The sequence below is a fragment of the Luteimicrobium sp. DT211 genome, assembly GCF_049844995.1.
Lineage (GTDB): Bacteria > Actinomycetota > Actinomycetes > Actinomycetales > Cellulomonadaceae > Luteimicrobium.
Genome location: NZ_JBNCMC010000003.1, coordinates 451578 through 509248, shown reverse-complemented (window position 1 = coordinate 509248; position 57671 = coordinate 451578). Strand labels below are relative to the sequence as shown.

General features: G+C 73.3%; 45 protein-coding genes and 2 riboswitches (1 of these 47 only partly in view). Of the genes, 14 read left to right on the top strand and 31 right to left on the bottom strand.

Annotated features, from left to right (window positions below; translation table 11 throughout):
- From ACLQ14_RS09945 to glyA, 4 genes are all read right to left on the bottom strand, one after another.
- A protein-coding gene (locus ACLQ14_RS09945) for a GH92 family glycosyl hydrolase (protein ID WP_425812447.1) crosses the window boundary here: on the bottom strand, positions 1-3529 show its 5' portion. Its footprint begins 302 nt before the window's first position; the window shows 3529 of its 3831 coding nt (coding positions 1-3529); its start codon is at positions 3527-3529; the stop codon falls past the left edge of the window.
- A 171-nt stretch (positions 3530-3700) separates the two neighbouring features.
- Positions 3701-4981: an aminotransferase class I/II-fold pyridoxal phosphate-dependent enzyme gene (locus ACLQ14_RS09940; protein WP_425812445.1), complete on the bottom strand. Its 1281-nt coding sequence runs from the start codon at positions 4979-4981 to the stop codon at positions 3701-3703.
- Positions 4982-5030: 49 nt separating this feature from the next.
- The gene (locus ACLQ14_RS09935; protein ID WP_425812443.1) at positions 5031-5918 is read right to left on the bottom strand and encodes a bifunctional methylenetetrahydrofolate dehydrogenase/methenyltetrahydrofolate cyclohydrolase; all 888 of its coding nucleotides are present in this window, start codon (positions 5916-5918) and stop codon (positions 5031-5033) included.
- A complete protein-coding gene (gene glyA / locus ACLQ14_RS09930; protein ID WP_425812441.1) occupies positions 5915-7207 on the bottom strand; it encodes a serine hydroxymethyltransferase in 1293 nt (430 codons plus the stop codon). Before glyA ends, ACLQ14_RS09935 begins: the two co-directional genes overlap by 4 nt.
- A gap of 59 nt (positions 7208-7266) precedes the next feature.
- Positions 7267-7362: riboswitch (ZMP/ZTP riboswitch) on the bottom strand.
- 82 nt (positions 7363-7444) lie between these two features.
- Here glyA and ACLQ14_RS09925 point away from each other — a divergent pair.
- From ACLQ14_RS09925 to ACLQ14_RS09910, 4 genes are all read left to right on the top strand, one after another.
- Positions 7445-8632, top strand: a complete 1188-nt coding sequence (locus ACLQ14_RS09925) for an ROK family transcriptional regulator (protein WP_425812439.1) — start codon at positions 7445-7447, stop codon at positions 8630-8632.
- A 105-nt stretch (positions 8633-8737) separates the two neighbouring features.
- Positions 8738-9859: a substrate-binding domain-containing protein gene (locus tag ACLQ14_RS09920; RefSeq protein WP_425812437.1), complete on the top strand. Its 1122-nt coding sequence runs from the start codon at positions 8738-8740 to the stop codon at positions 9857-9859.
- A gap of 148 nt (positions 9860-10007) precedes the next feature.
- Positions 10008-10778: an ATP-binding cassette domain-containing protein gene (locus ACLQ14_RS09915; RefSeq protein ID WP_425812878.1), complete on the top strand. Its 771-nt coding sequence runs from the start codon at positions 10008-10010 to the stop codon at positions 10776-10778.
- Entirely contained in the window at positions 10775-12055 is a 1281-nt protein-coding gene (locus ACLQ14_RS09910; RefSeq protein WP_425812435.1) for a sugar ABC transporter permease, read from the top strand. Before ACLQ14_RS09915 ends, ACLQ14_RS09910 begins: the two co-directional genes overlap by 4 nt.
- A gap of 781 nt (positions 12056-12836) precedes the next feature.
- On the opposite strand, the gene ACLQ14_RS09905 is transcribed toward ACLQ14_RS09910, so the two are convergent.
- The 3 genes from ACLQ14_RS09905 to mmsA all read right to left on the bottom strand — a co-directional run bounded on the left by ACLQ14_RS09905 (position 12837) and on the right by mmsA (position 16923).
- Entirely contained in the window at positions 12837-13925 is a 1089-nt protein-coding gene (locus tag ACLQ14_RS09905; protein ID WP_425812876.1) for a substrate-binding domain-containing protein, read from the bottom strand.
- 97 nt (positions 13926-14022) lie between these two features.
- Positions 14023-15291, bottom strand: coding sequence for a multiple monosaccharide ABC transporter permease (mmsB, locus tag ACLQ14_RS09900; RefSeq protein ID WP_425812433.1), 1269 nt, complete (start codon positions 15289-15291; stop codon positions 14023-14025).
- A gap of 81 nt (positions 15292-15372) precedes the next feature.
- Complete coding sequence (gene mmsA / locus ACLQ14_RS09895) at positions 15373-16923, bottom strand: multiple monosaccharide ABC transporter ATP-binding protein (protein WP_425812431.1); 1551 nt, start codon at positions 16921-16923, stop codon at positions 15373-15375.
- Between the two features lie 581 nt (positions 16924-17504).
- On the opposite strand from mmsA, the gene ACLQ14_RS09890 reads away from it, so the two are divergent.
- Positions 17505-20939: a GH92 family glycosyl hydrolase gene (locus ACLQ14_RS09890; protein ID WP_425812429.1), complete on the top strand. Its 3435-nt coding sequence runs from the start codon at positions 17505-17507 to the stop codon at positions 20937-20939.
- Positions 20940-21064: 125 nt separating this feature from the next.
- Here the strand turns inward: ACLQ14_RS09890 and ACLQ14_RS09885 are convergent, their stop codons facing one another.
- Entirely contained in the window at positions 21065-21565 is a 501-nt protein-coding gene (locus ACLQ14_RS09885) for a GNAT family N-acetyltransferase (protein WP_425812427.1), read from the bottom strand.
- A gap of 47 nt (positions 21566-21612) precedes the next feature.
- Here ACLQ14_RS09885 and purU point away from each other — a divergent pair, with 47 nt between their 5' ends.
- Together purU and ACLQ14_RS09875 are read left to right on the top strand one after the other, a co-directional pair.
- On the top strand, positions 21613-22494 hold the full coding sequence (gene purU, locus ACLQ14_RS09880) for a formyltetrahydrofolate deformylase (RefSeq protein WP_425812425.1): 882 nt from the start codon (positions 21613-21615) through the stop codon (positions 22492-22494).
- Positions 22495-22606: 112 nt separating this feature from the next.
- Positions 22607-22996 carry a hypothetical protein gene (locus ACLQ14_RS09875; RefSeq protein WP_425812423.1) on the top strand — a complete coding sequence of 130 codons (390 nt, stop codon included), beginning with the start codon at positions 22607-22609 and terminating at the stop codon, positions 22994-22996.
- 74 nt (positions 22997-23070) lie between these two features.
- Here the strand turns inward: ACLQ14_RS09875 and ACLQ14_RS09870 are convergent, their stop codons facing one another.
- The 4 genes from ACLQ14_RS09870 to ACLQ14_RS09855 all read right to left on the bottom strand — a co-directional run bounded on the left by ACLQ14_RS09870 (position 23071) and on the right by ACLQ14_RS09855 (position 26063).
- Positions 23071-23358, bottom strand: a complete 288-nt coding sequence (locus ACLQ14_RS09870; protein ID WP_425812874.1) for a DUF167 domain-containing protein — start codon at positions 23356-23358, stop codon at positions 23071-23073.
- 13 nt (positions 23359-23371) lie between these two features.
- Positions 23372-23767 (bottom strand): VOC family protein, encoded by a 396-nt coding sequence (locus ACLQ14_RS09865; protein ID WP_425812421.1) that lies wholly within the window; start codon positions 23765-23767, stop codon positions 23372-23374.
- 110 nt (positions 23768-23877) lie between these two features.
- Positions 23878-24408 carry a methylated-DNA--[protein]-cysteine S-methyltransferase gene (locus ACLQ14_RS09860; protein WP_425812419.1) on the bottom strand — a complete coding sequence of 177 codons (531 nt, stop codon included), beginning with the start codon at positions 24406-24408 and terminating at the stop codon, positions 23878-23880.
- Entirely contained in the window at positions 24405-26063 is a 1659-nt protein-coding gene (locus ACLQ14_RS09855) for an AlkA N-terminal domain-containing protein (RefSeq protein ID WP_425812417.1), read from the bottom strand. The genes ACLQ14_RS09860 and ACLQ14_RS09855 overlap by 4 nt, the downstream gene beginning before the upstream one ends.
- 106 nt (positions 26064-26169) lie before the next feature.
- Between ACLQ14_RS09855 and uppS the strand changes: the two genes are divergently transcribed.
- The gene (gene uppS / locus ACLQ14_RS09850; RefSeq protein WP_425812415.1) at positions 26170-26961 is read left to right on the top strand and encodes a polyprenyl diphosphate synthase; all 792 of its coding nucleotides are present in this window, start codon (positions 26170-26172) and stop codon (positions 26959-26961) included.
- Between the two features lie 139 nt (positions 26962-27100).
- Here the strand turns inward: uppS and ACLQ14_RS09845 are convergent, their stop codons facing one another.
- From ACLQ14_RS09845 to ACLQ14_RS09815, 7 genes are all read right to left on the bottom strand, one after another.
- Positions 27101-28159 carry a malate dehydrogenase gene (locus ACLQ14_RS09845; protein WP_425812413.1) on the bottom strand — a complete coding sequence of 353 codons (1059 nt, stop codon included), beginning with the start codon at positions 28157-28159 and terminating at the stop codon, positions 27101-27103.
- Between the two features lie 53 nt (positions 28160-28212).
- Positions 28213-28770 (bottom strand): DUF1097 domain-containing protein, encoded by a 558-nt coding sequence (locus ACLQ14_RS09840; protein ID WP_425812411.1) that lies wholly within the window; start codon positions 28768-28770, stop codon positions 28213-28215.
- Positions 28771-28846: 76 nt separating this feature from the next.
- Entirely contained in the window at positions 28847-30136 is a 1290-nt protein-coding gene (locus ACLQ14_RS09835) for an amidohydrolase family protein (protein ID WP_425812409.1), read from the bottom strand.
- Between the two features lie 97 nt (positions 30137-30233).
- On the bottom strand, positions 30234-30911 hold the full coding sequence (locus ACLQ14_RS09830; RefSeq protein ID WP_425812407.1) for a GntR family transcriptional regulator: 678 nt from the start codon (positions 30909-30911) through the stop codon (positions 30234-30236).
- Complete coding sequence (locus ACLQ14_RS09825) at positions 30908-31681, bottom strand: Type 1 glutamine amidotransferase-like domain-containing protein (protein ID WP_425812405.1); 774 nt, start codon at positions 31679-31681, stop codon at positions 30908-30910. Before ACLQ14_RS09825 ends, ACLQ14_RS09830 begins: the two co-directional genes overlap by 4 nt.
- 172 nt (positions 31682-31853) lie before the next feature.
- Positions 31854-34946 carry a glycoside hydrolase family 3 C-terminal domain-containing protein gene (locus tag ACLQ14_RS09820; RefSeq protein WP_425812403.1) on the bottom strand — a complete coding sequence of 1031 codons (3093 nt, stop codon included), beginning with the start codon at positions 34944-34946 and terminating at the stop codon, positions 31854-31856.
- Between the two features lie 405 nt (positions 34947-35351).
- A complete protein-coding gene (locus ACLQ14_RS09815) occupies positions 35352-36569 on the bottom strand; it encodes an NADP-dependent isocitrate dehydrogenase (RefSeq protein WP_425812401.1) in 1218 nt (405 codons plus the stop codon).
- A gap of 356 nt (positions 36570-36925) precedes the next feature.
- Between ACLQ14_RS09815 and ACLQ14_RS09810 the strand changes: the two genes are divergently transcribed.
- Positions 36926-37957, top strand: a complete 1032-nt coding sequence (locus ACLQ14_RS09810) for an aquaporin (RefSeq protein ID WP_425812399.1) — start codon at positions 36926-36928, stop codon at positions 37955-37957.
- 77 nt (positions 37958-38034) lie between these two features.
- Here the strand turns inward: ACLQ14_RS09810 and ACLQ14_RS09805 are convergent, their stop codons facing one another.
- Positions 38035-38337, bottom strand: a complete 303-nt coding sequence (locus ACLQ14_RS09805) for a DUF3017 domain-containing protein (protein WP_425812397.1) — start codon at positions 38335-38337, stop codon at positions 38035-38037.
- A 74-nt stretch (positions 38338-38411) separates the two neighbouring features.
- Here ACLQ14_RS09805 and ACLQ14_RS09800 point away from each other — a divergent pair, with 74 nt between their 5' ends.
- Positions 38412-39713, top strand: a complete 1302-nt coding sequence (locus ACLQ14_RS09800; protein WP_425812395.1) for an NAD(P)/FAD-dependent oxidoreductase — start codon at positions 38412-38414, stop codon at positions 39711-39713.
- A 6-nt stretch (positions 39714-39719) separates the two neighbouring features.
- On the opposite strand, the gene ACLQ14_RS09795 is transcribed toward ACLQ14_RS09800, so the two are convergent.
- From ACLQ14_RS09795 to ACLQ14_RS09780, 4 genes are all read right to left on the bottom strand, one after another.
- On the bottom strand, positions 39720-40988 hold the full coding sequence (locus tag ACLQ14_RS09795; protein ID WP_425812393.1) for an NYN domain-containing protein: 1269 nt from the start codon (positions 40986-40988) through the stop codon (positions 39720-39722).
- Between the two features lie 527 nt (positions 40989-41515).
- Positions 41516-43159: a bifunctional phosphoribosylaminoimidazolecarboxamide formyltransferase/IMP cyclohydrolase gene (purH, locus tag ACLQ14_RS09790; RefSeq protein ID WP_425812391.1), complete on the bottom strand. Its 1644-nt coding sequence runs from the start codon at positions 43157-43159 to the stop codon at positions 41516-41518.
- Positions 43160-43205: 46 nt separating this feature from the next.
- Positions 43206-43300: riboswitch (ZMP/ZTP riboswitch) on the bottom strand.
- 71 nt (positions 43301-43371) lie between these two features.
- Positions 43372-45369: a hypothetical protein gene (locus ACLQ14_RS09785; protein WP_425812389.1), complete on the bottom strand. Its 1998-nt coding sequence runs from the start codon at positions 45367-45369 to the stop codon at positions 43372-43374.
- An 81-nt stretch (positions 45370-45450) separates the two neighbouring features.
- On the bottom strand, positions 45451-46932 hold the full coding sequence (locus tag ACLQ14_RS09780; protein WP_425812387.1) for a hypothetical protein: 1482 nt from the start codon (positions 46930-46932) through the stop codon (positions 45451-45453).
- A 129-nt stretch (positions 46933-47061) separates the two neighbouring features.
- Between ACLQ14_RS09780 and ACLQ14_RS09775 the strand changes: the two genes are divergently transcribed.
- Positions 47062-47484, top strand: a complete 423-nt coding sequence (locus ACLQ14_RS09775) for a hypothetical protein (protein WP_425812385.1) — start codon at positions 47062-47064, stop codon at positions 47482-47484.
- Positions 47485-47488: 4 nt separating this feature from the next.
- Here the strand turns inward: ACLQ14_RS09775 and ACLQ14_RS09770 are convergent, their stop codons facing one another.
- The 5 genes from ACLQ14_RS09770 to sucC form a co-directional block, all read right to left on the bottom strand.
- Positions 47489-48421 (bottom strand): alpha/beta fold hydrolase, encoded by a 933-nt coding sequence (locus ACLQ14_RS09770; RefSeq protein WP_425812383.1) that lies wholly within the window; start codon positions 48419-48421, stop codon positions 47489-47491.
- Position 48422: 1 nt separating this feature from the next.
- Positions 48423-49067 (bottom strand): phosphoribosylglycinamide formyltransferase, encoded by a 645-nt coding sequence (gene purN, locus ACLQ14_RS09765; RefSeq protein WP_425812381.1) that lies wholly within the window; start codon positions 49065-49067, stop codon positions 48423-48425.
- A gap of 20 nt (positions 49068-49087) precedes the next feature.
- Positions 49088-50347, bottom strand: a complete 1260-nt coding sequence (locus tag ACLQ14_RS09760; RefSeq protein ID WP_425812379.1) for a DUF6350 family protein — start codon at positions 50345-50347, stop codon at positions 49088-49090.
- Positions 50348-50731: 384 nt separating this feature from the next.
- Positions 50732-51637: a succinate--CoA ligase subunit alpha gene (gene sucD, locus ACLQ14_RS09755; protein ID WP_425812377.1), complete on the bottom strand. Its 906-nt coding sequence runs from the start codon at positions 51635-51637 to the stop codon at positions 50732-50734.
- A gap of 12 nt (positions 51638-51649) precedes the next feature.
- Positions 51650-52825 (bottom strand): ADP-forming succinate--CoA ligase subunit beta, encoded by a 1176-nt coding sequence (gene sucC, locus ACLQ14_RS09750; protein WP_425812376.1) that lies wholly within the window; start codon positions 52823-52825, stop codon positions 51650-51652.
- 203 nt (positions 52826-53028) lie between these two features.
- Here sucC and ACLQ14_RS09745 point away from each other — a divergent pair, with 203 nt between their 5' ends.
- Complete coding sequence (locus ACLQ14_RS09745; RefSeq protein WP_425812375.1) at positions 53029-53292, top strand: helix-turn-helix domain-containing protein; 264 nt, start codon at positions 53029-53031, stop codon at positions 53290-53292.
- 2 nt (positions 53293-53294) lie between these two features.
- Entirely contained in the window at positions 53295-53903 is a 609-nt protein-coding gene (locus ACLQ14_RS09740) for a Clp protease N-terminal domain-containing protein (RefSeq protein ID WP_425812370.1), read from the top strand.
- 32 nt (positions 53904-53935) lie between these two features.
- Here ACLQ14_RS09740 and ACLQ14_RS09735 read toward each other — a convergent pair whose 3' ends face one another.
- On the bottom strand, positions 53936-55927 hold the full coding sequence (locus ACLQ14_RS09735) for an acyltransferase family protein (protein WP_425812368.1): 1992 nt from the start codon (positions 55925-55927) through the stop codon (positions 53936-53938).
- Positions 55928-56178: 251 nt separating this feature from the next.
- Here ACLQ14_RS09735 and ACLQ14_RS09730 point away from each other — a divergent pair, with 251 nt between their 5' ends.
- The gene (locus tag ACLQ14_RS09730; protein WP_425812366.1) at positions 56179-56952 is read left to right on the top strand and encodes a potassium channel family protein; all 774 of its coding nucleotides are present in this window, start codon (positions 56179-56181) and stop codon (positions 56950-56952) included.
- A gap of 44 nt (positions 56953-56996) precedes the next feature.
- On the opposite strand, the gene ACLQ14_RS09725 is transcribed toward ACLQ14_RS09730, so the two are convergent.
- Entirely contained in the window at positions 56997-57614 is a 618-nt protein-coding gene (locus tag ACLQ14_RS09725; protein WP_425812364.1) for a GNAT family N-acetyltransferase, read from the bottom strand.
- Positions 57615-57671: the final 57 nt, after the last annotated feature.

Genomic DNA, 57671 nt, shown 5'->3' with positions numbered 1-57671 from the left:
AGGTCACGGACCCGCTGAGGTACCCGTCCGCGCGGCCGACGGCCGTCACGGCGAGCGCCTTGCCGACGTCCGAGGCCCGGACGGTGTAGTCCGCGCCGCTCGCGCCCGCGACGGTCGTCCCGTCGACGCTCCACCGGTAGGTGGTGGCGGTGCCCGCGGCGTTCCAGGTCGGCGCGACGGCGTGGACCGTCGAGCCCGGCCGGGCGTCGCCGGTCACCTTGACGGGCTTCCGGGCCGTGACGGCCGCGGGCCTGGCGTCGGACGCGACGGCGAACACGTGGAGCTTGGTGTTCGTGGACCACGTGAGGGACGCGAGGTGCTTGCCGGCCGGCAGCGCCACGGCATCCGTCGCGAACAGCCCGCACGCGACCGAGTCCGTCCCGGTCCCGCCGCCCGACGAGCGGTGCGCCGTGCGCCCGACGAGGACGTTGCCCTGCGCGGGGCTCCCGGAGCACCAGTCGGTCAGCGTGACGGCGACCTTCTGCGTGGACCCGTCTGCGAAGCCGAGGGTCACGTCGCCGGTCTGGTTGCCGCTGGCCCCGGCGCCGACGAACGCGATCTGGTGCGCCTTGCCCAGCGCGGCGGACACGTCCGTCGTCGCCGGGTCGGCCGAGCCGACCACGTTGTCCGGTCCCGTCGTGGCGCCGCCCAGCACGTAGGTCAGGTCGGTGCCGGGCACGGTGTGCTCGCCGCCCGCCCAGAGCCCGGCGCCCGCCATCTCGTCGCGCAGGTACGCCCAGCCGAGGCCGTCGAAGTCGCCCGAGCCGGCCTTGCCCCGGTCGGCGATGCCCGCGTTGTTGAAGGCGCCCTGCAGCCAGGAGTCCCCGGCCACGACCACCTGGACGGTGTCGCGGATGACCGTGCCGTCGGCGTCGCGGACGGCGACCTTCACCTCGTGGTTGCCGAACGCGGTGTCGGGGGCCAGGTGGACGGTGACGTCGACGGAGGTCTGGGCCGCGCCGCCGTCGGCGGTCACGGACCACGGCTCGGCGCCGGCGGACCGCAGGCTGCGGTCCTTCGACGTGGCCGACACCGTGCCGTGCCGCGTGCCCGAGCCCTGCGCGAGCACGGCGACCGGGAGGGTGACGTCCCCGCCCGGCGTGCCGTAGACGGCAGGCACCGACACGCCGGCCGTGAGCCGGTCCGGGATGGACGCGCCCGACACCAGCGCGCCGGGCGCGGCGTCCGCGCCGGTGGCCCACGCGGAGGGCTTCGAGCCGACGGTGTACGCGAGCGTCCCGGCCGACGTGAGCTGCGGGCCGGTGAGATAGGCGCGGTCCACGTCTCCGCCGTCGGAGGTCAGCGACTGCACGTAGTGCGACGAGTCGGAGACGCCGTCGGCCGTGATGGTGAGGTTCCCCGCCGGGTAGTAGGCGCGGTCGAGCGCGATGTCCACACGGTCGAACGCCGGCGTCGACAGGCCCCAGAGGTCGGCGCCGGGCTGGATCGGGTAGATCCCCAGCGACGACGCGACGTCCCAGGCCGACATCTCGCCGAGGTCGTCGTTGCCGGTCACGCCGGTCGGCCCGTCCGTGAAGAGCGTGAGCGCGGCGCGCACGACGTCGGTGGTCTTCCACGGCTGACCGGTCCACAGGTAGCTGTACGGCGACGCGAGGTCCGGCTCGTTGTTCGGGTTGTACTTGTCCTGGTTGTAGTAGTCGTACGACCCGCTCACCCAGACGTTCTTGGCGGTGTCGGCGGGGTCGGCGAGGACCTTGTCGTAGGCGAAGAACGCGTCGAGCCGCTGCTCGGCCGCGTCCTTGCCGCCCATGAGGTCGACGAGCGCCGGCATGTCCTGCGGCACGAGCCACTGGTACTGGACGGCCGTCCCCTCGTGGAACCCGGGCGCGCTCGCCGGGTCCGTCTCGGCGACGAAGAGCCCATCGGCTCCGCGGGCCCGGAACGACTTGGTCGTGGAGTCCCAGATCGACCGGAAGCTCTGCGCGCGGTCCGCGTAGCGGGCGGCGTCGTCGGCGTGGCCGAGGCCCTGCGCCATGGCCGACAGCGACGCGTCGGCCAGCGCGTACTCGAGCGTCGCCGACCCGCCGTGCTGCAGGTCGTAGTCGCCGGGCTTGCCGGTGGCGCTGGGCTCGTAGGGGACATAGCCGTCGGCGAGGTAGGTCGCGTTCCCCGCGCGCCCGTTGGAGGGCGACGAGGCCGGGGGCACGCCGTCGGCGTTCTGCTTCAGGACGGCGTACGCCTCCTCCTCGTGGCCCTTCAGCAGGCCCTGGCTCCAGGCGTCGACGAGGAAGGGGGTGACCGGGTCGCCGGTCATGATGTTCGTCTCGACCGGCCCGTAGCTCCAGCGCGGCGCCCAGCCGCCCTGCTCCCCCTCGAGCACGACGGAGTACGCCATGTCGGCGGACTGCTCCGGAGCGAGGAGCGAGAGGAGCTGCTGCTGGGTGCGGTAGGTGTCCCACAGCGAGAAGTCCTGGTAGTACGTGAAGCCGTCGGCCGTGTGGACGTCGCCGTCCCACCCGCGGTAGCGCTGGTCGACGTCGGTGCCCGTGTTCGGGGCGAGGAACGTGCGGTAGAGCGCCGAGTAGAAGGTCTTCAGCCGCGTCTTGCCCGCGTCCGAGGTGTCCGACGACGTCACGGCCACCTGGCCGAGGCGGTCGTCCCACGCCTTCGTGGCGGCGGCCTTCGCCGTGTCGAAGCCCGACGCCTCCGCGGCCAGGTTGGCGGCCGCGCCGTCGGCGTCGACGTAGCTCAGCGAGGTCTGCGCCTCGACCACGCGCGCGTCACCGCCGCTGCCTGTCGTGTCGAACTGCAGGTAGGCCCCCGTGCGCTGGGTCGAGCTCGCCGAGACCGACCCGGCCGTCACCGTGTCGCCCGTCCACGTGCCCGACGCCGTGAACGGCCGGGAGAACGTCGTGCGCGTGTAGACCGTGAACGGCTTGGTGTCCTGGCAGAACCCGTGCACCGTGGTGGCGGTCTCGACCGTGCGGTCGCCTGTGATCTTCACGCTCGAGCTCGACACGCCCGACAGCGCCTGCCCCGCGTCGACCAGGACGTCGGCCTTGGTGGTGGACGGGAACGTGTACCGCTGCACGCCGGTGTGCGCGGTCGCCGTGAGCTCCGCCTTCACGGTCCCGCCGGGGGCCGCGAGGCCGACCTCGTACGACCCGGGCGACGCGGCCTCGTCGTCGTGGCTGAAGCCGAGCGCGTACGCGGCGTCGTCGGTCTTCGTGACGTCGCCCGTCGTGGGCAGGATCGGGACGAAGCCGCCGAGCCCGCAGCCGACGCCGGACAGGTGCACCTGCGAGAAGCCGCGGATGCTGTTCTGCGTGTAGTCGTAGCCGGTGTTGTGGCCCGTGTCGGGCGAGAGCTGGACCATCCCGAACGGGACGGTCGCGCCGGGATAGGTGTTGCCCTCGTCCTGGGTGCCGATGAACGGGTTGACGTAGGACGCGGGGTCCGCGACGGGTGAGCCCGCCGCGGCCTGGGCGGTGGGGGCGCCGACGAGCGCACCACCTCCTGCCAGGACGAGCGCCGCGACCGGGGCGACGATGCCGAAGGTACGCCTCATGGTGTCCTCTCTGGGTAGCCGCGGCCGCGCCGGTGCGGCCGCGCGCTGACAACGCTGTCCGACTGGCGACAACGCTGTCAAGAGGGCACGCCGCCCGGCTTGCGCGAGAACGTCGACGGCGACGCCCGGAGCGGTCCCGGAGCGTCGCCGTCGGCGGCCGTGTGGCAGGCGTCAGCGGCCGAGCTGCGCCTCGGCTGCGGCCAGCAGCACGCACGTCGCGACGCCGTCCATCGCCTCGCGCAGCTCTCCCATGGACGGGAACGTCGGCGCCAGGCGGATGTTGCGGTCGCGCGGGTCCTCGCCGTACGGGTACGCGGAGCCGGCCGGCGTCAGGGCGATCCCGGCGTCCTTGGCGAGCCCGACGACGCGGCGCGCCGTCCCGTCGACCACGTCGAGGTCCACGAAGTAGCCGCCCAGCGGCCTGCTCCAGGTCGCGACGCCGTGCCCCCCGAGGCGCGCCTCGAGGATCTCCTGCACCGCCCCGAACTTCGGCGCGAGGATCTCCCGGTGCCGGCGCATGAGCGCCCGCACACCCTCCGCGTCCTCGAGGAACCGGACGTGGCGGAGCTGGTTGAGCTTGTCCGGCCCGATCGACCCGTAGGCGAGGTGCTTCAGGTACCAGGCGACGGTCGCGGGCGACCCCGCGAGGAACGCCACCCCGGCGCCGGCGAACGTGACCTTCGAGGACGAAGCGAAGACGACGAACCGGTCCGGGTGGCCGCTGCCGGCCGCCAGGCCCAGGACGTCGACCGCCTTGGCCTCGTCCTCGGTCAGATGGTGCACCGCGTACGCGTTGTCCCACATGACCGTGAAGTCGGGGGCCGCCGCCGGCATCGCCGCGAGCCGGGCCGCGACCTCGAGCGTCGTCGTGTCGCCGCTCGGGTTGGCGTACGTGGGCACGAGCCACATGCCCTTGATGCTCGGGTCCGTGGCGACGAGCCGCTCGATCGCGTCGACGTCGGGACCGGTCTCCGTCATGTCGACGGTGATCATCTCGATGCCGAGCGCCTCGAGCATCGCGAAGTGCCGGTCGTAGCCGGGGACCGGGCACACGAACCGGACGAGGTCCTCGCGTCCCCACGGCCGCGGCGAGGCGTCGCGGCCGTGGAGCAGCGCGAAGGTCAGGACGTCGCGCATCATCGTGAGGCTCGACGCCCCGCCGGCGACGAGCTGCGACGCCGGGACGCCGAGCAGCTCCGACCAGACGGCCCGCAGCTCGGGCAGGCCCGCGAGCCCGCCGTAGTTGCGGCAGTCCGTGCCGTCAGCGGCGCGGAACTCGTCCGCACCCGGCAGCGCGAGCAGCGCGTTGGAGAGGTCGAGCTGCTCGGCCGACGGCTTGCCCCGCGTGAGGTCGAGCCTCAGCCCACGGGCCTGCAGCTCGGCGTACTGCGCGGTCAGGCGGTCGTGGAGCTCCGTGAGCGCCGCGCGGTCGAGGGCGTCGAGCGTGGTCATGCGTCCATCCTGTCTCGGGCTCGGTCTGTCGCGCGCCGGGGCGCGCAGGTCAGGCGATCCCCGCGGCGCGCTCGGCCGCGGCGACCACGTTGCTGAGGAGCATCGCGCGCGTCATCGGCCCGACGCCGCCCGGGTTGGGCGACAGCCAGCCCGCGACCTCGGCAACCCCCGGGTCGATGTCGCCCGCCAGCTTCGCCTTGCCCGACGGCGCGGTGCCGACGCGCGTCACGCCGACGTCGAGCACGGCGGCTCCCGGCTTCACCCAGTCCGGCTTGACCAGGTGCGGGACGCCGACGGCGGCCACGACGACGTCCGCCCGGCGCACCTCGGCCGCGAGGTCGCGGGTGCGCGAGTGGGTCAGCGTCACGGTGGCGTCGACGCCCTTGCGCGTGAGCAGGAGCCCCAGCGGACGTCCGACCGTCAGCCCGCGCCCGATCACCACGACGTGCGCGCCGGACAGCTCGACGTCGTGCCGGCGCAGCAGCTCGAGGCAGCCCGCGGGCGTGCACGGCAGCGAGGTCGAGATCTCGCCGTCGACCCCGAGCACGAGCTCTCCCAGGTTCGCCGGGTGCAGGCCGTCGACGTCCTTGAGCGGGTCGACCGCGACCAGCGCGGCGTGCTCGTCCATCCCCGCCGGCAGCGGGAGCTGGACCAGGTAGCCGGTGACGGCCGGGTCCGCGTTGAGGCGCTGGATCGTCGCGTGGACCTCGCCCTCGCTGACGTCGGCCGGGAGGTCGACCCGGATCGACTCGACGCCGATCTCCGCCGAGTCGCGGTGCTTGCCGCCCACGTAGCTGTGCGAGCCTGGGTCGTCGCCCACCAGGAGCGTGCCGAGGCCGGGGACGATGCCGCGCTCGCGCAGCGCCGCCACCCGGACCCGCAGCTCGTCCTTGATCGCCGCGGCGGTCGCCGTCCCGTCGAGCCGCTGCGCGGTCACTGGTGCAGCCCGGGGTAGAGCGGGAACTGCGCCGTGAGCGCGTCGACGCGCTTCTTCAGGCCCTCGACGTCGGACGACGCGCCGTCGCGCAGCGCGGTCGCGATGATGTCGGCGACCTCGGTGAACTCGGCGTCGCCGAACCCGCGGGTCGCGAGCGCCGGCGTGCCGATGCGCAGGCCGGACGTGACGCGCGGGGGCCGCGGGTCGAACGGCACGGCGTTGCGGTTCACGGTGATGCCGACGTCGTGCAGGAGGTCCTCCGCCTGCTGGCCGTCGAGCGCGCTGTGGCGCAGGTCGACGAGCACGAGGTGGACGTCGGTGCCGCCGGTCAGGACGGACACGCCCTTGTTGGCGACGTCCGCCGCGCCGAGGCGCTCGGCGATGAGCTGCGCGCCACGGAGCGTGCGCTCCTGGCGGTCCTTGAAGCCCTCGCTCGCGGCGACCTTGAACGACACGGCCTTCGCGGCGACGACGTGCATGAGCGGGCCGCCCTGCTGGCCGGGGAAGACCGCGGAGTCGATCTTCTTGGCGAAGGTCTCCTTGGAGAGGATGAAGCCCGAGCGCGGGCCGCCGATGGTCTTGTGCACGGTCGAGGAGACGACGTCGGCGAACGGCACGGGGCTCGGGTGCAGCCCGGCGGCGACGAGGCCGGCGAAGTGCGCCATGTCGACCCAGAGCTTGGCGCCGACCTCGTCGGCGATCGCGCGGAACGCCGCGAAGTCGAGGTGGCGGGGGTAGGCGGACCAGCCGCCGATGATGACGTCGGGCCGGTGCGCGAGGGCCGCCTCGCGGACCTTGTCCATGTCCACGCGGTACGTCTGCGGGTCCACGCCGTAGGCGGCGACGTCGTAGAGCTTGCCGGAGAAGTTGATCTTCATGCCGTGCGTGAGGTGGCCGCCGTGCGCCAGCTCGAGGCCGAGGATCTTGTCGCCCGCGTTGATGAGCGCGTGCAGGACCGCGGCGTTGGCCGTGGCGCCCGAGTGCGGCTGGACGTTGGCGTGCTCGGCGCCGAACAGCGACTTGGCGCGGGCGATCGCCAGGTTCTCGGCGATGTCGACCTGCTCGCAGCCGCCGTAGTAGCGGCGGCCGGGGTAGCCCTCGGCGTACTTGTTCGTGAGGACGGAGCCCTGCGCCTGCAGGACCGCGCGCGGCACGAAGTTCTCGGACGCGATCATCTCGAGGGTGTCCCGCTGGCGCGCGAGCTCGCCGTCGAGGACCGCCGCGATCTCGGGGTCGAGCTCGGCGAGGGACTGGTTGAGGACGTCGTTCTGGCTGGGCTGGGCGCTCATGCTTCTCCCTGTCGGGGCCGTGTCCCGCGCGACGAGTGCCGGACGGGACGAGGGTCGGAGACCGGGGCCCAGGCGAACGACCCGTGTTGCGTCGGTCCGAAAGCATGTCGCTCCCCGGTGGTGATCCACCTGATGCGCCAGTCGCGACGTCGACCATGCTAGCCGAGATCCCGCCCCGGGGAGGCCCCTCGACGCCCCCTCGACGGGCCGATCGAGGGTGAGGTCTAGCATGTCCCCGTGCCAGAGCGACGACGCCCGACCGGCAACCAGGCTTCATTGCGTGAAGCCAACCGCACCCGAATCATTGCTGCGGTCAAGCATCACGGCGCCCTGACCCAGGTCGAGCTCGCCGGCGCGACCGGCCTCTCCCCCGCGACGGTCTCCAACATCGTCAAGGAGCTCAGCACCTCGGGCATCCTGCACACCGCCCCCAGCACCCGCAGCGGCCGGCGCGCCCAGCGCGTGACGCTCGCCCACCAGCTCGGCCTCCTCGTCGGGATCCACGTCTCCACGCGCCACATGCACGTCGCGCTCGCCGACACCCGGTACACCGTCGTGACCGAGCACCGCATGCCCCTCGCGCGGGACCACCGGGCGGACAGCGAGCTCGACAAGGCCGCCCTGATGATCAGCGACATGATCGAGTCCGTCGAGGTCGAGCGCGACGAGATCCTCGGCATCGGCATCGCCGTCTCGGCGCCGATCGACCGGCGGACCGGGACGATCGCGCGCCACGGGATCATGCGGGGCTGGGACAGCGTCGCGATCGCGGAGAAGATGACACTGCGGACCGGGTGCCCCACCCACGTCGAGAACTCGTCCAACCTGGCGGCGCTCGCCGAGCTCCGGCTCGGCGCCGCGCGGGGCAAGTCGGACGTCGTCGTCCTCGAGCTCAGCGACGGCATCGGCGCCGGGATCATCGCCGACGGCCGCGTCCTGCGCGGCCACCACGGCACCGCGGGCGAGTTCGGGCACATGGTCGTCGACTCGCGCGGCCCGATCTGCCGCTGCGGCAACCGCGGGTGCCTCGAGGCGGTGGCCGGCATCGACGCCGTCCTCGACGACATCAACGAGGGCCGCAAGCGGTCCGTGAAGTTCACCGACCTCGTGGTCGCGGCGATGACGGGCGACGGCGCCTCGATCCGGGCGATCGCCGACGCCGGCAGGTCCATCGGGCGCGCCGCCGGGGGGCTCGCGAACCTGCTCGACCCCGAGCGCGTCGTCGTCGGCGGAGAATTCGCCCGGGCCGGCGAGCTGCTCCTCGGACCCATGCGGCACGCCTTCGAGTCGGCCCTGCTCCGCGACGTCGACGAGACCCCCGACGTGGTGCAGACGCACCTCGACCAGCGGGGACCCGTGCTCGGCGCGCTCGCCCTCGCGATCGACTCGGTGAACGTCCAGGACCTCGTGCCACGTAACGATTGAGCATCTCCGATCGAAGCCTTGTCTTCAGGCATTGACCCCAAGATGGGCGACTGCCATGCTCGTTCGAGCCGCCGAAGAGGGCGGATCCCCAAGGGAGGACTCTCAATGAGGACAGTCACGAAGCGGGCCGCCGTCTCGGCCGCGGCGCTGCTGCTGTCAGCCGGGATGCTGGCCGCGTGCTCCAACGGGTCGTCAGGCGACAAGACCAGCGACACCGGAGGCACCAGCGGCGCGAACAGCTCCGCCAAGATCGGGCTCCTGCTGCCCGACACCGTCACGCCGCGGTACGCCACGGCCGACTACCCGTACTTCAAGGACGAGGTCGCCGTGAAGTGCCCCAAGTGCGAGGTCCTCTACCAGAACGCCGCGGGTAGCGCCGCGACCCAGCAGCAGCAGGCGCAGGCCATGATCACGCAGGGCGTCAAGGTCCTCGTGCTCGACCCGTTCGACGGCGAGGCCGCCGCCGCGATCGTGACGCAGGCCAAGGCCAAGAACATCCCGGTCGTCTCCTACGACCGCCTGATCGACTCCGGCGACCTGGCCGCCTACATCTCCTTCGACAACGAGAAGGTCGGCCAGCTGCAGGCCCAGGCCCTCGTCGACCGGATGAAGGAGCTCGGGCTCCCGAGCACCGCCGGGATCCTGGAGATCAACGGCTCGCCCACCGACAACAACGCGACCCAGTTCAAGAAGGGCGCGCAGTCGGTCCTCACCGGCACGAGCTACAAGGTCCTCGGCGAGTACGACACCCCCGGATGGGACCCCGCCAAGGCGCAGCAGTGGGCGTCGGGCCAGATCTCCAAGGTCGGCGCGAAGAACGTCCAGGGCGTCTACGCCGCCAACGACGACACCGGCGGCGCGGCCATCGCGGCGCTCAAGGCAGCCGGCATCAGCACGCTCCCGCCCGTCACCGGGCAGGACGCCTCGCTCGCCGGCATCCAGCGCATCCTCGCGGGCGAGCAGTACATGACGGTCTACAAGGCCTTCAAGCCCGAGGCGTCGAAGGCTGCCGACATGGCGGTCGACCTCGCGAACGGCACCAAGCCGGACCTGCCCGCCACGGCGACCACCGCCAAGGGCGCGACCGTCCCCGCCGAGCTCCTGGACCCCGTGGCCGTCACCACGAAGAACATCCAGGACACCGTCGTCAAGGACGGCCTCTACAAGGTCTCGGACATCTGCACGGCCGCGTACAAGGACGCGTGCACGAAGGCCGGGATCAAGTAGCAGCAGCCCGACGCGCGGCGCGCCCGGCACGGAGCTCCCTCCGCCGGGCGCGCCACCGCGTGCCCCGCATCCCACGCCCACGAAGGAGAACCGGGTGACGATCACCGAACCCGACCAGAAGCCCCGGACCCCGGCGACCGAGCCGGTGATGTCCCTGCGGGGGATCACCAAGAGATTCGGCGCCGTCCAGGCGCTCGCCGGGGTCGATCTCGACGTCTATCCCGGTGAGGTCGTCGCCATCGTGGGCGACAACGGCGCCGGCAAGTCGACGCTCGTCAAGGTCCTGTCGGGCGTCCACAACCAGGACGAGGGCACCATCACGTTCGAGGACGAGCAGGTGACGATCCCCGACCCCGCCGCCGCGCGCGAGATGGGCATCTCCTCCGTGTTCCAGGACCTTGCGCTGTGCGACAACCTGGACGTCGTGGCGAACCTCTTCCTCGGTCGTGAGGTCACCGCCGTCCGCGTCATGAACGAGGAGGAGATGGAGCGACGCTCGTGGGAGCTGCTCCGTCAGCTCTCGGCGCGGATCCCGTCGGTCCGCATCCCCATCGCGTCCCTGTCCGGCGGCCAGCGCCAGACCGTCGCGATCGCCCGCTCGCTCATCGGCGACCCCAAGGTCGTGATCCTCGACGAGCCGACCGCCGCGCTCGGCGTCGCACAGACCGCCGAGGTCCTCAACCTCATCGAGCGTCTGCGGGAGCGCGGCCACGGCGTCATCCTCATCAGCCACAACCTCGCGGACGTCCAGGCCGTCGCGGACCGCGTCGTCGTCCTGCGGCTCGGACGCAACAACGGCACCTTCAACATCCGTGACGTCAGCTACGAGGAGATCATCGCCGCGATCACCGGTGCCTCGGACAACGCCGTCACCCGCCGCGCCGCCGCGGTCCGCCCCAGCGAGGAGAACCCCGCATGACCGGCCCCTCCACCCAGAGCCCCGAGACCGCTCCCCCCGCGGCGCGCGCCGCCGCGGACCTCGAGGACGAACGACTCCTGCGCGGCCACGGGCTCGCTGGCGCGGCCAGCGCGTTCGGGCATCGCATCCGCAGCGGCGACCTCGGGTCGCTGCCCGTCGTCGTCGGCCTGATCATCATCTGGGCCGCGTTCGGCGTCACGACGCACGGCGACTTCTTCGACGCCCAGAACCTCGTCAACCTCGCCGTCCAGTGCGCGGGACCGGGGCTCATCGCCGTCGGCATCGTCCTCGTGCTGCTCCTCGGCGAGATCGACCTGTCCATCGGGTCCGTCAGCGGCCTCGCGGCAGCGATCCTCGGGGTCGGCATGGTCAACCACGGCTGGCCGTTCCTGCCCGTGCTCGTGCTGTCGCTCGCCGTCGGCGCCGCGATCGGCCTGCTCTACGGCTTCCTCTTCACCCGCTTCGGCGTCCCCAGCTTCGTCATCACGCTGGCAGGGCTCCTCACGTTCCTGGGCGTGCAGCTCGCCCTGCTGAACACCAGCGGCTCGATCAACCTGCCCTCCGACTCGTTCATCGTGAAGTTCTCGCTGTTCGACTACCTGCTGCCCTGGCAGGCCTACGGGCTCTCCGTCGTCGGCGCCGGCGGGCTGTTCCTGTCGGACTTCCTCACCAACCGGCGTCGGCTGCGAGCCGGGCTCTCCGGACGCTCGCTGACCGCGGCCGCGATCAAGTGCGTCGCCCTGCTGGTCGTGCTGCTCGCCGTCGCGTACTACCTCTCGACGGACCGCGGGACCGGCGTCTCGTTCGTGTTCCTCGTCTTCGTCGTCATCGTCGTGAACTTCTTCATCACGCGGACCCGCTGGGGCCGCTCCATCTACGCCGTCGGCGGCAACGTCGAGGCCGCCCGGCGCGCCGGGCTCCCCGTGCGCGTCGTGTACCTCACGGTGTTCATGCTCTGCTCGATGTTCGCCGTGCTCGGAGGCCTCGTCTCGGCCGGCAACCTCACCGCCGTCACGCTGTCCGCCGGCACCGGCGACGTCAACCTCAACGCGATCGCCGCCGCCGTCATCGGCGGCACCAGCCTCTTCGGCGGACGCGGCAGCGCCTGGTCCGCGCTCCTCGGCGTCGTCGTGGTCCAGTCGATCGCCAACGGGCTCAACCTGATGAACTTCGCCGGCGACGCCCCGCGGTTCATCGTGACCGGCATCGTCCTCCTGCTCGCGGTCATCGTCGACTCGCTCTCGCGCCGCAGCCGCCAGAGTCACGGCGCCGCCTAGCTCGAGAACCGACCCGAAGGGGCCCTGCGGCAGCTGCCGCCGGGCCCCTTTCGTCGTGGTTAGGGCGGTCGGGCCGGGAGGGGTGCGCGCGGTCTTCCATCCGCCTGCGCTCGTTCCTCGCTCCGGCTCCCGCCAGACCCTCCACGACCGCGCGCACCCCTCCCGCCCCGCCCTCTGCCGTCAGGTCACCCCCGCAGACGGTTGCCCGCCCCGAACGCCCCTGTTCGCCGACGGTGACGCCCCGTTCGCCGACGGTGACGCCGCGTTCGCCCACGGTGCAGCGCGACCCGTTGTGCTGAGCTTCAGCAAGTGACCGATCTGGAGCCCCGAGGGATTGCACTCGACGCTCGAGCCCGGCACGGGCAGGTGGTGAAGGACGGCAAAGAGCCGGAGCTCAAGGCCGGCGGTCGGTGCTGCGCCGAGCAAGCGGATCCGGCGTCGAGCAAGCGGGTGGTCGCTGCTTGGACGGCGGCGGAAGCTCTTGCTCGACGACGATGGCGCACGGCCGGCCGCGCGAGGTAGGGCGAGGGCGTGAGCGGGTGGGTGCGGGCAGGTGGTGAAGGACGGTCAAGGACCCCGGATGCTCCCAGGGCCGGAGGGCGACGCAGTCCGAACCGCCTGTCCGCGCCCACCCGCGGCCCCGACCACGGCGCACAACGTCACCGCCGGCGCACAACGTCACCGTCGGCGAGCGGACGCCCCGGGCACGCGGAAGGGCCGCGGTCCGAAGACCGCGGCCCTTCGTGGTGCGCCGTGCGCCGGGCTCCTCAGAGCCCTGGGCTCACTTGGTGAGCGGCGACAGCGTGGGGTCGTTCGCGTAGACCTCGGCCGCGTTGTCCTTGGTCACGATGATCGGGGTGAGCAGGTTGGCCGGGACGACCTTGACGCCGTTGTTGTACGACTTGGTGTCGTTGACCTTGGGGTCCTCGCCCTTCTGGTACGAGTTCACGGCGTCGATGGTCGACTTCACCAGCTCACGCGTGTCCTTGTAGATGGTCGAGTACTGCTGACCGGCCATGATCGACTTGACCGACTCGACCTCCGAGTCCTGCCCCGTGATGACCGGGGTGGGCTTGCCGGCCTGCTTCACCGACGTGAGGGCGGCGCGTGCGAGCGTGTCGTTCGGCGACAGGATGCCCTGCAGCTCCTTGCTCTTGTAGTTCGCCGACAGGATCGTGTCCATCCGGTTCTGCGCGTTCTCGGCCTTCCAGCCCTGCGTCGACGCCTGCTGCTGCGTCTTCTGACCGGACGGGATGCTCAGGGTGCCGTCGTCGATCTTCGGCTGGAGGACGTTCATCGCACCGTCGAAGAACGGCTTCGAGTTGGCGTCGTCGGGCGAGCCGGCGATGAGCTCGATGTTGTACGGGCCCTTCCCCTTGCGCGCGGCGAGGCCCTTGAGGAGCGACTGGCCCTGCAGCTGGCCCACCTTGTAGTTGTCGAACGCCGAGTAGAGGTCGACAGCGTCGGTGTTGAGCAGCAGGCGGTCGTAGGCGATGACCTTGACGCCCTGGTCGTGCGCCGCCTTGAGCTGGGTGCCGAGCTGCGAGCCGTCGATGGCGCCGACGACGATGACCTTGGCGCCCTTCTCGATCATGGCCTGGATCTGGTTCTGCTGCTCCGAGACACCGCCGTTGGCGAACTGCACGATCGGCTTGTAGCCGGCGCTCGTGAGGCCGTCCTGGAAGAGGTTCTGGGCGAGCACCCAGTTCTCCGACGTCTTCTGCGGGAGGGCGACGCCGATCACGGAGTCCTGGGCGAAACCGGCGGCCGTCGACGTGTTGTCGGAGCTTCCGCGGTCGGAGCTGGAGCAGCCCGAGAGCACGAGCGCTCCCGCGGCGCCGAGGGCGAGGACGGTTGAAGCGAGCTTCATCTTCATGGTGTCAGCTTTCTGTGATGAGGGCCCCTCGTTGGGCGCCCATGATGGCCTTGCTGCTGAGGGGGACGTGCTGTGGCGCGGGGGGCGAACGTCAGCCCTTGGCTGCGGTCGCGCCGTCCGCGACGGGGACCTCGGCCTGCTCCGTGTTCGCGCCTTCGATGGCGGCTCCCGGCCCGTTGTCCCGGCGGGACGGGAATATCAGCCCGATGATCGACGGCCGGCCCTGGACCTTGCTGAGCACGTCGAACGCGACAGCGACCAGCAGGACGAGGCCCTTGATGACCTGCGTCTTGTCGGAGCCGACGCCGCTGAGCTGGAGGCCGTTGTTGAGCACGGCCATCACGAGACCACCGATGACCGACCCGATGACGGTGCCGACGCCGCCCGACACCGCGGCGCCGCCGATGAAGACCGCCGCGATCGCGTCGAGCTCCCAGCCGGTTCCGTCCGACGGACCGGACGCGGTGGCGCGGCCGACGAAGATCATGCCCGCGAGTGCCGCGAGGACCGACATGTTCATCATCACGAGGAAGTTCGTGCGACGGATGTTCACGCCCGACAGTGCGGCCGCAGCCCGGTTGCCACCCACGGCGTAGACATGGCGGCCCGGGATGGTCCGCGACGCGATGAAGTGGTAGATGATCACGAGCGCGAGCAGGACCACGCCGGGGATGGGGTACGACGTGCCGTAGCGGCCGCTGCCGAACAGGTACGTGGCGTAGCCGATCAGGACGACGAACACGACGACGCGGATCAGCGACGACCGCACCGAGGGGGGCTCGATGCCGAGCCGGACCGCGCCGCGGCGGCGGCGGAGCTCGGAGTAGACGACCCACACCGCGGCGAGGATGCCGAGCAGCAGCGTCGAGTTGTTGAGGCCGGTGTTCGGGCCCCACTCGGGCAGGTAGCCGGCGCCCAGGTCCTGGAGACCCTGGGGAACGGGCACCGTGTTGGACTGGCCGATCCACTGGTTCGCGCCGCGGAAGAGCATCATGCCCGCGAGGGTCGTGATGAAGCCCGGGATACCCACGAAGGCCACCCAGAAGCCCTGCCAGGCTCCGATCACGGCGCCCACGCCGAGCCCGAGGAGCACGCCGAGCCACCACGGGATGCCCCAGTCGCGGATCGCGAGCGCGACGATGATGCCCGTGACGGCGGCGACGGAGCCGACCGAGAGGTCGATGTGCCCCGCGATGATGACGAGCACCATGCCGATCGCGAGGATCAGGATGTACGAGTTACCGATGATGAGGTTCTGGACGTTCGTGGAGGTCAGAACGTCCCCGCCTGTGCTGAACTCGAAGAAGATGATCAGCGCGAGCAGGGCAAACCCCATGCCGAACTGGCGGATGGAGGACATCGTCGTTATTCCTTCGCTTCTGCCGGGCGCCGGTCTGCGACGGGCACCCGGCGGGATGGTCGATGTGGGAGCAGCGGCTCGTCAGCCGACCGCGGCTGCCGCGGTCGTGCCGGTCATGAGCCGCATGAGCTCCTCCTGCGTGGCGTCGGGCCCCCGGACCTCACCGGTGACGCGCCCTTCGAACACCGTGTAGATCCGGTCGCACAGGCCCATGAGCTCGGGGAGCTCGGAGGAGATTACGACGACACCCTTCCCGCTGTTCGCGAGTCGCTGGATGAGTCCGTAGATCTCGTACTTGGCGCCGACGTCGATACCGCGGGTCGGCTCGTCCAGGATGAGGAGCTCGGGATCGGTGAACATCCACTTGGCCAGCAGCACCTTCTGCTGGTTGCCGCCCGAGAGCTTGGCGACGCCCGCCTTGACGCTCGGCGTCTTGATCGAGAGCGACTTGCGGTACTCCTCCGCGGCGAGGAAAGCCTCGTCGTCGTCGATCACCGAGCGCTTGGAGACTCGCGGGAGGTTCGCCGCGATCACGGTGTCCTGAATCGTGTCGAGCAGGTTCAGGCCCAGGGCCTTGCGGTCCTCGGACACGTAGGCCACGCGGTGCTCGATGGCGGCCAGGACGTTCGGCATCGAGATCTCACGGCCGTCCATGGTGATGGTGCCGGAGAGATAGCGGCCGTAGCTGTGGCCGAAGATCGAGCGGGCCAGCTCCGTGCGGCCGGCACCCATGATGCCGGCGAAGCCGACGATCTCGCCGCGCCGGACGTGGAACGTCGAGTCCTTGCAGACGAGCCGGCCCGGAACCTCAGGGTGCTCGACGTTCCAGTCCTTGACCTCGAAGAACGTCTCGCCGATCTTCGGCGTGTGGTCGGGGAAGCGGGAGCTGAGGGCGCGCCCGACCATGCCGCGGATGATCCGGTCCTCGTTGATCTCCCCCTTGCGGACGTCCAGGGTCTCGACCGCGTGGCCGTCGCGGATGATCGTGATGGAGTCGGCGATCTCCTCGATCTCGTTGAGCTTGTGGGAGATCATGATGCTCGTCAGGCCCTTGGCCTTGAGGCCGCGCAGCAGGTCGAGCAGGTGCTCCGAGTCGTCCTCGTTCAGTGCCGCCGTCGGCTCGTCGAGGATGAGGAGGCGCACGTCCTTCGCCAGGGCTCGCGCGATCTCCACGAGCTGCTGCTGGCCGACGCCGATGCTCTTCACGAGGGTGTCGGGCGAGGCGCGCAACCCGACCCGGGCCATCAGCTCGACCGCCTGGCGGCGTGCGTCGTCCCAGCTGATCCCGAGCTTCCCGCGGACCTCGTTGCCGAGGAAGATGTTCTCGGTGATCGAGAGCTCCGGGATGAGCGCGAGCTCCTGGTGGATGATGACGATGCCGACCTGCTCGCTCGCGCGGATGTCCTTGAACTCCATCACGTCGCCCTGATAGACGATCTCGCCCTCGTAGGAGCCGTGCGGGTAGACACCGGACAGCACCTTCATCAGGGTGGACTTGCCGGCCCCGTTCTCGCCACAGATCGCGTGGATCTCGCCCGCCTTGACGGTCAGCGAGACGTCGTCGAGCGCCCGGACTCCCGGGAACACCTTGGTGATGGACCGCATCTCGAGAACAGCGGGGACCTCAGCCATCGCTCCTCCTTCTCCACTCTGAACAGGACGTCGACGTCGACGACGGGCTGGGCCGACGCTAGGCGGTGCTGGAACTTGTCGTCAACTTCCGAACTCAAGCCCGAAGGTCCGCCCTCGGGCCCTGCTGCGGCTCTGCGTCGAGCGCCGCCTCTTTTGTTCAAGCAGCGAACTTGGCGCCCTCTGGAGGGCGTCGCCTCATTCTGCGTTGACACCGTTGTCAGACCCTAGCATCCGCGTCATTCCGAGCCAAGCAGCTCGTTCGCCCGCTCCGGCAGCAACGCCCTTCTCGAGCTCGAAGCGTCCGCAGTCGACGTTCCACCAGATGCTCCGCCCGCTCTCCTGCGTCCAGATCGTCCTGGAATCGCCATCGTGTCGCGGCATCGAGCGGGCGGCACGCCGAGAACATCACGGAATCACAACGATTGCTCCGCGCCGCCGGAGCGCAGACCGTGTTGTCGCCTTCGCCCGTTGCGCTTGACCGCCGCCGGCAGGTGTGATCGACTCGATTCCGACCAATGACAACGCTGTCACCGAACGGCGCTGTCTCGTCTATCCGCAATGAAGCCGACGACAGGACGACCATGCATCTGAGAGATCGCACGCCAGACCCACGACGAGGCGGCCCCGCCAGGCCGCTCCTCGCGGCGCTCGCCGCCGCGGCGCTCGTCACCCTCGCGGTACCAGCGACGGGCGGCTCGGCCGCAGTCGCAGCGGGAACCTCCGACCGGAGCGCTCCGTCGGCAACCACGCCCGCCGACCTCACCACCCTGGTGAACCCCTTCATCGGCACCAAGAACGAGGGCTTCGACTTCCCCGCCGTGGGCGAGCCCTTCGGGATGGCGCAGGAGGTCCCCCAGGTGACCAACCGTCCCGGCGCGGGCGGCAACCAGTGCGACTCCGACTCGGCCGAGAAGATCTCAGGCTTCAGCCAGACGGCGGTGAACGCCTGCCGGTACAACTACGTGCCGATCATGCCGACGACGGGCGAGATCACCTCGACGAACCCGAACGACTACGCGTCGCCGTTCAACCGTGCCGAGGAGGAGGTCCACCCCGACGCCTACCGGGTGCACCTCGACTCCTACGACACGGACGCCGAGCTCGCCGCCACCACGCGCACGGGCTGGCAGCGCTACACCTTCCCGAGCACGAAGCAGGCGAACGTCCTGTTCAACGTCGGCAAGAACGTCTCCCAGTCCCAGATCGAGATCGTCGGCAACCGGACGATCGAAGGCTGGGTGAAGGGCGAGCAGAAGGCGTACTTCGTGGCGCAGGTCAGCCGGCCGTTCACGACGTACGGCACGTGGAAGGACGGAAAGACCGCAGCCGGCTCGCGCACGTCGTCCAACTCGGGGGACAACGGCGGCTGGATCAGCTTCGACACCACCAAGAACGACGACCCCGTCGTCGTGAAGGTCGGGCTGTCCTACACGAGCGTCGCGGGCGCCAAGAAGAACCTCGACGTCGAGACCAGCAGCGTCGGGTTCGACTTCGACGCCGTCCAGGGCGCGCTGCACCAGAAGTGGAACACGACGCTGCACAAGGCCGCGGTCGCCGGCGGCACCCACGACCAGCAGGTCGAGTACTACACGGCGCTGTACCACTCGGTGCTGTCGCCCAACGTCGTCGGTGACGTCGACGGGCGCTACATGGGCACCGACGACGCCGTCCACAAGGCCCGGGGCTACACGCAGTACGGCGTGTTCTCGCTGTGGGACACGTACCGCACGCAGAACCAGCTCGTCGAGCTTCTCGACCCGAAGGTCGCGCACGACGTCGACATGTCGCTGGTCGGGATCGCCCGCGACGGCGGCGCGCTCCCCCGCTGGTTCCTGGGCAACAAGGACGGCAACATCATGACCGGCGACCCGGTCACGCCGTTCCTCGTCGAGGGCTGGTCGAAGGGCCTGTTCACGGACGCCGAGGCCAAGGAGGTCTACAAGTACGTCCGGAAGAACGCCACCGAGGTTCCCGGCGACGGCGTGCACAACGGCCGCGCCGCGGTCGACCAGTACACGAGCCTCGGCTACATCCCCTACGGCCTGCACGTGAGCAAGAGCTGCCCGACCGACGGCTCGGACGCGTCCTGCTGCCCGACCGCGGGGAACGACAACGACTGCTACTACCCCGCCTCGGCCCAGCTCGAGTACGCGGCCGCGGACGCCTCGCTGGCGCTCATGGCCAAGGGCCTGGGACACACGGCGGACGCGAAGATGTTCGCCGCGCGCGGCCAGTCGTACCGCAACATCTTCGACAAGAGCGTCGGCACGTTCCGCCCGCGCACCGCGGACGGCACCTGGGTGGCCCCGTTCGACACCAAGGACGGTGACCACGCGTTCCACGAGAGTGGCCCGTACCAGTACCAGTGGCTCGTGCCCCAGGACCCGGCGGGCCTCGTCTCGATGCTGGGCGGCCGCAAGGCAGCCACCAGCCGCCTGGACGAGTTCTTCGCCTACCCCGACCTGCTGACCGACCCCGTCGGGACGGCCAAGGACACCTGGGTGGGCGACCCGTACGGCTACTACGGCTTCACCCACTACCAGCCCGACAACGAGCCGAACCTGCTCGCGCCGTACCTGTACGCGTGGACCGGCCGGCCCGACAAGACCGCGACCGTGGTGCGCGCGCAGCAGACGCTCTTCACCAACAGCCCGACCGGCATGACCGGCAACGACGACATGGGCGAGATGTCGGCCTGGTACGTGATGTCGGCGCTGGGGCTCTACCCCACGATGAGCGGCTCGAACACCTACGTCGTCACGACTCCCCTGTTCCCGAAGGCCACGCTGCAGATCGGCTCGTACGGGAAGTCGCAGGGCGGCACGCTGAAGATCGCGGCGCCCGGCGCGAGCATGAGCAAGCGCTACATCGCCACCGCGTCCGTCAACGGCAAGGACTGGGACAAGTCCTGGGTGAGCCAGGCCGACATCGCCCACGGCGGCACCATCGACTACGCCCTGAGCACGTCGCCCACGAGCTGGGCAACGTCCGCCAAGGCTGCGCCGCCGTCGGTCAGCAAGGCCACCGCGGTCGTCCCGCAGCTCAGCGCGAGCGTGGCCGCGGACACCGCCGTGGTGACGCCGACGGCCAAGCGCGCGTCGACGCAGGACGTCGACCTGACGGTGCTGGCGACGGCCGCGGGTGACGCGAAGGTCAAGGTGAGCGCCGCCGGGCCGAAGGGCTGGCAGATCTCCCCGAAGACGAAGTCCGTGAAGGTGTCCTCCGACGGGCTCCCCGCCCAGGCGAAGGTCACGGTCGCGGTCACGGCGCCGGCGGGCACGGAGGCCGGGACGTACGACGTCACCGTCACCGCCCGGACGGCGGGGGCTCCGGCCGTCGATCGGGTCGTCCACGTCACCGTCCAGCCGGGCGGCGCGTGCGCGACGACGACGGACACGTCGTGCGCCGTCGACCTCTCCGCGGCCTACGACCGCGACGGTGTCGCGTCCGCGGACGCCCCGACGCAGGGCAACATCGACGGCCTGGGCTACAGCTACGCCGCCGACCTCCTGCCCGCCGCCGGCCCGACCACGATCGGCGGCGTGACCTACCAGGCGCCGTCCACGGCCGGGACCGACAAGAACCTCGTCGAGGCGGACGGCCAGACCGTCGCGCTCCCGACGGGCAGCTACAGCGCGCTCCAGGTGCTCGGCGCGGCCGTCAACGGCGGCACCGGGATCCTCGGCGGCACCGCCGTGGTGACGTACACCGACGGCACGACGGCGTCGGTCCCGCTCCAGTTCACGGACTGGGGAAAGCGTGACCTCGAGTTCGGGAACACCGCGGCGATCACGATGCCGTACCGGATGTCGACGGGCGGGAAGAACACCACCCAGGTGTCGATCTACCGGGCCACCGTGGCGCTCGACGCGAGCAGGACCGTCCGGTCGCTCACGCTCCCGCGGGCGTCGGTGCCCGAGTGGACCGCGCCCGGCCTCGTCGGAACGGCCTGGGACCACGACAGCGGCATGGAGATCTACGCCATGACGCTCCAGGGAACCCCGAGCACGCACTGACGCGGACGGGGTCCGCGCACCGAGCGAGGGCCCTCGACGCGACGGCGCCCCCCGCCCCACCCTCACGGGTCGGGGCGGGGGGGCGTCGTCGTCCGCGGCTCGTCCGCGCGTCGTCGGGACCTGCCTCAGCCGGCGGACCGGGCCTCCGCCTCGGCCAGGATCCGGCGCAGGTACGTGAAGGTCAGGTCGCCGGCCGAACGGTCGTACTGCTCCTCGTAGCCCTGGCGCTGGTACATCGCGAGGTTCTGCAGCGAGTCCTTGCCGGTGAAGACCCAGATCTCCTTGGTCTCGTCCGGCAGGTACGGCAGCACCGCCCACATCAGCTGCGTGCCGACGCCGTGGCCCTGCTGGTCGGGCGCGACCGCGAGCCGGCCCAGCGTCGCCTTCTGGCCGTCGATCTCGACGCGCACCGACCCGACGAGCCGGTGCCCGTCCCACGCGCCGATCGTCGTGACGTCGTCACGCGCCAGGTCCTCGCGGAGCTCGTGGAGGGTCTGCGTCAGGGGCGGGATGTTCGGGTCGCCGTACACCTGCGCCTCCGTCACGAACGCCGCGCGCCGCAACGTGAGCAGCTCGCCGGCGCTCGCGTCGTCGACGAGGTCGATCCGGATCTGCGTCTCGCTCATGGCACCATCGTCGCAGAGACCGGGCACCCCGCGCGTACCCTGGGCGGGTGCATCTGCCGCCCGATCCCGCAGCCCCGGCGCCCGAGTGGGTGCTGACGCTCTCGTGCCCCGACCGCCCCGGCATCGTGCACGCCGTGTCCGGCGTCCTGGCCCGGCTCGGGGGGAACATCACGGAGTCCCAGCAGTTCGGCTCCCCCGTGACGGGGCGGTTCTACATGCGCGTCCAGGTCGCCCTCCCCACCGCCGACGACGCCGCCGGCGGCCTCGAGGCGGCGCTCGCCCCCGTCGCGGACGAGTTCGGCATGGCGTGGGAGCTCGACCGCGTCGGGCGCGCCGTGCCGACCGTCATCATGGTCAGCAAGGAGGCGCACTGCCTCAACGACCTGCTGTTCCGGCAGCGGGCCGGGGGCTTGCCGGTCGACGTCGTCGCCGTCGTCGGGAACCACCCCGACCTCGCCGAGCTCGCCACCTTCTACGGCGTCCCCTTCCACCACGTGCCCGTCACCCGGGACACGAAGCCCGAGGCCGAGGCGGAGCTCCTGCGCATCGTCGAGAGCACCGGCGCGGAGCTCGTCGTCCTCGCGCGGTACATGCAGATCCTGTCGGACGAGCTGTGCACCCGGCTGGCGGGGCACGTCATCAACATCCACCACTCGTTCCTGCCCAGCTTCAAGGGCGCCCGCCCCTACCACCAGGCGTTCGAGCGCGGCGTGAAGCTCATCGGTGCGACGTCGCACTACGTGACCGGCGACCTCGACGAGGGCCCGATCATCGAGCAGGAGGTCGAGCGCGTCGACCACACGCGCACGCCCGCCGAGCTGGTCGCGCTCGGGCAGGACGTCGAGCGGCGGACGCTCGCGCGTGCCGTCCGCTGGCACGCCGAGCACCGGGTGCTGCTCGACGGGCTGCGGACCGTCGTCTTCCGCTGACGCGCATTCACCCGTCCGGAACCTCCTCCGACGGGCGATCCTCCCGGTTGGGGCCTCGGAGCGCGGGACTATTCTCGGCTGGTCGTCCCGTCGTCCCGTCCTGGAGCTCGCCGTGCGTTCTCGCCGCCTCACTGCCCTGGCCCTCGCCGCCGCGCTCCTCGGACCGGCCGCCGCCGTCGGGGCCGCCGCGGCTCCCGCGACCGCCGCCACCACCGTGCGCTCGCACTGCACGGTCACGATGTCGACCACGAGGCCGAAGCAGTACTCGTCGACGACCGCGCGAATCTCCCACGTCGGATCGCGGGCCAAGGTCGTCGTGAAGGCGAAGTACAAGACGACGACGAACACCAAGAGCACCACAGCCACGACGGCGGGCAAGGCGTCCGTCACCTATCGGATCTCGCGCGCGACCGTCGGCCGTCGTGTCCCCGTAACGGTGACCGCGAAGAAGGGTTCGCACGTCTGGACCTGCTCGACGTCGTTCGTCCCGCGCCACCGCTGACGCACCACCGGCCCATGAGGTAGCGCTTCTCGCTCGAGGTTGCGCGGATTCCGCGCTACCTCGGGCGAGAAGCGCTACCTCGCGACGGTGCCGTCGAGCAGGGACGTCAGGCGCGCCGCAACCTCCTTCTCGTCGACGCCGGCGGCGACCGGGTCGATCTCGAGCAGCTTGTCGCGCGACGTCGCGCCCGAGACGAGGGTGACCGCCCGGGGGCGGATCCCGAGGGCGTCGGCGACCGCGTCGAGCGTCGCCCGCGTCGCCTTCCCGTCGACGGCGCGGGCGCTCACCGCGACCACGAGCCGCGCGTCGTCCCCGTACCTCCCACCGACGCGCGTGCGGGAGGCGCCAGGCCGCACCCGCACGGCCACGCGCACGTCAGGACGCCGCCCGCTCCGCCTCGCTGCGCAGCACGCAGAACTCGTTGCCCTCGGGGTCGGCGAGCACGACCCAGCCGATGCCAGGACCGTGGATGTCCCGGCGGTCCGCGACGACCGTCGCGCCGATCCCGACGAGCCGGTCGACCTCCTCGTCGCGCGTCCCCTCCCGCGGGCGCAGGTCGAGGTGCAGGCGGTTCTTGATCGTCTTGGGCTCCGGGACCTCGATGAAGAGCAGCCGGTGCCCCGTGGCGGGGTCCAGGATCAGGCACTCCTCGTGGCCCGGCAGGTTCGGGTCGCCGTCGAGGTCGACGTACCCGAGCATCTGCTTCCACCACTCGGACTGCGCGTACGCGTCGCGGGCGTCGATGGACGTGTGCGAGACGAAGGAGGTCATCACGCAACCCTAGGGCCGAGCACGGGATGTCAGCCCGGCCAGAACGGGCTGCCCGACCGTCCGCGCTGCAAGACGGACCGAGACCCCGTGTTCGGCGGGAGGGGGGTGGCTCAGACGAGGACGCCCTCGTGCTCCAGCAGCCACACCTTGCGGTCCAGGCCGCCCGCGTAGCCGGTCAGGGCGCCGCTCGCGCCGACGACGCGGTGGCACGGCACGACGACGCCGAGCGGGTTGCGCCCCACGGCAGCCCCGACGGCGCGCGAGGCGCCGGGCGGCAGGCCGAGGTCGGCCGCGATCGTGCCGTACGTCGTCGTGACGCCGAACGGGATCTCGCGCAGCCGCAGCCAGACGGCGCGCTGGAAGTCGGAGCCGCGGGGAGACAGGTCGAGGTCGAACGACGTGCGCTCCCCCGCGAAGTACTCGCGCAGCTCCCGGACGGCGTCCGCGAAGACCGGGTCGTCGGCGGGCACCTCCTCGCCGAGTCGGGCGTCGGGCGGCAGGTGGCGCTGCGCCGTCATGTACAGGGCGGCGAGCCTCCCGTCGTCCGCGACGAGCGTCAGCGGGCCGAGCGGGCTGTCGACGACGGCGTGAACGGTCGAGGCGGTGCGGACCGTCGTGGTGGTGGTGCCGTGGGCGCTCATGCTGCGTCCCCTTCCTCGTGGGCCAGTGGTGCGTGATCGGTGCCGGGCATCCGGTTGACCTCGTGGTCACCGGTCGCCCACAGGTGCTGGACGGCGTACGCGCGCCAGGGTCGCCAGGCCTCGCCGCGCGCGGTCAGCGCGGCGGGCGACGTCGGGAGGCCGAGCGCGCCGGCCGCGCCGCGCACCCCCAGGTCGCCGGGGACGAACGCGTCCGGGTCGCCGAGGGCGCGCATCGCGACGGTCTCGACGGTCCAGGGGCCGACCCCCCGGACGGCGGCGAGCTGCGCACGGGCCCGGTCCCAGTCGGCGCCTGCGCCCAGGTCCAGGTCGCCGGACGCGACGAGCCGCGCCACGGCGAGCAGGGTCTCGCGCCTGGAGGCGGGCATCGCCAGCGCCGCCGCGAGCGCGAGCGACACCGTCTCCGACGGGTCCTCGGCGGCGGCGACCAGTCGCTCGGCCGGTGGGAAGACGTGGGTCAGGCCACCCTCCGGGTCGGTGATCGGGTCACCCAGCGCGCGGACGAGGCGTGCGGCGTGCGTCCGGGCGGCGGCCGTCGAGACCTGCTGCCCGAGCACGGCGCGCAGCGCGAACGCCTCCGGGTCCAGCGTGCGCGGGACGCGCCGCCCCGGAGCCGCCGCGACGAGCGGGGCGAGCGCGGGGTCGGTCGCGAGCGCCGCGTCGACGGCCTCGGGGTCGGCGTCCAGGTCGAGGGCGCGGCGGCAGCGGCCGATCGCGGCCGCGAGGTCCCGTAGGTCGGCCAGCCGGAGACGCGCCTCGACGTGCCCGTCGCGCGGCGCGAGCGCCACGATCCCGGGCCCGTGCGGCAGCGCGACCGTCGACCGGTACGCGCCGTCCCGCCATTCCTCCACCCCCGGGACGGCCGTCGCGACCAGATGCCCGAACAGGTTGTCCGGCGTGAGCGGCCGCCGGTACGGCAGGCGGACGGTCAGCGTGGTCCACACGGTGTCGCCCTCTGACGGGCCGACCACCTGCTCCCCCGGCGACCCTGCGCCCGGGTGGGCCGGGTGCGGGGGGCGAGGGACGTCGTCGGGCACGACGCTCTGCCGACCGTGGCCGCGCCGGACGCTCGCCTCTCTCGCCCGACGGCGCAGCTCGCCCGGGGTGAGCGCGTAGACCTCCTGCACGGTCTCGTTGAAGGTGCGGAGGCTGGCGAACCCGGCGGCGAACGCGACGTCGGCGAGCGGGAGCCCCGTGCCCTCGGCGAGCAGCCGGGCGGTCTGGGCGCGCTGGGCGCGGGCGAGCTGGAGCGGGCCGGCGCCGAGCTCGGCGGCGAGGTGCCGCTGGACCTGGCGCTCGGAGTAGCCGAGGCGCTGCGCGAGCCCGGGCACGCCCTCGCGGTCCACGACGCCGTCGCCGATGAGGCGCATCGCGCGGCCGACGACGTCGGCGCGGACGTCCCACTCGGGTGAGCCGGGGGTGGTGTCGGGGCGGCAGCGCTTGCACGCGCGGTAGCCGGCGCGCTGCGCGGCCGCCGCGGTCGGGTAGAACGTCATGTTCTGGGCGCGGGGCGTGGGCGCCGGGCAGCTCGGGCGGCAGTAGATGCGCGTGGTGCGCACGGCCGTGAAGAACTGGCCGTCGAAGCGGGCGTCGCGGCTCGAGACCGCTCGGACGCAGCTCTCGGTGTCGGGGACCATGCCTCCATCATGCAGGCTCCCGCCGACAGGTACTGGCGAGTTTCCGACACGACTGTGGACGCCCCGGGCCGGGCCTCGCGCCCAGCCGCGCGCCGTACCCTGAGGCGTGCCCTCCCTGCCCTCCCCCGCCGTGCTGCGCGCGCCCGTCCGCGCCCTGGCCGAGCGGATGCTGGTCGGCCGGCTCCGCCGGGAGGTGGCCCGCGGGCCCGTCCCCCGGCACGTCGGCATCATCATGGACGGCAACCGCCGGTGGGCCCGGAGCGTCGGCGTGACGGACGCCCGGTTCGGGCACCGCGCCGGCGCCGACCACCTGGACGACGTCCTCGGCTGGTGCGCCGACGCCGGGGTGCGCGCCGCGAGCGTGTACGTCCTGTCGGCCGACAACCTCGCCAAGCGGTCGGGCGACGAGGTCACGTTCCTCCTCGAGCTCCTGCGCACCACGATCCCCGAGCGGGTCTCGCAGCCCGGCGGCCTGTGGGCGCTCGAGGTCTCGGGCGCACCCGACCTCCTGCCCGACGACGTCATCCGCGCCCTCAAGGACGCCGCCGACGCCACCCGCGGCCGCCCGCTGCGGCTGACGCTCGCGGTCGGCTACGACCCGTACCGGGAGATCGTCGAGGCCGTCCGCTGCGTGCTCGACGACGCGGCCGGCCACGGGCTCGGGGCCCTCGGGGCCGCCGACGTCGTGAGCGCGGACGCGATCGACCAGCACATCGCGTCGCCGCGGGACGACATCGACCTGGTCATCCGCACCAGCGGCGAGCAGCGGCTCTCGGGCTTCTTCCCGTGGCGCAGCGCCAACGCCGACCTCGAGTTCTGCGACGTCTACTGGCCCGCGTTCCGCGAGCTGGACCTGCTGCGCGCCCTGCGGACGTGGGGACGCCGGCACGGGGCGTGAGCGCCACACCGCGGTAGCGGCACCAGCCACCACGACGGCCAGCACAGCACCCGAAGCCGAGGCTCTTTGCCCGATATGCCGAGGGCGTGGGGGTCTTGCGGCGACCGACGTGGTGGCTGGTGCCGCTACGCGACGGCGACTACACGAGGCCGAGGGCCCGCACCGCCTCGCGCTCCGCCTCGAGCTCCGCGACGGAGGCGTCGATCCGCGCCCGCGACAGCTCGTTCAGCTCGAGACCCTCGACGACGCTCCACCGGGCCGCCTCGGGACCGAGTGCCGGGCCGCCGTCGGAGATGACGGGGAACGAGCAGACCAGCCCCTCGGGGACGCCGTACTCGCCCTGGGAGACGAGGCCGGCGCTCGTCCAGTCGCCCACCGGGGTGCCGAGCACCCAGTCGCGCGTGTGCCCGAGCGCGGCGTTGGCGGCCGACGCGACCGACGAGCCACCGCGGACCTCGATGACGGCCGCCCCGCGCTGGGCGACGGTCGGCACGAACGTCTCGGTGAGCCAGCCGGCGCCGTCCTCAGGGATGTCGAGGACCTCGGGCCCGGGCCTCTCGCCGACGGTCGCGTGGAACACGTCGGGGTACTGGGTGGCGGAGTGGTTGCCCCAGATCGTGACCCGCCGGACCTGCGAGACGGGCGCCTCGGCGCGCTTGGCGACCTGGGTGAGGGCGCGGTTGTGGTCGAGGCGGGTCATCGCGGTGAAGCGGTCGGCGGGGACGTCGGGGGCCGCGGCGCGGGTGATGAGCGCGTTGGTGTTCGCGGGGTTCCCGACGACCAGGACCCGGACGTCGTCGGCCGCGCCCGCGTTGATCGCGGCGCCCTGCGGGCCGAAGATCGCGCCGTTCGCCGCCAGCAGGTCGCTGCGCTCCATGCCCGGGCCGCGCGGGCGGGCCCCCACGAGGAGGGCGAGGTTGGCGCCGTCGAACGCGATGCGCGCATCCGTCGTCACGTCGACGCCGGCGAGGAGCGGGAAGGCTCCGTCGTCGAGCTCCATGGCCACGCCCTCGGCCGAGCGGACGGCCTGCGGGATCTCGAGGAGCTTGAGCCGGACGGGGACGTCCGGGCCGAGCATGTCCCCGGCGGCGATCCGGAACACGAGCGCGTACCCGATCTGGCCGGCGGCCCCCGTGACGGTGACCGTCACAGGGGCCGCCGGCGAGGCGGGCCGGTCGGGGCGTGCGACGTCGGGCATGAGCCCACTGTGCCAAGGCACGGCCGCCGCGGCACCCCGAGCACGCCCGGGGATCAGGCGACCTGGACCGGAGCCGGGACCGTCCTCTCCGCGGGGACCTCGGCGGCGACCGGGCGGGCGAACGTGAGGCGGTGGGCGAGGTACGCGTAGACCGGCCCGAGCGCGTTCATCACGACGACCGAGAGCCAGGCGGCCCACACGTTCCCGGCGGAGAACCCGAAGCCTCCGAAGTACGTCGCGAAGTACGACGCGAACCCGAGGAACATGCCGGGGACCAGGGACGTGAGCCGCAGACGCCCGGTGAACATGAGGGCCGTGTTGAGGACCAGGATGATCGCCGCGAGGAGCGCGTCCTGGGCCCAGCGGCTCGAGCCGACGTGGGGCGCGAGCTGCTGGTCGACGAGGACGATCGCCAACGCGAACGCCGACCCGACCGGCATCGCGGCCCAGAGCCTCTTCGCGTTGGCGAGGCTCAGGTTGCCCATGAGGTGCAGCCCCGCCCAGGAGACGAAGATCGCCCAGGGCGGGAGGTCGAGCGCGGTGCCGCCGACGAACGCGGTGGTGGCGGCGAGGATGGACGAGGCGATCTCGTGGGGGATGCGTTCACGCATGTCAGTGCTCCATCGTCGTTGCGGGTGGTGCCGGGACGGGGGTGCAGCGGGGTGCGGCGCGGTCGGCCGCACGGGCTCACACGCGCTCGAGCTCGAGCGCGGGCGCGGGAGAGAGGACGGGGTCGAGCTCGACCGTGCGGGTGGTGCGGGCGACGACGCGTCCCCGCTTCACGACGAGCCGCCGGTCCGGGCGGTCGACCAGGACGTCGGCGCGCCTTCTGGTCCCGAGGACGACCAGGTCTGCCCTCGCGCCCTCCCGGAGCCCGTAGTCGGCGTCGGTGCCGGTGATCCGGGCCCCGACGGTCGTGGCCATCTCGAGGATCCGCTCGGCGTCGGACGGGCTGCCGAGGTGGCACGTCTGCGCGAGGAGCAGGCCGATGTCGAGCATGTCGGCGTTCCCGAACGGCGTGAACGCGTTCCGGACGTTGTTCGAGGAGTACCCGGTGACGACGCCGCCCGCGACGAGCTCGGCGACCGGCGTCACCCCGCGGCGGACGGCGGTCGCATCGGTCCGCCCTCCCAGGTGGAGGTCGGTGGCCGGCAGTGCGACGACGGCGACCCCGGCCTCCCTGAGTCGCTCGATGACGGCCGCGCGCTCGGCGGGCGGCCGGCCGGCGAGCGAGGTGACATGGCCCAGGGTGACGCGTCCCGACAGCCCGTGCTGGTCGGTGGCGTCCGCGACGACCTCGGCCAGCCCGTACCTCGGGTCGCCCGCGTCGTCGGCGAAGTCGGCGTGCAGGTCCGCGGGAACCCCGAACTCCGTCGCCAGCTCGAAGACGGTGTCGACGTGCCGGCGGCAGGCGTCGACGTCCGCCTCGTTGTAGGTGCAGCCCCCGACGACGTCGGCGCCACGGCGCAGCCCCTCGCGCAGCAGCTCGTAGGTGCCGGGCGCCTTCTCGATGCCCTCCTGGGGGAACGCCACGACCTGGAGGTCGATGACGTCGCGGCACTCCTCGCGCAGGTCGAGCATCACGTCCAGGCCCGTGAGACCAACGATGGGATCCACGTCGGGATGCGCCCGGACGACGCTCGTCCCGTTCGCCACCGCCCAGCCGAGGACGCGAAGGGCCCGCGCGCGGACGCCGTCGTAGGTGAACTCGCGCTTCAGCGCGCCGGTGACCTCGATCGCGCCCGCGAGCGTGCCGAGAACGTTCGGCCGTTCGCGGTCGAGCAGGGCCTTGTCCAGATGCAGGTGGGGCTCGACGAACCCCGGGACGACGACGTGGCCGTCGCAGTCGACCACCTCGGCGGCGGGCGTGCCGGGCGGGACCGGGCCGATCACGGCGATGGTCCCGTCGGCCACCCCGATGTCCACGAGGTCGGTGTCGTCGGCGATTCGTGCGTGGCGCAGCAGCAGGTCGAGCACGGGCGCAACTCCCTTCGGGCCTGAACGGAATCAGGTGACAGGAGTTGTATACAAAGCCCGGGTTACGGGCGTCCGCCCCGTTTGTGACGTCTGCGTTTCAGCCGCTGCTGCGGCGGTACGCCGCCTGCGCCTCGCGCACGTGCTCGGCCAGGCGGTCCCGGGAACGCGTCGCGTCCCGGGCGCGCAACGCCGCAACGATCTGTGCGTGCTCGGCCCAGGAGCGGGCCGCGCGCTCGTGCGCCCCGTGCGAGTAGACCCAGGAGATCTTGGCCCCGAGCTGGGCGACCAACGCAGCGAGCGTCGGGCTGCCGGACGCCTCGGCGATCGTTCGGTGGAAGCGCGTGTTGAGCTGTGCCAGGCGCGCCGGGCCGCCCCCGCCCTCCAGGACCGTCCCGGCCTGGGCGATCAGGTGCTCGAGCTCGGCAAGCTGCGCCTCGGTCCGGCGGACCGCCGCACGCTCGGCCCCGAACGGCTCGATCAGGAGCCGGATGGCCAGCAGGTCCTCGGCCTCAGCATCGGTGAGCTCCTCGACGTACGTCCCGCCGTACCGGCGGGACCGCACGAAGCCCTCGGACGCGAGCGTCCGGAGCGCCTCGCGCACGGGGATCCGCGACACCCCGTACCGCAGCGCGAGCGCCTCCTCGGTGAGGCGGTCGCCGGGACGGAAGGTGCCCGCGACGACGTCGGCGCGGATGGCGTCCACCACCCGCGGCGTGCCGGCGTCGCCCCCGGGGTCGGGGCCGCCCTGCGTCGTCGGACGTCGGGCCGCGGTCACGCCTGCCCGAGGAGCGTGCTGACGAGCACGCCCGCGGCGCCGGCGTCGGCGTCGTCGCCCGTGCGGACGGCGCGCCACACGTTCCCGCGCCCGCCGACGACGAGCCCGCCCTGCCCGACGACGAGCACGGTGTCCTCGTCGACGGCCACCCCGCCGGCGAGGAGTCCCGACTCGACGGCCGCGACGAGCCGCGACAGGTTGCCCCACTGGGCGGCGTGCACGTCGACGGTGACGTCGACGAGGCCGAGGCCTGCGGCGATCGTCACGTCGTCGAGGTCCTCGGCGCTGTCCTCGGCGCAGACCTCCACGCCGCCGATGCGCCAGCCGCCGATCAGTGCCTGGTCGGGGGCGATCATGGCACCCGCGGAGAACCCCAGGTAGGGGGCGCCCGCGACGACGTGCGCGCGGATCGCGTCGGCGTGCGGCGCGACCGCGTCGAGGTAGGCGGGGGTGAGCCCTCCCCCGACGACGATCCCGTCGACCGGGTCGCCGTCCGCGGCGAGGGCCGCACCGGGCAACGGCTCCCCCTCGGCGGCGACGACGGGCACGACCGTGACGTCGACGTCGACGGCGTCCCCGGCCGTCCGCAGCACCGCGCGGAACTTCTCGGCGTGCTCGTCCTGGTCACCGTCCCGGACGGCCACGACGACGACGCGCGCCGCGCCGGCACCTCGTGCGGCCGCGCGGGCGCCCGCCTCCTCGACGAACCGCCCGAACACGTCGGCCTCGACACCGACCGACCACCCACCACCCACGAGATGCACGCTCATGCCCCGAGCCTACGGGGGCGGGGCGGGGACGCCGTCGTCGACGGTGAGACGGACACAGAGCGGCGGAGCAGGGCGGGCGCGCGGTCGCGGTGCGGGAGCGCGCGAGGGACGAGCACGCGGACGGAAGACCGCGCGCCCGCCCCTCGGAGTCCGCGTCAGCGACCCGGGACGCTCAGCGACCCAGGCTGAACGACGACACCCGCACGGGCGCGTCGAACACCAGGTACACGTCGTGCCGGCCCGAAGCGCCCTTCAGCGCGGCCCGGCCGTCGACGGACCTGTACTTGTCCCCCGTGCTCGGCACGTCGACGGTCCCGACGACCCGCCCGGTCGGCGAGCCGAGCCGGACCTGGACGTGAGCCGTCCCGGCGTCCGCGCGGGCGACGGACGTGCGGAACGTCGTCGCGCCGCGCCCGAGGTCCGCGTCCCGGTACGCAACCCACGAGCCGGCGGACTGCGCCTCGACCGAGGTGCCGGCCGCCTTGGACGTGTCGACGAGCGTGGTGCCCTGCTGGGCGTCGTAGTCCTGCGCCTGGGTGGTGCGGGACAGGTCGCGAGCGGGGATGCGCTCGCCCTGCACGTGCACGGCGCCCGTCGCCCGCACGTCCTGCGACGACGACCCCACGAGCAGGTCGTAGACGCTGGTCTCGACGACCCACCGGTCGCGGGTGACGTCCCAGTGACGCAGGTCCTGGACGGGGACCTTGAGCGTGACGTGCGCCGTCCGGCCCGCCTTGACGTGGACGCGCTGGAACGTGCGCAGCTGCCGGACGGCGGTCGTGTCGCGGGAGGTGCGCTGGTGCGTGTACAGCTGGACGACCTCGTCGCCGTCACGGCTCCCGGTGTTGGTGACGTCCACGCTCACCCGGATGGTGCCGTGCTCGGACAGGGAGCGGTCCGCGACCGTGAGGCGGGAGTACCGGAACTGCGTGTACGACAGCCCGTACCCGAACGGGTACAGCGGTGCGGACGACTTCCGGTAGAGCGCCTTGTCGTACAGGTACGTCTGGCCGGAGGTGACGATGTCGTAGTCGTTGAGGTCGGCGGGCAGGGTGCCCTGCGACGCCGGCCACGTCTGGGTGAGCCGGCCGGCGGGGTTGACGTCGCCGAACAGCACGTCGGCGACGGCGTGGCCGGTCTCCTGGCCCGCATGCGTCGTCCACAGGATGGCAGGGACGTCCTTCTGGAGCTTCCCGACGGTCTGCGGGTACGACGACTCGAGCACGACGACGGTGTTCGGGTTGGCCTTGCGGACGGCCTCTACGAGCGCGTCCTGGCCCGCGGCGAGGTTCAGGTCCGTGCGGTCGTGGGCCTCGCGCCCGTTGATGAACGGCATGGTCCCGACGACGACGACGGCGGCGTCGGCGCCCTTCGCGGCCTGCACGGCGGCGTCCGTCCCGCTGGTGACGACGTCGCGCGAGAACTCGGTCGCCTTGTCCGCGGTCGCGGCGCCGAGGACGAGCATGCCGTTGGCGTCGAGCGTGACGTAGGGGTTCGTGTGCGACGGCGCCCACGACTCGGACGACTCATAGCCCGCGTACTTCAGGACGACGTTGCCGTCGGGACGGCCCTCGAGCGTGAAGAGCTGCTGGACGTACCAGCCGTTGGGCTGGTCCTGGTCGTTCGCGAAGCCCGACCAGTTGAAGCCGACCGTCTTGCCGTTGGCCGCGCTGCGGAGCGTCACGACGTTCTCGCCCCAGTCGAACACGTCGAACTGGGCCGTCGCGCCGGCGGTGGTCGACGTGGCCGCGAGGTTCGCGCCCTTGGCGTCCGCTCCTCCGACGACGTACTTGCCCGACTTCGCGTCGCGCAGCGTGATCCGGTCGACGCCCTCGGTGCTGCGGACGTCGGCGCCCTTCCCCAGGCGCTCGGTGATGCCGTCGAGCGGCGTGACGGAGTACGGCTGCTTGCCGCCGTACCAGTCGGTGTAGAGCGTGTCGGCGAGCGGCCCGACGACGGCGACCTTCTTCGTCTTCTTCGCGTCGAGCGGCAGGGTCTGCTTCGCGTTCTTCAGCAGGACCTGCGACTCGTCGGCCGTCTTCCGGGCCAGCGCACGGTTCGCCGGGGTGTCGACCGCGTCCGAGGTGATGTCCGCGTACGGGCCGCCGTCCGGGTCGAACTCGCCGAGCCGGAACCGGATGGACAGCGCGTCGGACGCCGCCTTGTCGACGTCGGCCTGCGTGAGGAGACCCTGGGCGAGCGCCTGCTTCACGGCGGCGATCGTCGGCTGGGGGTCGTTGTCGTTGACGGTCATGGTGTCGAGGCCGGCCTTGATGAGCGCCGCGTCGGCCTCGGCCTGGGTCGCGTAGTACTGCTCGGAGCCCGTGAGGTTGGTCGGGGCGGCGGCGTCGGACACGTTGAACAGCGGCTTGTCCGTCCACGACCGCACGACGTCGTCCAGGCTCGGGTCGACCGTGGCCGGCCGCCCGTTGACGAGGTTGTACGACGCCATGACGCCCGTCGCGGCGTCGTTCTTGATGGCCGGCTCGAACGCCTGCTCGTCGTACTCGTGCAGGACGCGCGGCGGCACCACCGACGACGACGTGTCCCGGTTCGTCTCGTTGTTGTAGGCCAGGTAGTGCTTCAGGGTGGGAGCGGTCTTGAGGTAGAAGGGGTCGTCGCCCTCCATGCCCTTGCCGTACGCCGTCGAGATCGCGCCCGTGAGCGTCGGGTCCTCCGAGTAGCCCTCCTCGTTGCGTCCCCAGCGGGGGTCGCGCAGCAGGTTGACGACGGGCGCCCACAGGTTGAGGCCCCACAGCGCCGGGTCCTCGGAGTTGTAGCCGCGCGCCTCGTCGCCGACGACGCCGCCCACCTGGTGGATCAGGTCCGTGTCCCAGGTGCTCGCGAGGCCGACGGCCTGCGGGAACGTCGTCGCGGTCGCGGTGTGGACGGCCCCGTCCTCGGGCGACGTGGTCCAGGCGAGCCCGTGCACCGCCTCGGTGCCGGCGCGCCACTGCCCGATGCCGAGCCGCGGCACCGGGAGCGGGAACTGGTGGAGCAGCGAGATCTCCTCGTCCTGCGCGAGCCGGGACAGGAGGTCCTGGGTGCGCGCGTCGAGCGAGAGCTTCGGGTTGCGGAAGGGCAGGGCGTCGAGCTGCGCCTGCGACGGCGTGGCGTCGCTCTGCGCCGCACCGGCGGTCGCGGTGCGGGTGGCGGCGGTGCGGGTGGCGGCGTCCGCGACGGGCGCGAGCCCGACGAGCGCGAACGCCGTCGCGCCGACGAGCGCACGGAGCGCGACGCGATGGGTCGTGGTGCTGGTTCTCATGGTTCCCCTCGGTCCGGGTCGACCGACGATGGCCGACCGCGACGGCAGGCGCCGGGGTGGCAGGGCGTCGGCGCCGTCGTCGGCGCCTGCCGGTGCAACCTCGCACCGGTCCCCCGCCGGGCGACCCGGCGGACCTCTGAGCGAACACATCATCGAAGCGCTTCGACGCGGCGTCCGATTCGACCCTAGGAGAGCCCCTGTTTGGTGTCAATGGATGAACTATGAACGGCCTGATTCGCCGTCGGCGGACCGGGCGTCACCGCGGCGAGGTGGGACGGCCGCGCGCGGCGGAGAGGGACGGGCGCGCGGTCGTGGTGGGCCCGGCGGGAGCGCGCGAGGGACGAGTGCGCGGATGCAAGATCGCGCGCACTCGTCCCTCAGGCCGGGCGTACCTACGTGCCGAACTCAGGCGAGACGAGCCTTGAGGTTCTCGTCGAGCGTGCCGAGGAACTCCTCGGTGGTCTGCCACGACTGCTCGGGCCCGACGAGGAGCGCGAGGTCCTTGGTCATCTTGCCGGACTCGACCGTCTTCACGACGACGTCCTCGAGCGTCTCGGCGAACTCGATGACGGCCGGGGTCCCGTCGAGCTTGCCGCGGTGCTTGAGCCCGCCGGTCCACGCGAAGATCGACGCGATCGGGTTGGTCGACGTCGGCTTGCCCTGCTGGTGCTGGCGGTAGTGACGCGTCACGGTGCCGTGCGCGGCCTCGGCCTCGACGGTCTGGCCGTCGGGGGTCATGAGCACGGACGTCATGAGGCCGAGCGAGCCGAAGCCCTGCGCGACGGTGTCCGACTGGACGTCGCCGTCGTAGTTCTTGCAGGCCCAGACGTACCCGCCCTCCCACTTCATCGCGGAGGCCACCATGTCGTCGATGAGACGGTGCTCGTAGGTGAGGCCCGCAGCCTCGAAGTCCGCCTTGAACTCGGTGTCGAAGATCTCCTGGAACAGGTCCTTGAACTGGCCGTCGTAGGCCTTGAGGATCGTGTTCTTGGTGGAGAGGTACACCGGGTAGTTCCGCTGCAGCCCGTACGCGAACGACGCCCGCGCGAAGTCGCGGATCGAGTCGTTGAAGTTGTACATCCCCATGGCGACGCCGCCGCCCTCGGGATACGTGACGACCTCCTGCTTGATCGGCTCGGAGCCGTCCGCCGGGGTGTAGGTCAGCGTCAGGGTCCCGGCGCCGGGGACCTTGAAGTTCGTGGCGCGGTACTGGTCGCCGAACGCGTGGCGGCCGATGATGATCGGCTTGTTCCAGCCGGGCACCAGGCGCGGGATGTTCGAGATGATGATCGGCTCGCGGAAGACGACGCCGCCGAGGATGTTGCGGATCGTGCCGTTGGGCGAGACCCACATCTTCTTGAGGCCGAACTCCTCGACCCGCGCCTCGTCGGGCGTGATCGTCGCGCACTTGACGCCGACGTGGTGCTCCTTGATCGCGTTCGCCGCGTCGACGGTGACCTGGTCGTCCGTCGCGTCGCGGTTCTGGATCGACAGGTCGTAGTACTTGAGGTCCACGTCGAGGTACGGGTGGATGAGGCGGTCCTTGATGAACTGCCAGATGATGCGGGTCATCTCGTCGCCGTCGAGCTCGACGACCGGACCTTCGACCTTGATCTTCGCCATGCGCGGGTCACTCCCGGGGTATCAGCCTGGTTTGCTGGGGCCCGGGGCCCGGGCGCCGGTGGCGGACGTCGTTCGTGCCGCGCGTCGGCGCCCGCACTGCGCGGGCCGGCCCGCGATCGCGGGCACCGCCCCCAGATTACTTGATGTCAAGAGACTTCGGTGCGGGACGCCGTCGGGCATGCCCTGCCGAGGCGGCCGCCGAGCGCTGCGTTTCCCAGGAGAAACACATGGTCGGACGGGAAGATCTCCGCGATTTCGGGCATCGCAGATGGCAAGATGGCGGCTGCATGCCCATTCGCCGCGTGGCGGCCGCCGCTGCGCCCCATCAGAACGGACAGGTCATTCCCATGTCGCAGGTGACAGTTGCCCCGGTGCCCGCGGAGGCGGCGCCCCCGGCCCGGACGGAGTCGTCGCTCGCGGCGCGGCTCGGTGCCGAGGCGTTCGGCACGTTCGGTCTCGTACTCGCGATCGTCGGCGTCGCCCTCTACGACCGGTTCTCGAACGGCAGCTACGTGTTCCCCGTCGCGATCGCGGGCGGCCTCGGCGTCGCGGCGCTGATCGCGTCCGTGGGTCACGTCTCGGGCGGCCACTTCAACCCCGCCGTCACGTTCGGCCTGAGCCTCGTGGGGCGCGCCAAGTGGCGCGACCTGGTGCCGTACTGGATCGCCCAGGTCGTCGGTGGCACCGCCGCCGCGGCGCTGCTCTTCGCGACGATCCCCGACACCCTCGTCAAGGCGCTGAGCGAGAAGAGCACGCGGTCCCTCTTCGCTGGCACCGCCAACGGCTGGGCCGACCACTCCCCCCTCTCCGGTCTGTCGTCGGGCCAGGCCCAGTTCTCGCTGACGGCCGCCCTCCTCATCGAGGTCGTGGTCACGGCCGTGTTCGTCGGCGTCATCATCGGCGTCACGGACAGCCGCGCCAAGATCAAGTTCGCGCCGATCGCCATCGGCTTCGCGCTGTTCGCCGCGATCATCGTCGCCGGCCCGATCACCAACGCGTCGGTCAACCCGGCCCGCTCGACGGCGTCCGCCATCTTCTCGACGGGCAACATCTTCACGTTCAAGGGCGTCGCCGGGCAGCTGTGGCTGTTCTGGGTCGCCCCGCTGGTCGGTGCCGGCATCGCGGCGCTCTTCTACCTGGCGTTCGCGGCCCCGCGCCGCTCCGCGGCCCTCGCCGAGGGCTCCGCCAACCCGGTGGGCGACGCCGTCGCCGAGGCCGAGGAGAAGCTCGAGTCCGCCGCCGGCGACCTGCACGCCAAGGCCGACGAGCTGCGCGACAAGGCCGCCGACGGCGAGGTCACCGACCTCAGGGACGCGGCCAACCCGTCCGCGGACGACGCGGCGAAGGGCACGGACGGCACCGAGGGCACGGACAAGCCCCAGGTCTGAGCCACCCCCGAGACGACGCGAGAGCCCGGCCGCCGTAGGGCGGCCGGGCTCTCGCGCGTCCGGGTTCGCGCGGCGCCTCAGGCGACCAGGCTCGGCGACGTGAAGGCGAGGACGGCGATCACGGCTCCGAGGAGCACGTACCCGACGACGTCGAGCACCCGGCCGCGGACCGCCACCCCGGGCAGCCCGGGCTCGGGCCCGACCGCCCGCGCCACGGCGAGCGCGAACAGCGTGCCCGAGACGACGGAGCAGCCCGCCCGCGGCCCCACGACGGCGAACGTAACGGTCGCGGCGGCGACCGCGGCGACGACGAGCCACACGGCGACGCTGGTGCGGCGCGGGACGACGATCTCGTCGGTCGGGGGGCGGTGCTCGGACACGCAGGTGCTCCGTACGGTGCGGGGGATTTGTCGGTCCGAGCCTACCGGTGCCCGCACGCGGCTACGGTGGTCGGGTGACGTCTGATCGCGAGGAGTCCCTGCGCAGCGTGGTGGTCGTGGGCGGCGGGCTGGGCGGCGCGCAGACCGTCGCGGCCCTGCGCGCCCAGGGGTTCGACGGCCGGGTGACGCTGCTCGGCGCCGAGGGCCGGCCGCCCTACGACCGGCCGCCGCTGTCGAAGGAGCTGTTCGAGCGCGACGCGCCCGCCGACCTGGTCCACGAGATGGGGATCGACGTGCGGGCCCTCGCGGACGACGTCCGCGCCACCGACCCCGCCCGGGCCCTCGAGGTGGGACCCGACGGGGTGAGCGTGGCGACGTCGTCGGGCACGGTGGAGGCGGACGCGGTGGTGCTCGCCGTGGGCTCGCGACCGGTGGTCCCCCCCGGGTGGGAGCACGCGTCGCTGCTGCACACGTGGGACGACGCCGCGCGGCTGCGCGCCCGCCTGACGCCCGGCACGCGCCTCGTGTCGGTGGGTGCGGGATGGATCGGCGCCGAGGTCGCGGGAGTCGCGACGAAGGCGGGCTGCGAGGTCGTCGTCGTGGAGGCGCTCGACGTCCCGCTCGAGCGGCAGCTCGGGGCCGACGTCGGGCAGCACCTCGCCCCCTGGTACGCGGGCGCGGGCGTCGAGCTGCGGCTCGGCGAGGCCGTCACCGCGATCCGGGGCGACGACGACGGCGCCGGCGGCGCGACGGTCGAGCTCGCCTCGGGCGCGGCACTCCACGGCGACGTGGTGCTCGCGGCGGTGGGCGCACGGCCCGCCACCGACTGGCTGCGTGGGACGCTGCCCATGGACGCGCGCGGCTCGCTCGCGGGCGACGCCGTCGGGCGCGTGGCCCCACGCGTGTACGCGGTGGGCGACTGCGTGACCCGGCACGGCACGGTGTACGGGGACGTGCCGGGCGGGCACTGGTCGGCCGCGCTGCACGACCCGGAGGGCACCGTGCGGGCCCTGCTCGCCGACCTCTCCGCCGGCGCCGCGGGCGACCCCGCGCCCGGGCACGCGCCCTACGTCTTCAGCCAGCAGCTGGGTCACGACCTGGCCCTGTTCGGGACGCCGTCGCCGTTCGACGAGGTCGTCCTGCGCGGGCTGCCCGGGCACGACGACGGCTGGGCCGCCCTGTACCTGGACGACGACGACGAGGAGGTCCGCGACGGCAGGCGACTGGCCCGGCTGCGCGCCGTCCTCGTCGTCGACCGGCACCGCGAGGTCGGGGCGCTGCGGCGCCTGCTGCGTGCGGGCCTGCCGCTGGTCGACGTGGCCGCCGCCGCGGACGTCACGCGGCCCCTCAAGGACGCCGTGGTGCCGGTCGGCTGACGTCCGTCAGACGGTCAGGACGTAGCCGTCCTCGTCGTCGTCCCAGCGCAGCTCCACGACCCCCGCCTCCGCGGCCGCCTTGCAGAACTGCAGGAACCCGCGGAAGCCGAGCGTCTTCTCGCTGAAGGCCGGCCGCCGCTTGCGCACCTGGTCCTTGAGGCCCGACATCGCCGCCGAGCCGCCGTCGTCGGCCACCACGGACCGCAGCAGCGCGAACGCCTCCGCCGTGTCGCCCTGCGCCGGCAGCGACACCGACGGGTCGCCCGCCGCCGGGCCGGTCCCCAGCTCGACGATCCCCCGGTCCGCGAGGTACCGCACGAACTCCCCGAAGGACCTGAACCCGTACTCCGACTCCGAGAACGTCGGGTCCTTGCGCAGCAGCGCCCGCTTGAGCGCCGACGCCGTCACGTCGCCGCTCGTCGAGGACTCCAGGTCCGCCAGCGTCTGCGCGACCCGGACCTCCATGGTCGGGCCCTCGGCGACGCCGTCGTTCTCGTCGCCCTCGTCGTCGTGCTCGTCCTCGTCCGCCTCGTTCGCCGGCTCGGGCTCCGGGGGCGTCTGGGTCTTCGCGGCGCCCTTGCGGGTCGAGCGTCGCGAACCCGACGCCTTCTCGGGAGCGGGTGTCTCCGTCTCGCCGCCGGCCTCCGGCACCTCGGCCGCCGCGTCCGCGGGCGCCTCGGCGGCAGGCTCGGTCTCGGCCTCCGCGCCGGGCGCCGCGGCCTTGGCCCGGCCCCTCCCCCGACGCGCGGGCCGCTGCGTCGACGATCGGCTCGACTTCGACTCGCCGGGCTCCGGCACGTCCACGCCCTCGAGCCGGTCGTAGAACAGGAACTCGTCGCACGCGGGAGGCAGCAGGCGCGACGTCGACAGCTCGACGCCCACCCCGATGACCCGCTTGTTGAGCTCGCGGAGCTTGTGGACCAGCGGCGAGAAGTCGCTGTCGCCCGTGCACATCACGAACGTCGAGATGTAGTCGCGCTCGAACGCCATCTCGATCGCGTCCACGACCATCTTGATGTCGGCCGCGTTCTTGCGGGACGCACCCATCCGCTGCGGCATCTCGATGAGCTCGACCTGGTGACGCGTCAGGGCGCGGCGGTCCTCGTCGAAGTACGACCAGTCCGCGTACGCGCGCCTCACGACCACCCGCCCGCGCACCGCGAGCGCGTCCGCGATCGGCCCGAAGTCGAACGTCATGCCGCCCAGGTGCTCCCGTGCGCCGAGCGCGAGGTTCTCGTAGTCGAGGAAGACGGCCAGGCGTTCTTCGGTGTCCATGCACGTCAGCCTACGGGGGCGTCGTGGTCCTTGCGTCCGGCGCCGGTATGCGTCCGGCGCCGGGCCGGGACGTGTGCGCGCGATCTTCCATCGCGCGCTCGTTCCTCGCGCGCTCCCGCCAGGCCCGCCAGGCCCGCGCGCGCACGTCCCGCCCGTCGCCTCGGCGGTCACGTCGCCTTCCGGCTGCTCCCGGCCGCCCCGCGTCCGTCGCGCCAAGCTTGAGCGTGCCGGCCGGCGACGAGCCCCCGCCCTCGTCCTTGGCGGATTCCCTCGAGCTCGGCGCGACGCTCGACGGCCAGCCCCCTCCCGGGAGAGGGAACCGGCAGGCGACACGCGCGGGCCCGCCCGACGGCGCTGCAGCAGCGGCGACCCGACCGCCGAGCCGCGCCCGGGGTTGTGTGCGCGCGATCGTGGTGGGTCTGGCGGGAGCCGAGCGAGGGACGAGCGAGGCGGATGGAAGATCGCGCGCACACAACCCCGGGCGCGGCGGACCGGACCACGAGCGCCGGCCGACCACAACGACTCGGTCAGTGCGCGAAGTGGCGCGTGCCCGTGAAGTACATGGTGACGCCCGCCGCCTCGGCCGCCGCGACGACCTCGTCGTCGCGGATGGATCCTCCGGGCGCGACGACCGCGCGGACGCCGGCGTCGAGGAGGATCTGCAGGCCGTCGGCGAACGGGAAGAACGCGTCCGACGCCGCGACGGCGCCGCGGGCGCGCTCCTCGCCGTCGGCGAGCGTGTTGGCGCGCTCGACGGCGAGCCTGCAGGAGTCGACCCGGTTGACCTGGCCCATGCCGATGCCGACCGCGGCCTGGTCGTGGGCGAGGAGGATCGCGTTGGACTTCACGGCTCGGATCGAGGTCCACGCGAACGCGAGGTCGGCGAGGGTCGCCTCGTCGGCGGCCGCACCGGCGACGAGCCGCCAGCTCTCGGGGGCGTCGCCGCCCGTGATCTCGCCGTCCGCGTCGCGCACGACGGCGTCGACCTTGTCGACGGTCTGCACGAGGACCCCGCCGGAGACGGCGCGGAACTCGATCGGGTCGTCGTGGGCCTCGGCGGGGAGCACGAGGACACGGAGGTTCTTCTTGCTCGCGAGCACGTCGAGCGCCCCCTGCTCGAAGCCGGGGGCCACGATCACCTCGGTGAACACGGGCTTGAGGGCCTCGGCGAGCTCGGTCGTGACGACCCGGTTCGAGGCGACGACGCCGCCGTACGCGGACACGGGGTCGGTCGCGTGAGCCTTGCGGTACGCGTCCGCGATGTCGTCGGCGGTCGCGACGCCGCACGGGTTGTTGTGCTTGACGACGGCGACCGCGGGCTCGTCGTGGTCGAACGCGGCGCGGCGCGCGGCGTCGGCGTCGACGTAGTTGTTGTAGCTCATCTCCTTGCCCTGGAGCTGGGTCGCGGTGGCGAGCCCCCCGCGCCAGTGGGTGTAGAGCGCGGCCTTCTGGTGCGGGTTCTCGCCGTAGCGGAGCACCGCGGACCGCTCCCACGTCGCGCCGGTGAAGGCCGGGAAGCCCTGCCCCTCGTCGTCGGGCGCGTAGACGCTGCCGAACCAGGAGGCGACCGCGACGTCGTACGCGGCGGTGTGCGCGAACGCCTGGGCGGCGAGGCGCTTGCGGGCGGCGAAGGTGAAGCCCCCGTCGGTCACGGCGGCGAGCACGTCGCCGTACGCGGCCGGGTCGACGACGACCGCGACGCTCGGGTGGTTCTTCGCGGCGGCGCGGACCATCGAGGGGCCGCCGATGTCGATCTGCTCGACGCACTCGTCGGGCGTCGCACCGGAGAGCACGGTCGCGCGGAACGGGTAGAGGTTGACGACGACGAGCTCGAACGGAGCGACGCCAAGCTCGTCCAGCTGGGCGAGGTGCTCGGGCTTGCGGGAGTCCGCGAGGATTCCCGCGTGGACGCGCGGGTGCAGCGTCTTCACGCGGCCCTCGAGGCACTCGGGGAAGCCGGTGAGGTCCTCGACCTTGGTGACCGGGATGCCCTCGGCCGCGACGGTGGCGGCGGTGGAGCCGGTCGACACGAGCTCGACGCCGGCGTCGTGCAGACCGCGGGCGAGCTCGACGAGGCCGGTCTTGTCGTAGACGGAGAGCAGCGCGCGACGGATCGGACGACGCGAGTCGTCGGCGAGCTGGACGGGGGGCAGCGACGGGGCGCCGGACATGGTTCCTCCTGAGCGACAGCGCCCGGCGGTCGCCGGGCGGGCGATGGTCCGACGCCCAGGCGGACGACGTCGGGTCTCAGAAGGTGCCGGCCGCTCCCCGGTGGTCGATCCCACCTGTCAACGCCAGTCGCGGCCGCCGCCAGTCTACCGGCCGTCGCGGGCGCGCCGACGGGTGGCCCGGTGCACCACCGGGCCACCCGTCCGCCGACTGGTCAGCCGCGCGGCGAGCCGGGCACCGGCCGGCCCTCGATCACGCGGTCGATCGTGTCGCGCGACCAGCGCCGGTAACCGCCCTCGAAGCCTGCCCCGACCAGCACGAGCGCGAGCGCCAGCCACAGCAGCCACAGGTCGCCCGCGCCGGTCTGGGCGAGCGCCGTCGGGACGGAGGCGGCGGCGTCGGACGCCGTGACGCCCGACGCGGTGACGCCCGCTCCCGCCGCGGCGGCCGTCACCTCCGGGGCGACTGCCGGGGCGCTCCCGGTCGTCACGTAGCTCGCGGGCTGCGTCCCGCCGGTGCCCGTCGGCGTCGTCGAGCTGCCCGAACCGGGGGTGCCGGGCTCGCCCGGTGTGCCGGGAGAGCCGGGGCCGCCGGGAGTTCCCGGGGTGCCGGGGTCGCCGGGGGTTCCCGGAGTGCCGGGGTCGCCCGGAGTGCCGGGGTCGCCCGGGGTCGTCGTGTCGGTGGCGCAGCCCGAGGCGTCGCCCAGGACGGCGACGGCGGTGCAGCCGACCGTCACGGGCAGCGTGACGGGGACGGCGAGCCCGACCGACGGGAGGGCTGCCAGCGCGTCGGGGACGGCGGAGTCGAGGCTCAGGCCGTCCTCGGTGGCGTGGTCCAGCAGGCCGCCGTCGGCGAGCACGGCATCGGTCGTCCCAGTGGGTTCGACGAGCTGCTGGAGGGCGCCGGCCGACCCGAGGAGCTGGTCGGTCAGGCCCCCGGGCGCGACGAGCGCGTCGATGGGACCGTCGGCGTCCAGCGCCCGGTCCACCGTGCCGGCCGAACCGAGCAGGGACCGGGTCAGGCCCTCCTGGTCGACGAGCGAGCCGAGGATCCCCGGCTCGCCGGCGGCCGGGGTCGACCCCGGCACGCGCCCGGCGACGGACGCGTCGCCGACGACGGCGGCCGCCACGCCCGAGACGGTCACGGGAACCGTCACGGGCGCCTGCACGGACTGCGCGGGAAGCCCGGCGAGGCCGCCCGACAGGACGTCGTCCACGGCGCCGCCGTCGCCGACGGCGGACTGCAGCAGGCCTGCCGGGTCGGTACGCCCGGTCAGGAGCTGCTCGACGGAGCCGTTCTCGCCGAGCGTCCCGTCGACCGCCCGGGCGAGCGCCCCGTGCCGGGAGAGCAGGTCGTCCGCGACGCCGTCCGGCCCGAGCAGGTCCGTGACCGCGCGTTGGACCGTCCCGCCGTCACCGAGGATCTGGCGCCCCTCGTCCGCGACGGAGCCGAGCGCGTGCTCGACGTCGGGCGTGGTGCTGCTCCCCGCGACGTCGGTGAGGACGTCGTCGAGCGTCGCGTGGCCGGACGTGACGTCGTCGACCAGGCCGTCCGGGCCGAGCGTGGCGCGGACGACGCCGGTCACGCCGGTGCCGGTGCGCCCGAGCACGCGGGGAAGCAGCGTCTCGTGGTGCGAGGAGCCGCTGCGGTGGCCGACCGACGCGTCTCCGAGCACGGCCGCAGCCACGTGGTGCACGGTGACGGGGGCCCGCACCGGCGCCTTGACGCTCACGCCGGAGCTGCGGGTGGAGGCGGGTGACGAGCCCGACGAGGGCGTCGCCGCCCGGCCGGAGCTCCGGTGCGCGGCGCGCGCGTCGCCGAGGACGCCGACGGCGACGTGCCGGACCCGGACGGGCACCCGCACCGGTGCGGCGACCCGCACGCCCTTCGACGCGCTCGACGACGACGGCGCGGCAGGACGCGTGGCCCCGTGACTCCGCGCCCCGGTGGGCGACGCGTGGGTCGTGGCCTTCGCGGTCCCGCCGACGGACGCGACGACGTCGTGCACGGTCACAGGCACGGAGACGGGCGCGTCGACGGACACGTCCGGGAGGAGCCCGCCGAGCAGGCTCGCGGTGTGGTGGGTCGCCGTCGGGGCCGGGGTGGGCTCCGCCGACGGGCCGTCGGCCGCGTGGGCCGCGGCGGTGCCGGCGAGGCACAGCCCGCCGGTGACGAGCGCCGTCTGCAGCGCTCGTCGAAGCATGGTTCGCATGGGTGTACTCCTGGTCTGACGTCGGGCCGGCGACGATCGCCGCCGGTGGCTCGCGCCGTCGCGAGGACGGCCGGGCCGGCGTCAGGCAGGAGAGACGGGGACCTCGAGAAGGACGCCGAGGTGGCGGGCGAGCGACTCCGAGGCCGCGCGTGCCCAGGTCAGGGCGCCGGAGGTCCGGGCCGCCTCGAGTGCCGCGGCGTCGGAGCCGCGGTGGGCCCGTGCCGCGGACGGGTCGGGACCGGCCGTCGGCGAGGCCGAGCCGGGCGCCCCGGGCGAGGCGGGCGGCGTCGACGACGGCGACACGTCCCCGGCGGTCTCGCCAGCGAGCCGTGCGGGGGCCGCGTCGGCGGGGGCCGGGGCCGCCAAGCGGGCGGCTGCCCCGAAGTGGCGGGTCGGCGACGCAGCCACCCGCGAGAAGGAGGGGACCCGCTGCACCGTCGCGCGCTCCCGGGTGCCGGCGGGCGTCGACGCCGGGGCGGTGCGCGCCGCGCCGGTCCCGCGCACGGTCCGGGTCGACGGCCCGGCGGCCGTGCGCTCACGCCCCGCGGGGCGGTCCCCGTACCTGCTTCCCGTCTCCGCGGGCGGCCCGACGCCGGGCGGGCGCGGCCCACCCGGGCCGTGGGGCAGCACCGGGTCGGTGACGGGCGCGAGGGGGTCGGTGACCGGGTCCAGCACGGTGGTGACCGGCCGGACGAGGCCGAGGACGGGCCCGACGGCGTCCGTCACCGGCCGCACCGCGGGCGACAGCGCCCGGGTCACGGGCGCCAGCGCGCCGGCGACCGGAGCCGTCACCCCGCCGAGGACCGGCGCGAGGGCGTGCGTGACCGGGTCGAGCACGGGCCGCACCGAGGACGCCACCCGGTCGAGCACCGGCGTCACGGGATCAGCAGCCCAGGCGACCGTGGACGTGACCGGGTGCAGGACGCCGCCGACGGTCTCCGCCACGGGCGCCAGCGCGCGGGCCGCCGTCTCGACGGTCTGGGTCACGGGCCGCGGCCGGGTCGCGTCGCCCGGGTGCGTGGGCGGCGGGACCGGCCGGTCCGACGGCGCGTGCTCCGGCGCCGAAGCCGGCCGCGACGCCACAGGGTGCGTCGGGGTGGGGCGGTGGGTGGGCGTCGTGCCGTTCGTGGCCGTCGTGCGGCGCTCGGGTGCGGCCTTCGCGGGCACCTCCCCCGCGGACGACGGCCGCGGCGCTGCGTGAGGAGCCGGGTGCGGCGAGGGTGTCGCGGCCGGAACCGGCGCCGCGGGAGCCCGAGGCACGCGGGGGCGCGACGTCCCGGCTGCTCCCCCGCCCGACAGCGGTTCCTGCGTCGTCGTGGCGACCGCCGTGACGCCCTCGACGACCGGTCGCAGCACGCGGTCGGCCACCTGCTGCACCGTCCCGCTGACGGGCGCGAGGAGCTGGCCGAGACCCGGGTCGGGGCGGTCGTGGGCCGACGCCGACGAGGCGAGGACGAGGCCGAGGGCGGCGCCTCCGACCACCCCGACGCCTGCTCCGACGGCACGCAGCGCCCAGCGACGAAGGCGCTGTGCCCCCGTCGTGCCCGGCGCGTGCTGCGTCATCGGCCTCCTCCGGCGTCTGCGGCGGACGTGTCCGATCTCGACACTCGGGCGAACAGACCTGTTACGCAACCGGGGCAACGAATTTTCACCCGGGTTGCCCAACGGGTGGCCCGACGCGACCGTGGTGCCATGAACCTCGTCGTCCGGTCGTCGCTCGTCGGCGTCGCCGCGGGCTCGCGCAGCACGCTCGGGCTGGCCCAGCCGTTCCTCCGCTCCCCGCGCCGCGGCCTCCGCGTGCTCGGCGTGCTCGCCGTCGGGGCGGAGCTCGTGGGCGACAAGCTGCCGGCCACCCCGAGCCGCGTCGACCCGCCGGGTCCGGCCGTGCGCGCGGCGGCCGGGGCGGTCGGTGCCGCCGCGCTCGCCCGGCACGCCGGCACCCGCTCGGCCGCCGCCGTCCTGACGGCCGCCGCCCTCGGGGCGGCCGCCTCCGCCCTGGGCACCTACGGCGGGGCTGCCTGGCGCCGGTTCGTCGCCGGCCGCGGCCTGCCCGACCTGCCGGCCGCGCTCGCCGAGGACGCCGCTGCGATCACGCTCGCCGCCCTCGCGCGCTGACGGGTCAGGGCGCGCCTGCGACGCGCCGGACGAAGTCGACGACGACGTCCGGGTACCCCGGCACGAACCTGCCGTCCACGCTCTGGAGCCGGTGGTCGCCGCCCGCGAGCACCGCGACGTCGAGCAGGCGCGGCGGCACGAGGCCCCGCAGAGCGGCGACGCTCCGTTCGACCGGCACCACGCCGTCGTCGTCGCCGAACACGGCCAGCAGCGGCACGCGGAGGCGGCGCAGGGCGTCCTGCGGATCGTGCCCGACGAGCAGCGTCGCCAGCTCCCAGACCTCGCGCGAGCCCGGGACGAACGCGCCGAGCGCCGCGAGGCGGTCGAGCACGTCGCGGCGCTCCGAGACGCCGGACCAGGCCCGCGCCTCGTCGTAGGCGGCGCCGCGCTCGGCCAGCGCCATCAGCCCGTCGAAGACGGCGAGCGCCTCGTCCGCGTCGGCCCAGCCCGCGCGGCGGACCGCCGTCGCCGTCGAGAAGCGTTCCTGGTCGCCCGGTGTCACGGCCGGCCCGGAACTGGTGACGACGCCCGCCACGTCGGCCCGCGAGGCCGCCTCGAGCACGACCCACCCGCCCTGCGAGTGCCCGAACAGCACCGTCGGCACGGCGGCGCCACCGATTCCGCCCCCCGCGGCGCCCAGGGCGGTGCGCGCCACGCGGAGTCCCGCGGCGGCGTCGTCGGCCTGGTCGGGGATCGCCGTGGTGAGCCAGGAGCCCTCCGACCCGCCCACGCCGCGCTTGTCGTACGACGCCACGGCGGCGCCCGCGGCCAGGAGGGCGCCGCGGACGGGCGGGAAGAACGCGTCGTTGTCGCGGTCCGACGGGCCCGAGCCCGGGTGCATGAGGACGAGCGCCCGCGCGGGGCCGTCGGGAAGCCACAGGCTCCCCGCGAGCGTGCCGCCCCCGCCTCGCGCGACGAGCGGCAGCGGCGGCGTCATGTCAGCGGCCGAACCGGGTGCGACGCCCCTCGACGACGAGGCCCTCGCGCGCCGCCCGGCCCACCACGTCCACCAGGAGGGCGCGCTCCGCGACCTTGATGCGCTCGTGCAGGCTCGCCTCGTCGTCGTCGTCCTCGACCGGGACCGCGACCTGGGCGACGATCGGCCCGCTGTCGACGCCCTCGTCGACGACGATGAGGCTGCAGCCGGTGACCTTGACGCCATACGCGAGAGCGTCGCGCACGCCGTGGGCGCCGGGGAACGACGGCAGCAGCGCCGGGTGCGCGTTGAGCATGCGGCCGCCGAACCGCGCGAGGAACGGCGCGCCGACGAGCTTCATGAAGCCCGCGAGGACGACGAGGTCCGGCGAGAAGACGGCGACCGCCTCGGTGAGCGCCTCGTCCCACACGGCGCGGTCGGGGAAGTCCTTGAGGCTCACGACGGCGGTGGGGATCCCCGCCTCCTGCGCGAGCTCGAGCGCCCGGATGCCGGGCCGGTCCGCGACGACGCCGACGACGCGCGCGCCGTACGCGGGGTCCGTGTGCGCGGCGAGCAGCGCCGCGAGGTTCGAGCCGGCGCCGCTCACGAGGACGACGAGGCGGGTGGAGGACGTGACGTCCACGGGCTGGCCGGAGGGGGTCTGCACGGCCTTACCCTAGCGGCGCGTCAGCGGCGCGACCGGCCCCGCAGGTCGAGGAGCCGCCAGCCGACGGCGAGTGCCACGCCGAGCAGCACCCACGCCGCCGCAAGCCCCCCGACGAGCCACGGCCGCGCGCCCACGGTGCGCATGGCGCCCGGCCCGACCGCGCCGCCCGCGACGGCCTCGAGCCCCGCCACGAGCACGCCGGCGACGACCGCCGCCGTGAGCACGGACGTCACGAGCCCGGTCCAGGTGGTGCCGCCCGCGAACGCGTGCGCGCGCCACAGGTAGACGCCCGCGACGACGCCGGCCGCCACCACGACCAGCACCGACGCCTGCGCGACCGGGTTCGCCCATCCGGGTCCGGGCAGCGCGCCGACGAGCGGCACGAGGGGAAGGGCGCCGTCGACGTGCGACGACGGGGCGTACCCCGAGCCGGCGCCCACCGCGAACCCTGGCCCGACGAGCCACGCGAGCGCCCACGCCACGAGGTTCGGGACGAACGCGAGCTGCGCGACCCCGAGCAGCATCCCGGACGCCGTCCCCGGGTCGAGCGCCCGCAGCACGTCGCCGACGGTCGACCGCCCCGACACCGCCCACACGACGAGCAGGACGCCGGCCGCGGCGATCGCGAGCAGCACCGCGACGACCCCGGCGGCGGCTCCGCGCCGGACGCCGTCCAGCGCGACAGAGGGCACGGGCAGCCGCGGCTCGAGGGCCTCCTGGAACCGCTCGGCGAGCTCGCCGAGGGTCGGGGCGTCCGGGCGGGTGGTGAGGCCGAGGCCCAGCCCCGCGAGGGCCAGGAGCGCCCCTCCGACGGGCGCCCAGAGCAGTCCACCGGGCGCGACGGGCGCGGTGAACGCCGCGACGGCGGTGACCACCGCGGCGTAGCCGAGCACCGCGAAGGCGAGGGCGGCGGCGCGGGGCCGCAGGGTGCGCCGTCCGACGGCGAACGCCACGAACAGCGCGAGCGCGGTGACGCCGAGCGGCACGATCGTCAGGGTGGCGCCGCTCGCCTCGACCGGGACGCCGTGCCCGAGCAGCCAGGTCGACGCCGCGATGGTCGCCGCGCCCGACCAGCCCGCGCCCGTCGGGCTAGCCACCAGCACCGCCCCGACCACCAGGACGACCACGAGCAGCGTGAGGACGACGCACTCGACGACGACCACCACGGCCGACAGGAACGACGCGACCAGCTCGGACGGCGCGCCCCGGCGACGGCCGCCGTCGGGCGCGTCGAGGGTGCGCGCGCGGGGCGAGCGCGTGGGGGTGCCGGTGGAGCTCACGCGCCCATCGTCCCCGACGTCGCGCCGCGCCCCGTGCAGGCCGCGCCGTCCGGACGCCCTTCCGGTGCCGAGCCGCGACTCCGACCGACACCCCATCGACCAGCTCGCGGTCGGCTCGCCTCGCCGACGGTGACGCGTCAGAACGGGCCGCGTGTGACCGCGCCGCGCGCCGACGACATACCGAGTTCGGGTCGAGATACCGAGTCTGCATCGGTGACTCGACCGCATCGCGGTATCTCGCGGCCGACGACGCCTACGTCATCGTCGGCGTCCTGCCTCGTTCGGTGGCGGTTCACGAGAGACGAACGAGGCCCGGGCGGGCGCCGCAGCAGCGACGACCCGCCCGGGCCTCGGACGTGGGACCGGACGTCGGTCCCGGCTCGCTCAGGCGAGCGAGGTGAGGATCTCCCGCATGAGGGAGGCGGTCTCGGACGGCGTCTTGCCGACCTTCACGCCCGCGGCCTCGAGGGCCTCCTTCTTGGCGGCGGCCGTGCCGGACGAGCCCGACACGATGGCGCCCGCGTGGCCCATCGTCTTGCCCTCGGGGGCCGTGAAGCCCGCGACGTAGCCGACGACCGGCTTGGTGACGTTGTCCTTGATGAACGCGGCCGCGCGCTCCTCGGCGTCGCCGCCGATCTCGCCGATCATGACGATCGCCTTGGTCTCGGGGTCGGCCTCGAACGCGGCGAGCGCGTCGATGTGCGTGGTCCCGATGATCGGGTCGCCGCCGATGCCGATGGCGGTGGAGAACCCGAAGTCCCGCAGTTCGTACATCATCTGGTAGGTCAGCGTGCCCGACTTGGACACGAGGCCGATGGGGCCGGAGCCGGTGATCGTCGCGGGCGTGATGCCGACGAGCGACTCGCCGGGCGTGATGATGCCGGGGCAGTTCGGGCCGATGATCCGGGTCTTGTTGCCCTTCTCGATCGCGTACGCCCACGCCTCGGCGGCGTCCTCGACCGGCACGCCCTCCGTGATGACCACGAGGAGCGGGATCTCGGCGTCGATGGCCTCGATCATGGCGGCCTTGGTGTGCGCGGCGGGCACGAAGATGATCGACACGTCGGCGCCGGTCTTCTCGACCGCCTCGACGACGGTCCCGAAGACGGGGAGCTCGACCTCGGTGCCGGTGGCGCCGGTGTGGGTCACGGACGTGCCGGCCTTGCGGGCGTTGACGCCGCCCACGACCTGCGTGCCGGCCTTGAGCATGAGCGCGGTGTGCTTGGTGCCCTCGCCGCCCGTGATGCCCTGGACGATGACCTTGGAGTCCTTGGTGAGGAAGACAGACATCGTTCGATTCCCTTACTTCGCAGCCAGCTCGGCGGCCTTGTCGGCGCCCTCGTCCATGGTGCTCGCCAGCGTGACGAGCGGGTGCGCGGCCTCCGCGAGGATGCGGCGGCCCTCCTCCACGTTGTTGCCGTCGAGGCGGACGACGAGCGGCTTGTTGGCCTCGTCGCCGAGGATCTGCAGGGCCTTGACGATGCCGTTCGCCACGGCGTCGCACGCGGTGATGCCGCCGAAGACGTTGACGAACACGCTCTTGACCTGCGCGTCGTTGAGGATGACGTCGAGCCCGGCGGCCATGACCTCAGCGGACGCGCCGCCGCCGATGTCGAGGAAGTTGGCCGGCTTGACGCCGCCGTGCGCCTCGCCCGCGTACGCGACGACGTCGAGCGTGCTCATGACGAGCCCCGCGCCGTTGCCGATGATGCCGACCTCGCCGTCGAGCTTGACGTAGTTGAGGTCGTTCTCCTTGGCCTTGGCCTCGAGCGGGTCCGCCGCGGCCTTGTCCTCGAGCGCCTCGTGGTCGGGGTGGCGGAAGCCGGCGTTCTCGTCGAGCGAGACCTTGCCGTCGAGGGCGACGATGTCGCCGGACGCCGTCTTGACGAGGGGGTTGACCTCGACGAGCGTCGCGTCCTCCTCCTTGTAGACGGTCCAGAGCTTCTGGATGACGTCGGCGATCTTGCCGGCGACGTCGGCGTCGAAGCCCGCGGCCGCGACGATCTCGTCCGCCTTGGCCTGGTCGATGCCGGTGAGCGCGTTGACCTCGATGCGCGCGAGCGCGTCGGGGCGCTCGACGGCGAGCTGCTCGATCTCCATGCCGCCCTCCTTGCTCGCCATGGCGAGCAGGGAGCGGTTGGCCCGGTCGAGGAGCACGGAGAAGTAGTACTCCTCCTCGATCTGGGCGCCCTCCGCGATCATCACGCGGTGGACCGTGTGGCCCTTGATGTCCATGCCGAGGATCTCGGACGCGCGCTCGGCGGCCTCGTCGGGGGACTTCGCGAGCTTGACGCCGCCGGCCTTGCCACGGCCACCGACCTTGACCTGGGCCTTGACGACAACGACTCCGCCGTCCTCGCCCGTCAGCTTCACTGCGCCTTCGCGAGCCTCTTCGGGGGTCGTCGCGACGACGCCGCCCAGCACCGGTACACCGTGCTTCTCGAAGAGGTCGCGCGCCTGGTATTCGAACAGGTCCACCCTGGTGCGTCCTTCCATCGACAGGTTTGCGGGTGTCTCGACGTCAAGACACCGCGTTCCAGGGTAGCCCTCCGCGCACGGCCCTCCCGCCCGACCCGGCACCGGTCGTGACGAGCGCCACACCGGGACGGCGCGGCCCGGTCCGAAGACGGCTGTGTCAACCTCGGTTGACACGCGCTGCGCGTCAACCTATGTTGACAAGCATGACCGACACCAGCAGCCCGGTTCCCGGGCCGACACCGCCCGAGGCGGCCGCCGCCGTCTCCGACGACCCCGCCGTCGGCCTCCGGGCGGTGCGCTCGCTCCGCACCCTCGCGGAGCGGCTCGAGGCCCTGCAGGTCGGCCGGGCGCGGGCGCTCGGCTGGTCGTGGCAGGAGATCGCGGACGCGCTCGGCGTCAGCCGGCAGGCCGTCCACAAGAAGCACGGCACGAGGCGTGGCTCGGGCCTCGACAACGGAAGGGACTGACCATGTTCGAACGCTTCACCAAGGACGCCCGGTCCGTCGTGAACCTCGCCGTGGGCGACGCCGAGGGCTCGGGGACGGTCGACTCCGTCTCCCTGCTCCTCGCGCTCGCCTGGCAGGACGCGGCGCACGACGGCGCGACCGCGGCACGAGTCCTCCACGACGCCGGTCTGGACCGCGCACGCCTGGAGGCCGCCGCCGCCACGGTGGACCGCCCCGGCCGCCCGACGACGCCCGCCCCCGACGGCCCGAGTGCCGCCGATCCCGGCCTCGACCCGGCCGCGCTCGCCGCCGTCGGCATCGACCTCGACGCCATGCGCGCCCGCGCGGACGACGTGTTCGGTCCGGGAGCCCTCGACACGCCCGTCGCGGCCGAAGGGCGCCGCGGCCACTCCCGGCGTCCCCGGTTCTCCGCGGACGCGAAGAAGACCCTCGAGCTGGCGCTGCGCGAGGCCGTCCGCCTCCACGACCGCCGGATCACCAGCGCGCACCTGCTCCTCGGCGTCCTCCGCGACCCGTCGTCCCCCGCGGGCCGCACCCTCACGGCGGCCGGGGCGGACCTCGCCGCCCTCCGCGCGTCGGCGGAGCAGACCCGCGACGCGGAGGCCGCCTGACACACCCGCCCCGCCACGACGGACGGCCCGGGCTACCGCCCGGCGGCCTCCCTGAGCGCCGCGTCGACGACCCCGGCATACACGTCGATCCCCTGCATGTTCGGGTGCGTCCGGTCGGCGTGCAGGAGCCCGGGCTTCCCGCGGACCGCGTGGTTCCAGTCGGCGACGACGACGTTCGGGTGCTTCGCGGCGATGCGCGCGAGCTGCTTGTTGGCGTCCGGGACCCAGTAGCTGACGCCGACGGTGTTGACGAGGACGATCCGGCGGCCCGGCCCGAGGATGCTCAGCACCTTCTCGAGCGCGGTGTCCGACCCCTTGAACTGGAACCCGCCGTTGGTGCCGAAGTTGAGGACGACGTAGGGCCGGAGCTTCCCGGCGTCGGCGGCCTTCTGGACGAGCGCGGGGGCGTCGACCCACTTGCGGATGGGCTTGGCGTCGAGCGCGATGCCGGGGAAGTGGTCGAGCACGGCGGGCGCGGCGCCGGACAGCACCGAGTCGCCGAACCCGATGACCTGCCTCCCGTCGACCTTGCCCTTGACGAGGAGGGGCGGCAGGCCCGACGACGTCGCTCCCCCGCCTGCACCGGGCCGGCTCGGCCGGGGGTCGGGTCGGGCGGCGATGGCCGGTCCACGCGCGGTCGCACCGGGGACGGTGAACGGCGACGCGGCGTCGAGGGCGCCCGCCCCGCCCGTGGTCCCGGTGGTGTCGATCGCGGAGAGCCCCTGCTCGATGGACCGCTGCGCGGCCGACTCCGCGGGCGCGGTGGCGACCACGACGCCCGTCCCGACGAGCGCCAGCACGCCGACCACCGCGACGGCCGGCGCGACGCGCGCGCCGGGCTGCCGCACGACGGCGGCGGCCCGGGCCGCCGTCAGCCGGAAGCCGTCCCGCCGGATCGGCGTCTCGACCCACCGGTAGGACGCCCACGACGCCGCGAACGTCAGGGCCACGGCGGCGAGGCTCGACCACCACCACCGCGCGGTCCCGGGCTCGGCGGGCACCGCGGCCCAGGCGAGCAGCAGGAGCGGCCAGTGCCACAGGTAGATCCCGTACGACCGCTCGCCCACCCAGCGCGCGGGCCGGAGCTCGAGCGCGCGCACGGTCGTCGTGGCGCCGCCGGTGCACCCGGCCACCACCCCGAGGGCGAGCACCGACCCGAGGGCGATGCCGCCCCGGTAGGCGAGGTCGGCGTCGTCGTGCAGGGTGAGCATCAGCGCGAGCAGGCCGGCGAGCGAGGCGACGGGGACCCAGCGGTGCGCCCACGCCGCGGCGAGGAGCCGCGGCCGGGTGGTCCACCAGAACGCGGCGGCGACCCCGAGGAGCAGCCCGAACACGTGGGTGTCGGTCCCGTAGTAGACGCGCGTGGGGTCCGTCCCCGGCGTGTAGAGGAGGGCCATGAGCAGCGCGGACGCGACGGCGCCGGCGAGCGCGACGCGGGCGCGGGTCCGGCCGGACGTCGTGAGCGCGACCAGCAGGGCGAGCAGCAGCGGCCACAGGACGTAGAACTGCTCCTCGATCGCGAGGGACCAGAAGGTCATGAAGAGGTCGGGCGCGGTGCGGTCGAAGTAGCTGGCCCCGGACGCGATCTGGACCCAGTTGCTGGAGAACGTGAGCGCGCCGAGCGTCTGGCGGCCGATGCCCACGAGGAGGTCCGGCTCGACGAGTCGCGCCGCGAGGATGCTCGTCACCACGACGACCCCGAGGGCGGGAAGCAGGCGCCTCGCACGGCGGAGCCAGAACGACGGCAGGCTGAGCCGGCGGCTGCGCTGGAGCTCCCGCAGCAGGAGCGTCGTGATGAGGAACCCGCTGACGACGAAGAACACGTCGACGCCGAGGAACCCGCCCGGCAGCCAGGTGGGCTGCACGTGGTAGACGACGACGGCCAGCACGGCGAGCGCCCTCAGCCCGTCGAGCCCGGCGATGCGCCCGCGGGCCTGGCGTGCGACGGTGCGTCCCGCGACGGTCGGGGTGACGTCGTGGTCGGGGCCGCGACGGGCCGCACGCGTGGCCGCGACCGACCCCACGCGCACCTCGTCCGAGACCCGCAGCGCGCGTTCTCGGGGCGGCGCGGGCGGCGGAGGCGGCGGTGGGGGCGGCGGCACGGGACCGACGCTGCCGCGCGTCGCGGTCCCGTCGACGTCGTCCACGACTTCCCCTCCCAGCCAGGTGCCGCCACCACGGTAGCGAGCGCCGCGGACAGGGTGTCGGCGCCACGCTGGGGGCGGCCTCCGTGTGTCGCAGACGGACGGAGCGGCGCGGTCCATAGGATGCCGAGATGGCCCGCGCCGAGCGCTGGGAGAGAAGCACCGAGTGGCCGCTGACGGCCGCGGCTGTGCTGTTCCTCGCGGCGTACGCGATCCCCATCGCCGTGCCGACGGCGCCCACGGCGCTCAGGACGACGTGCTCGGTCGTCGTCTGGGCGACCTGGTCGCTCTTCGTCACGGACTACGTCGTGCGGCTGGCGCTCGCCGAGCGACGGTGGCACTTCGTCTGGCACCACGCGCTCGACCTCGCGGTGGTGGTCCTGCCGGTGCTGCGCCCGCTGAGGCTCGTCAGGCTTCTCGCCCTGCTGTCGATCCTCAACCGGACCGGCGCCCGAGAGCTGCGGGGCAAGGTCATCACGTACGCGGTCGGGGGCACCGCGCTGCTCGTCGTGACCGGCGCGCTCGCCATGACGGAAACCGAGCGGGGACGACCGGGCGCCACCATCACGGATCTCGGCGACGGGATCTGGTGGGCCGTCTCCACGATGTGCACCGTGGGCTACGGCGACGTGTACCCCGTCACGACCGCGGGCAGGTTCATCGCGGCCGGTCTCATGGTCGCGGGGATCGCGTTGCTCGGCGTGGTCACCGCCACCCTCGCCTCGTGGCTCGTCGAGCGGGTGAGCGAGGCGAACGAGGCCGAGGAGGCGGCGACCCGGGCCCAGGTCGCCGACCTTGCCGGCGAGGTGCGCGCGCTGCGGGACGCACTCGCCGCTGCCGCGGGCTCGGCGGCCGGTGGCCCGGGGCGCGCGAGCGCTCCGCCCACCGGCCCCGACGCTCGGTAGGTCCACATCGGGTCGACCCGGGATCCGCCCGCCGAGCGCGTGGGCTACGCCGGCGCGACCGTCAGGCGCATCACGCAGTTCTTCGTGCCCTTGGGACGGATGTAGTCGAACCCGGCCTTCTCGAACATCGGCCGCGCGCCGTTGTAGAGGAACGACGCGGACGTCTTGCCGGGCGCGTCGCGCGGGTAGGTCTCGACGACCCCGCCGCCCGCCCGCGCGACGAGCTCCAGGGCGCCGCGCAGCGCCGCGGTGGCGACGCCGCGGCCGCGGTGCCGGCGGTCGACGAAGAAGCACGTGAAGCGGTAGTCAGGCAGCGGGTCGCCCGACGCCGCGAGCTCCTTCGCGTGGTAGACGCCGGGCAGCTCCGACGGGGGTCCGTACTCGCACCAGCCCACCGCCTCGTCGCCCTCGAAGACCAGGGCCGCGTGCGCGCGACCGTCGAGGACCCGCTGATGCTTGTACTGCTGGTTTCCGCCGCAGGCGGCGATCTCGGTCTCGCGCTCGCTCATCGTCGCCTCGTGGAACCAGCAGCACCAGCAGCCGCCCATCCCGGCACCGTTGTTTCGCTCGCACAGCGCCGCGAACGCGTCCCACGTGTCCGCGCTCAGCGGTTTGACCGTGTACTCGCCCACGCCCGGCCGGTCCGCCGCTCGCACGCTCACGCTTGCCTCCGTCGTCGGGAACACGTCGAGTTCAGGATGCGCCCGGAGCGGCCGTCC

What these genes read in the sequence shown, in the direction of transcription:
- ACLQ14_RS09940 (WP_425812445.1), bottom strand. Translation starts at nt 4,981, where the DNA reads ATGACCACGCTCGACGCCCTCGACCGCGCGGCGCTCACGGAGCTCCAC.
- glyA (WP_425812441.1), bottom strand. Translation starts at nt 7,207, where the DNA reads ATGAGCGCCCAGCCCAGCCAGAACGACGTCCTCAACCAGTCCCTCGCC.
- ACLQ14_RS09920 (WP_425812437.1), top strand. Translation starts at nt 8,738, where the DNA reads ATGAGGACAGTCACGAAGCGGGCCGCCGTCTCGGCCGCGGCGCTGCTG.
- ACLQ14_RS09915 (WP_425812878.1), top strand. Translation starts at nt 10,008, where the DNA reads ATGTCCCTGCGGGGGATCACCAAGAGATTCGGCGCCGTCCAGGCGCTC.
- ACLQ14_RS09910 (WP_425812435.1), top strand. Translation starts at nt 10,775, where the DNA reads ATGACCGGCCCCTCCACCCAGAGCCCCGAGACCGCTCCCCCCGCGGCG.
- ACLQ14_RS09905 (WP_425812876.1), bottom strand. Translation starts at nt 13,925, where the DNA reads ATGAAGCTCGCTTCAACCGTCCTCGCCCTCGGCGCCGCGGGAGCGCTC.
- mmsB (WP_425812433.1), bottom strand. Translation starts at nt 15,291, where the DNA reads ATGTCCTCCATCCGCCAGTTCGGCATGGGGTTTGCCCTGCTCGCGCTG.
- mmsA (WP_425812431.1), bottom strand. Translation starts at nt 16,923, where the DNA reads ATGGCTGAGGTCCCCGCTGTTCTCGAGATGCGGTCCATCACCAAGGTG.
- ACLQ14_RS09890 (WP_425812429.1), top strand. Translation starts at nt 17,505, where the DNA reads ATGCATCTGAGAGATCGCACGCCAGACCCACGACGAGGCGGCCCCGCC.
- ACLQ14_RS09885 (WP_425812427.1), bottom strand. Translation starts at nt 21,565, where the DNA reads ATGAGCGAGACGCAGATCCGGATCGACCTCGTCGACGACGCGAGCGCC.
- ACLQ14_RS09865 (WP_425812421.1), bottom strand. Translation starts at nt 23,767, where the DNA reads ATGACCTCCTTCGTCTCGCACACGTCCATCGACGCCCGCGACGCGTAC.
- ACLQ14_RS09860 (WP_425812419.1), bottom strand. Translation starts at nt 24,408, where the DNA reads ATGAGCGCCCACGGCACCACCACCACGACGGTCCGCACCGCCTCGACC.
- ACLQ14_RS09855 (WP_425812417.1), bottom strand. Translation starts at nt 26,063, where the DNA reads ATGGTCCCCGACACCGAGAGCTGCGTCCGAGCGGTCTCGAGCCGCGAC.
- ACLQ14_RS09845 (WP_425812413.1), bottom strand. Translation starts at nt 28,159, where the DNA reads ATGCCCGACGTCGCACGCCCCGACCGGCCCGCCTCGCCGGCGGCCCCT.
- ACLQ14_RS09840 (WP_425812411.1), bottom strand. Translation starts at nt 28,770, where the DNA reads ATGCGTGAACGCATCCCCCACGAGATCGCCTCGTCCATCCTCGCCGCC.
- ACLQ14_RS09825 (WP_425812405.1), bottom strand. Translation starts at nt 31,681, where the DNA reads ATGAGCGTGCATCTCGTGGGTGGTGGGTGGTCGGTCGGTGTCGAGGCC.
- ACLQ14_RS09820 (WP_425812403.1), bottom strand. Translation starts at nt 34,946, where the DNA reads ATGAGAACCAGCACCACGACCCATCGCGTCGCGCTCCGTGCGCTCGTC.
- ACLQ14_RS09815 (WP_425812401.1), bottom strand. Translation starts at nt 36,569, where the DNA reads ATGGCGAAGATCAAGGTCGAAGGTCCGGTCGTCGAGCTCGACGGCGAC.
- ACLQ14_RS09795 (WP_425812393.1), bottom strand. Translation starts at nt 40,988, where the DNA reads ATGGACACCGAAGAACGCCTGGCCGTCTTCCTCGACTACGAGAACCTC.
- purH (WP_425812391.1), bottom strand. Translation starts at nt 43,159, where the DNA reads ATGTCCGGCGCCCCGTCGCTGCCCCCCGTCCAGCTCGCCGACGACTCG.
- ACLQ14_RS09785 (WP_425812389.1), bottom strand. Translation starts at nt 45,369, where the DNA reads ATGCGAACCATGCTTCGACGAGCGCTGCAGACGGCGCTCGTCACCGGC.
- ACLQ14_RS09780 (WP_425812387.1), bottom strand. Translation starts at nt 46,932, where the DNA reads ATGACGCAGCACGCGCCGGGCACGACGGGGGCACAGCGCCTTCGTCGC.
- ACLQ14_RS09775 (WP_425812385.1), top strand. Translation starts at nt 47,062, where the DNA reads ATGAACCTCGTCGTCCGGTCGTCGCTCGTCGGCGTCGCCGCGGGCTCG.
- ACLQ14_RS09770 (WP_425812383.1), bottom strand. Translation starts at nt 48,421, where the DNA reads ATGACGCCGCCGCTGCCGCTCGTCGCGCGAGGCGGGGGCGGCACGCTC.
- sucD (WP_425812377.1), bottom strand. Translation starts at nt 51,637, where the DNA reads ATGTCTGTCTTCCTCACCAAGGACTCCAAGGTCATCGTCCAGGGCATC.
- ACLQ14_RS09745 (WP_425812375.1), top strand. Translation starts at nt 53,029, where the DNA reads ATGACCGACACCAGCAGCCCGGTTCCCGGGCCGACACCGCCCGAGGCG.
- ACLQ14_RS09740 (WP_425812370.1), top strand. Translation starts at nt 53,295, where the DNA reads ATGTTCGAACGCTTCACCAAGGACGCCCGGTCCGTCGTGAACCTCGCC.
- ACLQ14_RS09730 (WP_425812366.1), top strand. Translation starts at nt 56,179, where the DNA reads ATGGCCCGCGCCGAGCGCTGGGAGAGAAGCACCGAGTGGCCGCTGACG.